Source organism: Enterobacter sp. SGAir0187 (genome assembly GCF_002952735.2).
GTDB lineage: Bacteria > Pseudomonadota > Gammaproteobacteria > Enterobacterales > Enterobacteriaceae > Enterobacter > Enterobacter quasiroggenkampii.
This window is the reverse complement of sequence record NZ_CP025034.2, coordinates 2,681,030-2,738,700: the sequence shown is the minus strand read 5'-3', so window position 1 is coordinate 2,738,700 and position 57,671 is coordinate 2,681,030. Positions and strand designations below refer to the sequence as shown.

The window sequence follows — 57,671 nt, the reverse complement described above, 5'->3', positions numbered from 1 at the left end:
GCCCGGTGGCGCTGCGCTTACCGGGCCTACAAAACATTAAATCGATTACGCTAAAATACGCGTGCCAATCGGCGTGCCGTTAAACAGCGCCGGCAGTTGTTCCGCGTGACGCCAGGAGGCGATATCCACCGGACGGCCCAGCGTGCGCGCCGCATCCAGCGCGGCGTTCACTTTGACGATCATGCCGTCGGTAATAATGCCCTGGGCAATCAGCTGCTCGGCTTTCTCTGCGGTCATTTCCGCAATGCGCTGGCCTTTTCCGTCCAGAATGCCGCTCACGTCGGAGAGCAGGATCAGGTCCGCACCCAGCGTTGCCGCCAGTGCGGTTGCCGCCTGGTCAGCGTTAACGTTCATCAGCTCACCCTCTTCGGTCACGCCGATAGAGCTCACCACCGGCAGGAACCCGCCTTCCAGCAGCGTGTTAATCAGCTTAGGCGAACCCGGCTGCGCCAGTCCAACATGACCGAGCGCTTCGTCGAGCTGGGTCACTTTTACGCTGTCACCATCGCCCAGATAGAGGCCAACGGAGGCAATGTGGTGTTTCTTCGCCCAGGACAGCAGGGTTTTGTTCGCCGTACCCGCCAGCGCACCGGTGATAATGTCAATCTGATCCGCAGGCGTCACGCGCAGGCCGTTTTTCTTGATCACCGGCAGGTTGAGCCCTTTCATCAGCTCATCCACCACGCAGCCGCCGCCGTGCACAATCACCAGTGGACGTTGGTGTGATTCGCGATAGTTCACCAGCGCGGTAAACAGACGCTCCAGCGCTTCTTCGCTGTCCAGCAGTACACCACCGAGTTTGATAATTAATGGGTTCATCATCACACCTTAAATAAGAGCCTGCGTTTCAGGGAAACCGAAACGAATATTTGCACACTGCATTGCCTGTGCGGCAGCGCCTTTCAGTAAGTTATCTTCTGCGGCCACCACGATGAGATGCTCACCCTGAACGGCAAAGCCGATATCGCAGAACGGCAGACCGACCACGTTTTTCAGCGCCGGCACGCCTTTGTCGTACAGGCGCACCAGCGGTTTGTCCGCATACGCCTGCGTGAAGACCTCGTTCACCTGTTCTTTGGTCACACCCGGCTTCAGGCGGCAGGTAATGGTTTCGAGGATCCCACGCGGGAAGCTGCCCAGGTGCGGGGTGAAAATGACGTCCGCGCCCAGATGCGTTGTGATCTCAGGGTGATGACGGTGATTAAACACGCCATACGGCTGAAGGCTCACTTCGCAGAAGCTGTTGGAAATCGCCGCCTTGCGTCCTGCACCGCTCACGCCGCTGGTGGCGTTGATCACCGGCCACTGGTTCAGATCCAGCAGACCTGCGTCGATCAGCGGCTTCAGGGAAAGCTGCGCTGCCGTCGGGTAGCAGCCAGGAACGGCAATCAAATCCGCTTCTTTCAGTTTATCTGCGCTCCACTCCGCCAGGCCGTACACCGCTTTTTCAAGCAGATCCGGATGCTGATGGGTGAAACCGTAATATTTTTCGTAGAACGCACCGTCGTTAACGCGGAACGCGCCGGAGAGGTCGAAGACCACGCAGCCAGCCGCCAGGAACTGCGGCGCCAGGTCGTGGCTGACCTCGTGTGCGGTGGCTAAAAACACCACGTCGACGCCGTCAGTAAACTCGCTGATGTCAGACATGGGCTGCAGCGGCAGATCGACCATGCCCTTAAGCTGCGGATGCAAATCGGAAATTAACTTTCCTGCATCATTGCTTTGCGCTGACACGGTCAAAGCGGTTATGGTCATATGTGGATGGCGATTCACGTAGCTTACAAGCTCTGCGCCCGCATAACCGCTAGCGCCTACAATCAGCGTATTCAACATCGGGTTCCTTTATGCTCAACGTTAATGTATTTTTATTCACATTTATTGCATGAATATTGATACTATCACGACCTAAGGTGTGTCAACAATGAAAATGAACTTACCGCCATTTATCGAGATCTACCGCGCCCTGATTGCCACACCGTCCATCAGCGCAACGGAAGAAGCGCTGGATCAGAGCAATGAGTCTTTAATCAATCTGCTGGCGGGTTGGTTTAGCGATCTTGGGTTTAACGTTGAGGTTCAGCCCGTCCCCGGCACTCGCCACAAATTTAACCTGCTCGCCAGTACCGGAACCGGTGCGGGCGGCCTGCTGCTGGCCGGTCATACCGACACCGTGCCGTTCGACGATGGCCGCTGGACGCGCGATCCGTTCACCCTGACCGAGCACGACAACAAGCTCTACGGCCTGGGCACCGCCGACATGAAAGGCTTCTTCGCCTTTATCCTCGACGCGCTGCGTGACGTGGACGTGACGAAGCTGAAAAAACCGCTCTACATTCTGGCGACCGCCGATGAAGAGACCAGCATGGCGGGCGCGCGCTACTTCTCTGAAAACACGTCGATTCGCCCGGATTGCGCGATAATCGGCGAGCCGACGTCTCTGCAGCCGATTCGTGCGCATAAAGGCCATATTTCTACCGCCGTGCGCGTGCTGGGCCAGTCCGGCCACTCCAGCGATCCGGCGCGCGGCGTGAACGCCATTGAGCTGATGCATGACGCCATCGGCCGCATCATGGCCCTGCGCGACGACCTGAAGGCTCGCTATCACTACGACGCGTTCACCGTGCCGTACCCGACGCTGAACCTCGGCAGCCTGCACGGCGGCGATGCCTCCAACCGCATCTGCGCCTGCTGCGAACTGCATATGGATATTCGCCCGCTGCCGGGCATGACCCTGAGCGATCTCGACGGCCTGCTGAATGAGGCGCTGGCCCCGGTGAGCGAACGCTGGCCGGGCCGCCTGACAGTTTCCGAACTGCATCCGCCGATCCCGGGTTACGAATGCCCGCCGGACCACCAGCTGGTTGAAGTAGTGGAAAAACTGCTCGGCGAGAAAACCGACGTGGTGAACTACTGCACCGAAGCGCCGTTTATTCAGACGCTTTGCCCGACGCTGGTTCTAGGCCCTGGGTCCATCAACCAGGCGCACCAGCCGGATGAATATCTGGAGACCCGCTTCATCAAGCCCACCCGCGAACTGATTACCCAGGTTGTGCATCACTTCTGCTGGCATTAAAACCGCACCGAAGAGTCCCCTCTCCCTGTGGGAGAGGGTTAGGGTGAGGGCAACAAATCGCATGATCTCCATCACATTCCCATAAGCATCTCTTATCTGACGCAATGCGAATTAAATTTCGTAAATTGCCCACATTTATTCGTTTGCTGAACCGTTTTCGCAGCAATTGACGACGGGGGTTTTACGTGGCTTTATAAAGGGAGATGACAAAATAATGTCCAGAAGATTTTCGCCTGGGCATAAACAAAAATGATGGGGTGACTGGGTTTTTATGAACGAACAATATTCCGCGTTGCGTAGTAATGTCAGTATGCTCGGCAAAGTGCTTGGAGATACCATCAAAGATGCGTTGGGGGAGAACATCCTCGACCGCGTTGAAACCATCCGCAAGCTCTCAAAATCTTCCCGTTCCGGTAACGAGGCCAGTCGTCAGGAGCTGCTCACCACCTTGCAGAACCTCTCTAACGATGAGCTGCTGCCCGTTGCGCGCGCCTTCAGCCAGTTCCTTAACCTGGCCAACACCGCTGAGCAGTACCACAGCATTTCGCCAAACGGCGAAGCGGCCAGCAACCCGGAAGTCATTGCCCGCACCCTTCGTAAACTGAAAGACCAGCCTGATCTCAACGAAGCCACCATCAAAAAAGCGGTGGAGTCGCTTTCGCTGGAGCTGGTACTGACCGCTCACCCAACCGAGATCACCCGTCGCACCCTGATCCACAAAATGGTGGAAGTGAACAACTGCCTGAAGCAGCTGGATAACAAAGACATTGCCGACTATGAACGCAACCAGCTGATGCGCCGTCTGCGCCAGCTGATTGCCCAGTCCTGGCACACCGATGAAATTCGCAAGCATCGCCCAAGCCCGGTCGACGAAGCTAAATGGGGCTTTGCGGTGGTGGAAAACAGCCTGTGGGAAGGGGTACCGAACTACCTGCGCGAGCTGAATGAACAGCTGGAAGCGAACCTGGGCTACCGTCTGCCGGTTGATTTCGTGCCGGTTCGCTTCACCTCCTGGATGGGCGGCGACCGCGACGGCAACCCGAACGTTACCGCAGAAATCACCCGCCACGTCCTGCTGCTGAGCCGCTGGAAAGCGACCGACCTGTTCCTGAAAGACATTCAGGTGCTGATCTCCGAGCTGTCGATGGTTGAAGCGACGCCGGAACTGCGCGCGCTGGCCGGTGAAGAAGGCGCCAGCGAGCCGTACCGTTTCCTGATGAAAAAACTGCGTGGTCAGCTGATGGCCACTCAGGCCTGGCTGGAAGCGCGCCTGAAAGGCCAGCGTCTGCCAAAACCAGAAGGCCTGCTGAGCCAGAACGAACAGCTCTGGGAGCCGCTGTACGCCTGTTATAAATCGCTGCAGGCCTGCGGGATGGGCATCATCGCCAACGGCGAACTGCTCGACACCCTGCGTCGCGTGAAGTGTTTCGGCGTGCCGCTGGTGCGTATCGACGTGCGTCAGGAAAGTACCCGCCATACCGAAGCGCTGGGCGAGCTGACCCGCTATCTCGGCATCGGTGACTATGAAAGCTGGTCCGAAGCTGACAAGCAGGCGTTCCTGATCCGCGAGCTGAACTCCAAGCGCCCTCTGCTGCCGCGCAACTGGGAGCCAAGCAACGATACCCGCGAAGTGCTCAACACCTGTAAAGCGATCGTGGACGCACCGAAAGGATCGGTCGCCGCCTATGTGATCTCCATGGCGAAAACCCCATCCGACGTGCTGGGCGTTCACCTCCTGCTGAAAGAAGCGGGAATCGACTACGCCCTGCCGGTCGCCCCGCTGTTTGAAACCCTCGACGACCTGAACAACGCCAACGACGTGATGAGCCAGTTGCTGAACATCGACTGGTATCGCGGCTTTATTCAGGGCAAACAGATGGTAATGATCGGCTATTCCGACTCCGCGAAAGATGCGGGCGTGATGGCGGCATCCTGGGCGCAGTATCAGGCGCAGGACGCACTGATCAAAACCTGCGAAAAAGCCGGTATCGAGCTGACCCTGTTCCACGGACGCGGTGGCTCAATTGGCCGTGGCGGCGCACCAGCTCACGCGGCGCTGCTGTCGCAGCCGCCGGGAAGCCTGAAAGGCGGCCTGCGCGTGACCGAACAGGGTGAGATGATCCGCTTTAAGTACGGCCTGCCGGAAGTGACCATCAGCAGCCTGTCGCTTTATACCAGCGCGATCCTGGAAGCCAACCTGCTGCCACCGCCGGAGCCGAAAGCCTCCTGGTGCCACATCATGGACGAGCTGTCGGCTATCTCCTGCGATCTGTACCGCGGCTACGTGCGTGAAAACAAAGATTTCGTGCCTTACTTCCGTTCAGCCACGCCTGAACAGGAGCTGGGTAAACTGCCGCTGGGCTCACGTCCTGCAAAACGTCGCCCGACCGGCGGCGTAGAGTCTCTGCGTGCAATCCCGTGGATCTTCGCCTGGACGCAGAACCGTCTGATGCTGCCCGCCTGGCTGGGTGCCGGTGCCGCACTGCAAAAAGTGGTGGAAGACGGTAAACAGAGCGAACTGGAGACCATGTGTCGCGACTGGCCGTTCTTCTCTACCCGTCTGGGAATGCTGGAGATGGTCTTCTCGAAAGCTGACCTCTGGCTGGCGGAATACTACGATCAGCGCCTGGTGAAGCCAGAGCTGTGGGCGCTGGGTAAAGAACTGCGCGAACTGCTGGAAGGCGACATCAAAGTGGTGCTGGATATCGCCAACGACTCACACCTGATGGCGGACCTGCCGTGGATTGCCGAGTCTATCCAGCTGCGTAATATCTACACCGACCCGCTGAACGTCCTGCAGGCAGAGCTGCTGCACCGTTCACGTCTGGCGGAAGAAGAAGGGAAAGAGCCGGATCCACGCGTTGAACAGGCGCTGATGGTGACGATTGCGGGCGTTGCAGCGGGTATGCGTAACACCGGCTAATGCTTTACGCCCGGCGGCGCTGCGCTTGCACAGGCCTACGTTAAGTAGGCCGGGTAAGCGTTAGCGCCACCCGGCAATACCCTGGTATCCACCATGCACCACGACATTACCCGCATCCTGACGGACCTGATCAACAGCACAACGCCGCTGCGTCAGGTGCATTTTGCAAACCCAGCGACCTCAGCCCCCGAACTTGCCTTGCAGGTCGATTTTCCGCGTCTGGAGATTGTGATCGAAGGTTCGATGAAAGACCAGGCTGCCTGCGTTTTACAGCAGGGTGATGTTTTATACGTCCCGGCTGGCGGCTGGAATAATCCACAATGGCAAGCCCCCGCAACAACGCTGAGCATCCTGTTTGGCAAACAGCAGCTTGGGTTTAGCCTTCTGCACTGGGACGGTGTAGACGTTCGTAACCTGGCGAAGCAGCACGTTGCCCGCCGCGGTCCGCGCATTGGCTCGCTTCTCTTACAGACGCTCCATGAAATGCAGATGCAACCGCATGAGCAGCAAACCGCGCGGCTGATTATCGCCAGCCTGCTTAGCCACTGCGTCGACCTGCTGGGGAGTCAGATCCAAACCGCCTCCCGCAGTCAGGCTCTGTTTGAAGCGATTCGGGTCTATATTGACGAACACTACGCCACTCCCCTTACCCGGGAATCCGTCGCGCAGGCGTTTTATATCTCCCCAAACTACCTGTCGCATCTGTTCCAGAAAACGGGCGCAGTGGGTTTCAATGAATACCTGACGCATACCCGGCTTGAACACGCGCGCCAGCTGTTGAAAGGGTATGATTTAAAAGTGAAAGAGGTGGCGCATGCCTGCGGATTTGTCGACAGCAACTATTTCTGCCGGTTATTTCGCAAGAACACGGAGCGTTCGCCGTCAGAATACCGCCGCCAGTATCACAGCCAGCTCACCGGAAAGGCAGCTAGTCCAGAATGACCTGGGTATGCTGCGGAGCGGATAGCATTTTACGCACCGCTCCCATCACCTTTTGGGGATCACGTAAAAAGGCGTTAATACCGCACTTCACGTAGCGCGTATGCTCGAAACGTTCACTGCCCGCCAGTTCGATATCAGTAATGAGCAATACGACATCGGCACGCCGGATGTCCTCTTCCGTAAGCTCGCTCTCAATGCCCAGCGCTCCCTGCGTCTCGATGTTAACGCTCCACTTCTCCTGCTGGCAGAGCTTTTCCAGCCGTTCGGCAGCCATATAGGTATGTGCGACGCCACTGACGCACGCGGTCACCGCCACCAGATGACGTCCCGATATCACTGTCATGTTCAGCCTCCCAGGGTAACATTGAAACCTTCGCGCTCGGCCAGTAGACGCATCGCTGACACCTCATCTTCTGTCGGCGGGCTCGCTTGCCGCATTCCCCACTTCTGCCCCAGCAGGCGGTATTTTGGCTCCCCATACTGATGGAAGGGCAATAAATGCAGCTGCCGTATTCCTGAAGGTAGCAGGAAAGCCAGCACGCGCGCCATGTTCGTTTCGTTAAGCGTATAGCCAGGAATAAGCGGGACGCGGGGAATCACGTTTATCCCGTCAGCCACCAGCTGACGGAAATTATCCAGTACTCTTGGAAGATTCATTGCCACAATTGATTGGGCCAGCGCCGTGTCCATGATCTTCAAATCAAACAGCACTTCATCACACTGGCGCGCCAGCGGCAGTAGTCGGGACAACGGCGCATCGCCTGCCGTTTCGATGGCCGTATGCACGCCGAAACGACGCAACCTCTGTAGAAACTTTGTCGCGAAAGGCGCCTGCAGCAACACTTCCCCGCCCGAAAGCGTCACCCCGCCTCCCGAGGATCGAAAGAAGACATCGTCTTTCATTACCTCGTTTTCCAGCTCATCCAGGGTCACATCTCTTCCGATATGCCCGAAGGCACCGGACGGACATTCATCTGCGTCCCGCAGGCAGGGAACACAGTGCAGGCATTTACTCTCCCGACGCACCGTTTCGATTTTCGGCGAGATCGACTCCGGATTCGCGCACCACGGACAGCGGTGAGGGCAGCCTTTAAAAAAAACCACCGTACGGATGCCGCGTCCGTCATTTAATGAGTAGCGCTGGATATTGAAAATACGCGCCACGTCGACGCGCGTTTCAACCACGTCACAGCTGATGCGCTGTGCGGCGGATAATGTCATCCTGGATCTCCTTCGATAGCTCAACAAAGAAGGCGCTGTAGCCTGCAACGCGTACCACCAGCCCGGCAAAATCCTGCGGACGCTGTTGCGCTTCACGCAGTGTTTCTGCGTTCACCACGTTGAACTGAATATGCTGCAATTTAAGCTGCGTGAACGCACGAAGGAAATCCGCTAGCTTTTGCAGCCCGGCATCACCTTCCAGCGTCGCAGGGGTGAATTTAACGTTTAGCAGCGTACCGTTAGATAACAGATAGTTATCCAGCTTACTTACCGATTTAAGTACCGCCGTCGGGCCTTGCATATCTTGCCCAAGCATCGGCGAGAGTCCACCGTCTGCCAGTTGCTCACCCGCAAAGCGCCCATCCGGTGTCGCGCCAACTACAGCGCCCAGCGGTACGTGTGCCGATACGGTATAAGAGCCCGGGGTGAACTGTCCGCCGCGTGGATTGCGGTATTTTTCAACCTCTTTACAGTAGTGGCGCAGCAGCTCCGCGCTGATGTTGTCGACATCATCAATATCGTTACCGTATTTTTCGAAGCGATTGATCAGCCGGGCACGGATTTTTTCACCGTCTGGCGTAGCAAAATTGGCTTTTAATACGGTTAACAGCTCATCAAAACTTAAGCGCTGCTGTTCAAAGACCAGTCCTTTCAGCGCGTGCAGTGAATCGCTCAGGTTGGCTATCCCGATCCCCTGAACGCCAGAAAAGTTATACCGCGCCCCGCCGTCGGTAATGTCTTTCCCTGATTCCAGACAATCGCTTATGAATGAAGAGAGTAACGGCACCGGAGCCCAGTCACGATGGCCGATATCGCAGATATTGCTCCCCTCGACCATGAGCGCAATGTAGTGATTAATTTTGGCGCGAATATGCTCCAGCAAGTCTTCATAACTCAGCGCTGCGTTGCCTTCGTTTTCCTGCATGGCGATTTCCATGACTTTCAGCAGGTTAAACATGGCGATATCGTGTAATCCGTAAGTTTTACCCGGAATCGATAGCTCAACGCAGCCTACAACCGCGTAATCACGGGCATCTTCTAGCGACACCCCCCGATTCAGGAAAGCAGGCACCACCACTTCGTCATTGAAAATCTGCGGGATACCGGTGCCCAGGCGGATCGTCTCCGCCGTTTTAAGCAGAAAAGGACGGTCGATAAGTTCGTTAACCCGCACGCCAAGGTTCGGTTGAGGAAGCTGAACGCTCTGGTAAGCATCCAGGCACAGGAAGGAAAGCACATTCACTGCGCTACGTCCGCTCTCCGTTAAACCACCCAACAAGGCGGTATAACCCGTCGGGAAACCAGCAAAATAACGTGCGCTACTCGTCGAACGTAAAAGCACCACGTCATTGCATTTCACCCACAGGGATTCAAGTAACTCTTTCAAAAATGCGGGATCGTCTCCCTGCGTTAATGAGGCTTGATAAAACGGCAGCATATACTGGTCAAAGCGCCCGATAGAAAGCGAGCTGGCGTTGGATTCGTATTGCAAAATGACGTTCATATACCAGAACAGCTGACACGCCTGCCAGAACGTTTGCGGCTTATGCTGCGCGTTATGACGCGAGATTTCTGCAATCTTCTGTAATTCTTCACGCCGCGAAGCTTCATCACAGTCGGCCGCAAGCGTTTCAGCCAGCGCGGCATAGCGCAGAATATGACGCTGGGATGCTTCAAGCAGAATCAGCGCGGCGGCATAGAACGTGTTCTGCGCATCGCGGGAACAGTGTTCGCGCAATTCCTGCACCAACGCACCCAGGCCGTTATTGAGCAGGCGCGGATAATCAATAATGATATGCCCCTGCCCTTTGTCCGTCTGGTTGATGCTGAAAATTTGCGTTCCCACAGCGGCTTTCACCTCATCCGTCATCTGGCTGTTGATGAAATCCTTCATCGACCGTTTTTCCCAGTAGGGATACAGCACGTCGCGGTAGATCTGCTTATCCGCTTCGCCGATCTCGAAGCGGTCCTGCGGACGTGTGGAAAACTGGTCCAGTTCCTTAAGCAGCCAGTACGGATCCATCTCAGGGGACATAATGCCCGCGCGCGGTTTAACGGTCCGGTTTCCGGCAATCAGTTCCTCATCACGAATCGCGATGTTCACATGGTCAAGAATGTACGCCGTGGCTTTTGCTCGCCTGAGGATAACCGGCTCGCCCTCCGTCTGCTGATGGCTGGCGGTATAGAGCAAAGCACGCTCAAGCGAGATTTCACGTGGACTGGCAAATAGTGCGTCTTTCAAACGCTGGGTACGATTCGTCATGAGGGAACTCCTGTAACGGAAAACGAGCCCGCCCCGAAGGGCGGGAGAGCGTCAGGCGGTTTGCGCCAGGTGGGCATCAATTTTGTTCATGATGGCGTCAGCGCGTTTTACCGCATCGCTGATATTGACGCGTACAATGGTCTTCCCGGCAAAGCGCTCTACAAATTTAATGCCGATATCTTTGGTCAGGATCACCATATCTGCGGCGGCAACGTCGTCTGCCGTCAGTTCGTTCTCCAGGCCAATCGACCCTTGCGTTTCAACCTTCACTTCCCAACCTTTAGCTTTGGCGGCACTTTCCAGCGCTTCGGCCGCCATGTAGGTATGGGCAACGCCTGACGGACATGCTGTTACTGCGATAATTCGGGCCATGTTCTTTTCCTCACTCAGTTAATTTCGAAATCCAGATCCAGGTCGTCCTCTTTTTCCTCGACCTGTTTTGCATTCTTGCGGGCAAAACTCTTGAGCACGTTAACGCTAATGGCCGTCACCACAGCCCCCACGGCAACCGCCACGATGTAGCCCAGCTTGCCCTCCACCACAGGGAGAACGATGAGCCCGCCCCAACCGGCATAACATTGTGCGCCCATCACGGCAGCTGTCACTGCGCCACATGCGGATCCCAGCATGATGGAGGGAATGACACGCAGAGGATCGGCAGCGGCGAACGGAATGGCCCCTTCGGTGACCCCCACGCAGCCCATCACTAATGCAGCCTTGCCCGCTTCGCGCTCTTCACCGGTAAAATTCTTGCGATTAATCAACGTCGCCAGGCCTAAGCCCAGAGGAGGCACGCAGATGCCTACCGCCGCAATCGCCACCACGGTGTAGACGCCCTGAGCAACGCAGATCAGCATGAAGGCATAGGCGACTTTATTAATCGGGCCGCCCATGTCGAAGGCCAGCATCAACCCCATGATGATGGCCAGCACGACGATGCTGCCCTGCTGCATCCCTTGCAGCCACTGGGTTAAGCCCGTCGTCAACGCACCAACAGGTTCGCCCAGACCCCACATCATGATGCCCGCGGTAACAAAGGTGCCGATGATAGGGATGATGAAGATAGGCATGACGGAGCGCAGGACTTTCGGGACTGGCAGTTTTTTCAGATACCAGACCACAATCCCGCCGAGGATCCCGGCAATAATGGCGCCGAAGAAACCCGCACCGAAGCTGTTACCAACCCACGCGGCAATAGCACAGGGAGCAAGCGCGGCGCGCTCGGCAATGGAGTAGCCAATATAGGCGGCCAGGAAAGGCACCATCAGCGTTAACCCCGCCACGCCGATATCGAATAGCTTTTTGAGGTTGGGATCGGTTGCGGCATCCGGTACCGCGCCCTTGCCGTACAGCATGACTGAAACCGCCAGCAAAATACCGCCCGCGACCACGAACGGGATCATGTGCGACACCCCGGTCATCAGATGCTGCCGCGTGTTCTTGAGAATATGCACCAACTCTTTCATATGTCGCTCCAGGCCTAAAACCATAAAGATGTTGTGGCAAACAATAGGCAATCAGGGAGACGGCGGACAGGAGACAAAAAGGCCATTTACTGGATTTTTGTAATGTCGAAATGAAAATGCGATCCGCCTCGACATTTCGAAGCACTCCGGCGTTAAGCAAACATTCATAACCTGTGAGTCAAATCTCACTTTTCGCGTGATATTACATTTATCCAGTGTTTGGCAGATTTGTCACATGGCGCGCATCATCACCACGCTCGTATGCTGTTCCCCAATGAATGTTGATTGCTTTCAGGAGTGTGTATGGCTCTGGTAGTGGAATTTACCTGTGAATTACCCAACGGGGTTCACGCGCGTCCGGCAAGTCATGTGGAGACGCTGTGCAATACGTTTATCTCACAGATCGAATGGCATAATCTGCGCACCGACCGAAAAGGGAATGCCAAGAGCGCACTGGCACTTATTGGCACCGACACGCTGGCAGGCGACGCCTGTCGTCTGGTGATCCACGGTGAAGATGAGCAGAGCGCCCATCAACAGCTGGAACAATGGCTCCGGGAAGAGTTTCCACACTGTGATGCACCGCTCGCAGAAGCCATCAATATTGAGCGCGATCCGCTGCCAGAATCCCTCGCGCGCCTTAATCCAACGCTTTTCCGCGCCCTGCCCGTTTGCAGCGGTAGCGCCCAGGGCGTGTTGACCTTGCTGACCTCGCTGGATCTCAATGCACTGACGGATTTACCCGACGCGAAAAACGTGGAAGAAGAGCAGTCAGCGCTGGACAGCGGCCTCACCCTGCTGGTGAAAAATATTGAGCTGCGCGCACTGGACAGCGACAGCACCGCCAGCGCCATTCTTGAAGCCCATCGTTCGCTGGCTACGGATACCTCTTTGCGCCAGCATCTTCTTGCGGGCGTAAGCCAGGGGCTAAGCTGTGCGCAAGCGACAATCGCCACAGCCAACCATTTCTGCGATACGTTCTCTCGTTCCAGCAGCAGCTACTTACGGGAACGTGCGCTGGATGTGCGCGATGTCTGCTATCAACTTTTACAACAGATTTATGGTGAACAACGCTTCCCCGCACCGGGACAGCTCACTCAACAGAGCGTTTGTCTGGCTGATGATCTTACGCCCGGCCAGTTCCTGGAACTCGATAAAACCTTACTTAAGGGGCTGCTGTTAAAAAGCGGCGGAACCACCTCGCACACTGTCATTCTTGCACGTTCCTTTAATATTCCGACGCTGGTGGGCGTCGACAGTGAAAGCCTGCTGCAGTGGCGCAATAAACCCGTATTTATTGATGGCAATGCCGGTGCGGTCGTGGTCAACGCCAGCGATGCGGTGGCACGCTACTACCGCCAGGAAGCACGAGTACAACAGGCACTACTCGAGCAGCAGCGTATCTGGCTCGATCGGGAAGCCAGAACCGCCGATGGCCTGCGCGTTGAGATTGCCGCGAACATCGCCCACGCGGTGGAAGCGCAGGCAGCATTCGGGAACGGCGCAGAGGGCGTTGGCCTGTTTCGCACCGAAATGCTGTATATGGACCGCAGCAGCGCACCCGGTGAAAACGAGCTGTACAACATTTTCTGTCAGGCGCTGGAGAGTGCAAACGGGCGCAGCATTATCGTGCGTACCATGGATATCGGCGGCGATAAGCCGGTGGCGTACCTGAATATCCCGGCCGAAAACAACCCGTTCCTCGGCTACCGCGCCGTACGCATTTACGAAGAGTATGCAGCGCTTTTCACCACCCAGCTTCGGGCGATCCTGCGCGCCTCTGCTCACGGCAGCCTGAAGATCATGATCCCGATGATCTCTTCTATGGAAGAGATCCTGTGGGTGAAAGAGAAACTTGCCGAAGCGAAACAGCAGCTCCGGGCTGAACATATTCCATTTGATGAAAAAATCCCGCTCGGCATCATGCTGGAAGTGCCTTCGGTAATGTTCATCATCGATCAGTGCTGTGAAGAGATTGATTTCTTTAGCATCGGCAGCAATGACCTGACGCAGTATCTGCTGGCCGTCGACCGCGACAACGCCAAAGTCGCACGCCACTACAACAGCCTGAACCCAGCCTTCCTGCGGGCGCTGGATTACGCGGTGCAAGCCGTCCATCGCCAGGGGAAATGGATTGGCCTGTGCGGCGAACTGGGTGCAAAAGGTTCGGTGCTGCCATTGCTGGTGGGTCTGGGTTTGGACGAACTGAGCATGGGGTCGCCCGCCATTCCGGCAACCAAAGCGCGTCTGGCACAGCTTGATAGCCGCGCCTGCCGCCAGTTGCTGAATCAGGCCATGGCGTGTCGCACTTCGCTTGAAGTGGAACACCTGCTGGCGCAGTTCCGCATGAACCAGCAGGACACGCCGCTGGTGTCACCACGCTGTATTTCGCTGGACAATGACTGGAACAGTAAAGAAGAGGTCATGAAAGGGATGACCGATAACCTGCTGCTCGCCGGACGTTGCCGCTACCCCCGCAAGCTGGAGGCCGATCTGTGGGCGCGCGAAGCCGTATTCTCTACCGGTCTTGGCTTCAGCTTCGCCATTCCGCACAGCAAGTCTGAGCACATTGAGCAATCCACCATCAGCGTCGCACGCCTGAAATCGCCGGTCATGTGGGGCGATGAAGAAGCGCAATTCATCATCATGCTGACGCTGAATAAACACGCCGCGGGCGACCAGCATATGCGTATTTTCTCCCGCCTGGCCCGCCGCATCATGCATGACGATTTCCGCAGCGCGCTGGTCAACGCCAGCTCAGAAGAGGCCATCGCCTCCCTGCTGCAACACGAATTAGAACTCTGAAACGAGGAAGAGTAATGGAACTGTACCTGGATACCGCCAACGTGGCGGAAGTAGAACGCCTGGCGCGCATCTTTCCCATCGTGGGCGTCACCACCAACCCGAGCATCATTGCCGCCAGCCGTGAATCCATCTGGGACGTGCTGCCGCGCCTGCAACAAGCCATCGGGCCGGAAGGCACGCTGTTTGCTCAAACCATGAGCCGCGATGCCGAAGGCATGGTGGCAGAAGCCAAACGTCTGAGTAACGCCATTCCGGGCATTGTGGTGAAAATCCCGGTTACGGCTCAGGGGCTTATCGCAATTAAAGCGTTGAAAAAAGAGGGGATAACCACACTGGGGACCGCCGTTTACAGCGCGGCGCAGGGCCTGCTCGCCGCACTCGCAGGGGCGAAATATGTCGCGCCGTATGTAAACCGCGTCGACGCGCAGGGCGGTGACGGCATTCGCATGGTTCAGGAACTGCAGTCCCTGCTGGAACTGCACGCGCCGGAAAGCAAGGTGCTGGCCGCCAGCTTCAAAACGCCGCGCCAGGCGCTGGACTGCCTGTTGGCAGGATGTGAAGCAATCACGCTTCCCTTAGACGTAGCGCAACACATGCTCGGCACACCGGCGGTAGAGTCAGCCATAGAGAAGTTCGAGCAGGACTGGAAAAACGCGTTTGGTAACCTCAACCTCTAAGGGAGAACTGTTATGGACCGTATCATTCAATCGCCGGGGAAATATATCCAGGGCGCTGATGTGCTCACCCGTCTCGGCGACTACCTGAAACCTCTGGCCAATCGCTGGCTGGTTGTCGGCGATAAATTTGTACTGGGTTTTGCCGAAGAGACCCTGCGTCAGAGTTTTAAAAAAGCCGAACTGCATGCCGAAATCGCGCCGTTTGGTGGCGAATGCTCACAAAATGAAATCGATCGGCTGAGAAAACTGGCCGACAGCGCCGACTGTTTGGCGGTCCTGGGCATTGGCGGCGGTAAAACGCTGGATACCGCCAAAGCGCTGGCCCACTTTATGGACGTGCCGGTCGCCATTGCGCCGACTATCGCTTCCACCGATGCGCCCTGCAGCGCCCTTTCCGTCATTTACACCGACAGCGGTGAGTTCGATCGCTACCTGATGCTGCCGCACAACCCGAACATGGTCATTGTGGATACGAAAGTGGTAGCGGGTGCGCCAGCACGTCTGCTGGCCGCCGGGATTGGCGATGCGCTGGCGACGTGGTTTGAAGCGCGCGCCTGCTCGCGCAGCGGCGCGACTACCATGGCCGGAGGTAAATGCACCCAGGCGGCGTTAGCCCTGGCCGAGCTGTGCTACAACACGCTGGTTGAAGAGGGTGAAAAAGCGATGCTGGCGGCGGAACAGCATGTGGTAACGCCTGCGCTGGAACGCATCATCGAAGCCAACACCTATCTCAGCGGCGTCGGTTTTGAAAGCGGTGGCCTGGCAGCGGCACACGCTATTCATAACGGCATGACGTCGGTGCCGGATGCACATCACTTCTATCATGGCGAGAAAGTGGCGTTTGGTACGCTGACGCAGCTGGTGCTGGAAAACGCGCCGGTAGAAGAAATAGAGACCGTCGCGGCGCTTTGCCACAGCGTTGGGCTGCCAATCACGCTGGCACAACTGAACATCAAAGAGGATATTCCGGCCAAAATGCGTCTGATCGCCGAAGCGTCCTGTGCGGAAGGAGAAACCATCCACAACATGCCCGGCGGCGTCACGCCGGATCAGGTCTATGCGGCGCTACTGGTGGCCGACCAGTATGGACAGCGATTCCTGCAGGAGTGGGAGTAATAAAAAAGCCGGGTGGCGCTGCGCTTACCCGGCCTACATGGCACTTGAATTTCCAGGCCGGATAAGGCGTAGCCGCCACCCGGCACAAGGGTTACTTCACGTCAAACCGATCCAAATCCATTACCTTCGCCCATGCGGCAACGAAGTCGCGAACGAACTTCTCATGCGCATCATCGCTGGCATAAACCTCTGCCAGCGCGCGCAGGACGGCGTTAGAACCGAAGACCAGATCGGCGCGGGTGGCGGTATATTTCACTTCACCGCTGGCGCGATCGCTTCCGGCAAACAGCTCATTGGATTCGTCGGTCGCCTTCCACTGGGTGTTCATATCCAGCAGATTCACGAAGAAATCAGTGCTCAGCACGCCCTCACGGTTGGTGAACACGCCGTTCTTGCTGCCATCAAAGTTGGCACCCAGCACGCGCAGGCCACCAATCAGCACCGTCAGCTCCGGCGCGGTCAGCGTCAGCTGCTGGGCTTTATCAACCAGCAGCGACTCCGTAGTGGACACATCCACCTGCGCACGGTAGTTGCGGAAGCCATCGGCAATCGGTTCGAGCAGGTTAAACATCTCGATATCCGTCTGATCCTGACGCGCATCAACGCGGCCCGGCGTGAACGGCACGGTGACGTACACGCCCGCCGCTTTTGCGGCCTGCTCAACCCCTACCACGCCCGCCAGCACGATGATATCGGCCAGAGAGGCTTTGTTGGTGGTGCGCTGGATAGCTTCGAGCGCCGGTAACGCGCGAACCGCCGCGGCGTTCACATCCCAGTCACGCTGAGGCGCCAACGCCAGACGCGCGCCGTTGGCACCGCCACGTTTGTCGCCGCCGCGGAAGGTCGATGCCGACGCCCAGGCCACAGAAACCAGTTCGCTCACGGAGAGACCGGAGGCCACAATTTCCGCCTTCAGGCTCTCAATGTCTTCTTTCGACGGGTTGAACACCGCCTGCGGCAGCGGGTCCTGCCAAATCAGATCTTCTTTCGGCACTTCCGGGCCAAGGTAACGCGATTTTGGCCCCATATCACGGTGGGTCAGTTTGAACCACGCGCGCGCGAAGGCTTCGTTGAAGGCCTGCGGATCGTTCAGGAAACGGCGGGAAATCTTTTCGAATTCCGGGTCAAAACGCAGCGTCAGGTCGGTGACCAGCATGGTCGGCTTGCGTTTTTTCGACGGATCGAACGGATCGGGCATGATTTCCGGTGCATCAACGGCTTCAAACTGAATCGCCCCTGCCGGGCTGCGGGTCTGCACCCATTCGTATTTGAACAGGTTCTCGAAGAAGTAGTTGCTCCACTGCGTCGGGGTTTGTGACCAGATGACCTCCAGACCGGAGGTAATGGCATCAGCGCCCACGCCCGTGCCGTGCGTGCTGGCCCAGCCCAGGCCCTGCGCTTCAATTGGTGAGGCTTCCGGGTCGGTACCCACGTGGGTAGCTTCACCCGCGCCGTGGGTCTTGCCGAGGGTGTGGCCGCCTGCAATCAGCGCCACGGTCTCTTCATCGTTCATGCCCATGTTGCCGAAGGTCGCGCGAATCGCTGCCGCCGCTGACAGTGGTTCACCGCTGGCGTTTGGCCCTTCCGGGTTCACGTAGATCAAGCCCATTTCGGTGGCGGCCAGAGGACGCTTCGCCAGCGCTTCCGGATCGCGGTGGGTCAGCCAGGCTTTTTCATCACCCCAGTTCACGTCCAGATCCGGTTCCCAGACGTCTTCACGCCCGGCACCGAAACCAAAGGTGCGGAAGCCCGAATTCTCCAGCGCCACGTTACCCGCGAGGATAAACAGGTCAGCCCAGGAAATTTTTTGTCCGTATTTTTTCTTGATGGGCCACAGCAGGCGGCGCGCCTTGTCCAGGCTCACGTTATCCGGCCAGGAGTTCAGCGGCGCAAAGCGCTGTTGTCCGCGTCCTGCCCCGCCGCGTCCGTCAACGGAGCGATAGGTGCCTGCGCCGTGCCACGCCATGCGGATAAACAGGCCCGCATAGCTGCCCCAGTCGGCAGGCCACCACGGTTGGGAGTCGGTTAAAAGTGCTTTGAGGTCGCCTTTAAGGGCAGAGTAATCAAGCTTGCTGAATTCTTTGCGGTAGTCGAAGTCTTCACCCAGCGGGTTCGAACGATTGGAATGTTGGTTAAGAAGATCGATGCGGAGTTGTTTTGGCCACCAGTCGCGGCTGCCTGTACCTGCGCCCGCGCTGTGATCGACGCCGCCCTGATGGAACGGGCATTTGCCGACTGATGCCGCTTTATTGGTCTCGTCTGACGTGCTCATCGCTATGCTCCCTTTTACAGTGTTACCGTTACGATATACACCACTAGCAATAAGATATAGTTGAATTAATCCACAGATTCGATAGTTAATACCTTTTAACTTTTTTGTTGGATTAAAAAACCCTCACTTAGTGAGGGTTTTTAGCGGGTTACGCCGGACGAACGCCTAAGGTATGACAGATGGCATAGCTCATTTCCGCGCGGTTAAGGGTATAGAAGTGGAAATCCTTCACGCCTTCACGGCTTAAAATTTTCACCATGTCCATCGCGATATTGGCCCCCACCAGCTTGCGGGTTTCCGGGTCATCGTCCAGACCTTCGTACATTTTGGACATCCACAGCGGAATGCGCACGTTGGTCATATCGGCGAATTTCTTCGCCTGTTTGAAGTTAGAGACCGGCAGAATGCCCGGGATAATTTCAACGTCGATGCCCGCGGAGACGCAGCGGTCACGGAAGCGCAGGTAGCTTTCGACATCAAAGAAGAACTGGGTAATGGCGCGGTTGGCTCCGGCCTCCACTTTACGCTTGAGGTTAAGCAGATCCGCCTGGGCGCTTTTCGCTTCCGGGTGAACCTCAGGATAGGCGGCCACGGAGATATCGAAATCGGCAACGTCTTTCAGCAGCGCGACCAGATCGGCGGCATACATGTCCGGCTTACCGCTGCCCGGCGGCAGATCGCCGCGCAGCGCAACAATATGCCGAATGCCGTTATTCCAGTAATCCTGGGCGATGGCACGCAGTTCGTCGCGGGTGGCGTCGATACAGGTGAGGTGCGGGGCCGCTTCCAGACCGGTGCGATCTTTGATGCCTTTAATGATGCTGTGCGTACGGTCACGCTCGCCGGAGTTCGCACCGTAGGTCACGGAGACAAACTTCGGTTTCAGGCTGCTGAGACGATCGATAGAGCTCCACAGGGTTTGCTCCATTTCACTGGTGCGCGGCGGGAAAAATTCAAAAGAGACGTTAATCTGGCCGTTTACTTCGGCCAGGCTCTGGTTCAGTGCTTCCCGCTGGTTGGCGTGAAAAAAGCTCATACCCTACCCCTATCAATCGCGTGTCATTGTCTGTTGTGTTGTGAACTTCTATACGTTTAGACGTCCAGATGTAAAAATGACGGAAAAGCGGAGGGACGTCAATAGAAATAATCAACAATAACGGTGAGGTTTGCTCAGGGAAGATGAGGGAAATTCATGATGGGGGTGAGTGCATTCTGATGCCCTCACCCTGCCCCTCTCCCACAGGGAGAGGGAAATTGAGTTTTTACAGCAGCTTAGCCAGACGGTTGATGTCGGACTGGATGGCCCCGGCGGTAACGTCGCGCCCGGCGCCCGGGCCGCGGATCACCAGCGGGTTATCGCGGTACCAGCGGCTTTCGATGGCGAAGACGTTATCGCACGGCAGCAGCGCCGCCAGCGGATGTTCAGGACGCACCGCCTCGACACCGACTCGCGCTTTTCCGTTGGCCTCGAAACGCGCCACGTAACGCAGCACCAGCCCCATCTCGTTCGCGGCTTCCAGACGCTGCACCATTTGCTCGTTAAGCTCTTCCCCATTTTCAAAGAAATGGTCCACAGAACCTTCCTCACAGCCGGCAGGCACCAGCGACTCGACGCGTACGGAATCCGGTTCGATGTCATAACCGGCTTCACGCGCCAGGATCACCAGCTTGCGCATCACGTCTTTACCGGAGAGGTCAACGCGCGGATCGGGTTCCGTTAAGCCCTGCTGCCACGCCTGATCCACCAGGTCGGTGAACGGTACGGTGCCGTCAAACTGCAGGAACAGCCAGGAGAGCGTGCCGGAGAAGATACCGCTCAGCGCCAGAATGCTGTCGCCGCTTTCAATCAGGTCACGCACGGTATGGTTTACCGGCAGGCCCGCACCCACGGTGGCGTTATACAGCCAGTGACGGCCGGTTTTTTCAAACGCGTCGTGGATCTGGCGGTATTTATCAGTGCTGCTTGCCCCCGCCAGCTTGTTGGCGCTGATGACGTGGAAACCGTGGCTGGCGAAATCAAGGTACTGATCCGCAAGCTGTTCGCTGGCGGTCACGTCCAGCACCACCAGATCGTCATACGGGTGTGCACGCATCCACAGGAACAGCGACTCTTCGTCCTGCTCGACGGCTTCATCATTAAAGAAGGCAAGCGCGCGGCTGGCATCCAGCCCTTCGTAGTTCAGCAGGCTGCGGCGGCTGTCCACCACGCCTGCGAGAATGAATTCGAACCCGGTACGCGCCGAAAGCGTGACCTGTTCGCGGGCAAACAGCTCCAGCCAGCGGGAACCGATGTTGCCTTTACCAAACAGCACCAGGCCGATGCGTTTTTCCGCGCGGAACAGGGAGGTATGCAGACCCTGAATCAGGCTTTCGGTTGGCCCTTTGCGAAGAACGGCCACCAGGCTAATGCCCTCTTCCGATTGCCAGGTAAATTCCACCGGCTGGCCTTTCAGCTGCTGCCAGAAGCGGTGGCAGTGCAGCGGGTTACGGGTGACGCCCGCGCCCACCATCGCCACCAGCGCCAGCCCCTGACGCAGGCGAAGCTCGCCCGGCAGACCGGCTTCATCCAAAATTTTCAGGGCGCTGTCCGCCACTTCTGCGGTATAGCAGAACTGCAGCAGCTGGCGGTCATTGTGAACACCCACGGCCAGCGGACGCACCTGGGCGCGTTTCAGGATCGTGTCGATCTCTTTATGCGCCAGCCTGAAGTCCTGGCCCGCAGGCACCTGGAACTCAATCAGGCAGATGTCGTCGTGGCTGGTGACAATACGCGCCCCGGTACCGGACGCCAGCACGCGCTCAATGCGCGTGGAGCCTTGATCCGGGGTGTAGCTGCAGCGCAGCTGGAGGTCGATATCACTGCCGGAAACCGGCTGCAGGGTGCGCGCGTGCAGCACTGGTGCGGCCAGACGCGCCAGTTCGCTGGCTTCATCCAGGCGCAGCAGCGGCAGCAGGCAGGCATCTTTTACTTTGCGCGGGTCCGCGCTGTAAACACCGGCCACGTCGCTCCAGATGGTGACACGGGACACGCCCGCCAGCGCACCGATTTGCGTTGCCGAGTAGTCGGAGCCGTTACGGCCCAGCAGCACGGTTTCACCCGCGTTGCTGCGGCTGATAAAGCCGGTAACCACAATGCGTTTGCCCGGATGCTGCACCAGCAGCTGTTGCAGCAGCGGGTAGGACAGGCCTTCATCCACCTGTGGCTGCGCGGCGCGTTCGGCGCGCAGGAAATCACGCGCGTCGAGCCAGGCGGCGTCCACACCCAGGTGTTGCAGAACCGCAGCCATCAGGCGCGCGGACCACACTTCACCGTGCCCCACCACTTCGGCATACACCGCATCGGTAATGCCGCTATCCAGCAGGGCGGCCAGACGCTCAAGGTCATGCGTGAAGGCGCTGATCAGCCCGTCCGCTACGTCCGCAGGCAGCAAGCCAGCAATCAGCTCGCTCTGGTAACGACGTAAGGACTGTTGCACCTGATGCGCAGAAAGGCGATCGGTCTGACTCAGTTTCAGCCAGCTAATCAACTGGTTGGTGGTGCTGCCCGCCGCCGAGACAACCATCATGTCACCCGGCTGTGAATATTCCGTCATGATCCCTGCGACACGCAGGTAACATTTCACATCAGCAAGACTACTACCACCAAACTTGTGCAGTTGACGACCCTTCGCCCCTGCCTGCGCTATCACACTCATGATTACCCCTTGGCTGCGATCCGGAAGCCATTTTCCAGATCGGCAATTAAATCTTCAGAATCTTCAATACCGGTTGAGATCCTCAGCAGCGTCTCAGAAATCCCGGCGGCGGCACGTGCTTCGGGTGCCATTCCTGCGTGCGTCATGGTCGCGGCGTGGGAGATCAAGCTTTCAACCCCACCTAAGGATTCCGCCAGCGTAAACAATGACAGCCCGCTCAGGAAGCGACGCAGCGTTTGCTCGTCACCATCCAGTTCAAAACTTAGCATCGCGCCAAACCCTTTCTGCTGGCGCGCGGCAATCTCGTGCCCCTGATTTTCCGGCAGCGACGGGTGATACAGCTTCTTCACCAGCTGCTGGGTTTTCAGGAAGTCGACAATCGCCTGAGCATTGCGCTGCGCCACGTCCATCCGCGGCGACAATGTGCGGATGCCGCGCAACAGCAGGTAGCTGTCGAAGGCGCCTGCGGTGACGCCAATATTATTGGCCCACCATGCCAGTTCGGTGACAACGTCGGGATCTTTGGCAATCACCACGCCTGCTACCACATCAGAATGGCCGTTCAGATATTTAGTGCATGAATGCAATACCAGATCGGCACCCAGTGCGAGTGGGTTCTGAAGGGCCGGACTGAGGAACGTATTATCCACTACACTTATCGCTCCCGCATCCCTTGCGAGCTGACAAATTTTCGCAATATCGACAACGCGCAACAATGGATTGCTTGGACTTTCTACCAGAACCAGCTTTGGCTTCTCTGCCAGCGCCTGTTTCAGCGCCTGTTCGTCGTTTTGATCGACAAACAGTACGCGATAGCAGCCGCGTTTCGCCAGGCTATCAAACAGGCGATAGCTGCCGCCGTAGCAATCGTGCGGCGCAACCAGCAGGTCGCCTGGTTTCAGGAACACCGTGGTCACCAGGTGAATAGCGGACATCCCCGTGTTGGTTAACACAGCACCTGCGCCACCTTCCAGTTCGGCCAGCGCACGCTGGGTCACGTCACGCGTAGGGTTGCCACGACGCGAGTAATCGTGCGCGCGGGGTTCATTAAATCCGGTGAAGTTGTAGGTACTGGAAAGATGAATGGGCGGGACAACGCAGCCGTACTGCTCGTCATCATTTAATCCGCTACGCACTGCGATAGTGGCCTGTTTACGCGTCATGGTGAGGGCTTCCTGGCGAATGAGATGAAAAGTCAGGCACCAGAGTAAACACTGAAAGTATGGACGTCAATACATCTGGACATCTAAACTTCTTTGCGTATAGATTGAGCAATGCGCAAATAGCCGTTAAAATTATATGCTTTAGTGCACGCTGCAGCGGCAATATCCGTGCCACGGTATCGTCTCTACGGTAAACTAGGCAAGATTGCGGTTCAAAACGGGTGGTTACCGGTTTTGCACCTTTAAATAAATGACTGAGAGGATTAAAGGTATCTCATGGCTGAATGGAGCGGCGAATATATCAGCCCATACGCTGAGCACGGTAAGAAGAGTGAGCAAGTAAAGAAAATTACGGTTTCCATTCCTCTGAAGGTGTTGAAGATCCTCACCGATGAACGTACGCGTCGTCAGGTGAATAACCTGCGCCACGCAACCAACAGCGAACTGCTGTGCGAAGCGTTTCTGCATGCGTTTACCGGTCAACCGTTGCCGAACGATGACGATCTGCGCAAAGAGCGTAGTGACGAAATCCCGGAAGAGGCGAAAGTAATCATGCGTGAACTGGGTATTGACCCGGAGACGTGGGAATACTAACTGCGGTGTGATCCCGCTGAGGTGACTCAGCGGGATAGTTTTTAGAAGTTGTAGCCTAGACCCACGCGCAGACGCGTCTGGCGATCGTCGCTGGTGGCGGTGTTATAGCCGGAAGAGACATTGCCCACTTCGATAAACGGGATCCACGAGTTGATGTTATACGCCACGCGGAAGTTATATTCGTAATCTTCTTTTTTATTGTTATACAGGTCTTCGTTGTCGGCGAATTTATAAATGCCGTTTAACTCGAACATCCAGCTATCAATATTATAACCCAGCCACACTTCCGGACGATAAACCATACGGTCATCTTTACCGTCAGCATTACGGCGAGTGTACTCCGTACGATAACGAAACGCCGTCCACCAGCTGTCATTAATATTATACTGTACGCGCAGATAAGGCTTATAGATGGCCATGTCATCACCCATTTCAACGGCGATGCCCGGCTGCCATATAAAACCTTGCCAGGTAAATTGATAGCTTGCGGTATATTCGTTGCTGTTACTTTCCATATTATTAAGCGCGTCGTTAGACTGCTTGTTATCGGAGCGCGATACCGCCTCAACCGCTACGCCAAAGCCTGTGCCAAAGCGGTGTGACATGTACACACGGTCATAGTTACGCCCATCGTCGTAATACTCGTGTCGGTAATCCACATATCCCGCCTGCGCCGCGCACGATATTAACGGAAGCACAAATAAGACTTGCTTCAATTTCATAACAGTTCCCTCGAAGTAAATGCGCCCTGAAAGCCACCTTGTCGTAATGGCGAATAAGAATGTATGACGGGCGAAGTGTAATTTTACGAAACGAGAGAAACCTTTTAATTTTTGACACACTCATTAAAAGGTGGCAAAGAATTAAAGAAATGAGAGATGCAGTTCACTATCCGTTAAAAAATACATCAGTCAAATATTTTAATACAATGATGCGTAATTAATTATTTTAGAGAGAAATATCCAGGTGTGATTTATTCAGAAGGGATATAACAGGCACAAAAAAACCGCCCGTAGGCGGTTTTTTCTGGATGCTTATTTAGCGCCCGGGATGCTGAAACGCTTGTTGAAGCGGTCAACACGGCCACCGGTTGCAACATCACGCTGCTTACCAGTGTAGAACGGGTGGCATTTGCCGCACACGTCCAGGTTCAGATCGTGACCCACGGTAGAGCGGATCTGGATAGAGTTACCGCAAGAACAGTTTGCAGTAATCATTTCGTATTTCGGGTGAATATCTTTTTTCATGGGAGAACCTCAGTTAAGGCCGCGTCGCTCTTCCAGCCCTAACGCCAGACACCACGCGATGTTGATTGTAAGTTCTTTGGCGTAAAGTACACCAAAGGCGGCGAATCATACAGAATTTGACCAACGTATGCAAACTGATCCGCACGCCGCTTTTACTAATGTGTATACTAACGCGCCACTTTTCAAGTCAGGAAGATTCGATGCCCGTCGCTCACGTTGCCCTGCCCGTTCCGCTTCCCCGCACCTTTGACTACCTGCTGCCCGACAGCATGAGCGCCAAAGCGGGCTGCCGCGTGACCGTGCCGTTTGGCAAACAGCAGCGCGTGGGGATTGTTGTCTCCGTCAGCGATCAAAGCGAACTGCCGCTCAATGAACTGAAGTCGGTGGTTGAGGTGCTGGACAGCGAGCCGGTTTACTCCACCAGCACCTGGCAACTGCTGCTGTGGGCGGCAGATTATTATCATCACCCGATTGGCGACGTCCTGTTCCACGCTCTGCCCATCATGCTGCGCCAGGGCAAAAGCGCCAGCCACGCGCCGATGTGGTACTGGTTTGCCACGGAGGAAGGCCAGGCCGTCGACATCAACAGCCTGAAGCGTTCGCAGAAACAGCAGCAGGCGCTGGCGGCGCTGCGTCAGGGGAAAATCTGGCGGCATCAGGTCGACGAGCTTGAGGTCAGCGAAACGGCGCTACAGGCATTGAGAAAGAAAGGGCTGAGCGACCTGGCAAGCGAAGCACCTGCCCTTTACGACTGGCGGGAAAATTTCTCCGTGTCAGGGGATCGCCTGCGTCTGAATACCGAGCAAGCCACCGCGGTAGGCGCGATTCATAGCGCCTCCGATCATTTCTCTGCCTGGCTGCTGGCGGGGGTCACCGGTTCCGGCAAGACCGAAATTTACCTGAGCGTGCTGGAAAACGTGCTCGCGCAGGGCAAACAGGCGCTGGTGATGGTGCCGGAAATTGGCCTGACACCGCAAACCATCGCCCGATTCCGCGAGCGCTTTAACGCGCCGGTTGAGGTGCTGCACTCCGGCCTGAACGACAGCGAGCGCCTCAGTGCCTGGTTGAAAGCGAAAAACGGCGAAGCGGCGATTGTGATTGGCACCCGTTCGTCGCTGTTCACGCCGTTTAAAAATCTTGGCGTAATCGTGATCGACGAAGAGCACGACAGCTCCTATAAACAGCAGGAAGGCTGGCGCTATCACGCCCGCGATCTGGCCGTCTACCGCGCGCACAGCGAGCAAATTCCTATTGTTTTGGGATCCGCCACGCCTGCGCTCGAAACGCTGCACAACGTGCGCCAGCGTAAATACCACATGCTGCGCCTGACGCGCCGGGCGGGGAATGCCCGTCCGGCCATTCAGCATGTGCTGGATCTGAAAGGTCAGCAGGTCCAGGCGGGGCTAGCGCCTGCGCTGATCACCCGCATGCGCCAGCATTTGCAGGCGGGGAATCAGGTCATTCTGTTCCTCAACCGTCGCGGATTTGCACCCGCCCTGCTGTGCCACGACTGCGGCTGGATTGCCGAGTGCCCGCGCTGCGATCACTACTACACCTTCCATCAGGCCCAGCGGCATTTGCGCTGCCACCACTGCGACAGCCAGCGTCCGGTGCCGCGCCAGTGCCCGTCATGTGGTTCAACGCATATTGTGCCGGTCGGTCTGGGGACGGAACAGCTGGAACAGGCGCTTGGGCCCTTCTTCCCTGACGTGCCAATTTCGCGTATCGACCGGGACACCACCAGCCGCAAAGGTGCGCTGGAACAGCAGCTGGCGGAAGTGCATCGCGGTGGCGTGCGCATCCTGATTGGCACCCAGATGCTGGCCAAAGGCCACCACTTCCCGGACGTGACGCTGGTCGCCCTGCTGGACGTTGACGGCGCGCTGTTCTCAGCAGATTTCCGCTCCGCCGAGCGCTTCGCCCAGCTTTACACTCAGGTTGCCGGACGTGCAGGACGCGCCGGTAAACAGGGCGAAGTGGTGCTGCAAACGCACCACCCGGAGCACCCGCTGCTGCAAACCCTTCTGCACAAAGGCTATGACGCCTTTGCCGAGCAGGCGCTGGCGGAACGCCAGACCATGCAGCTACCGCCGTGGACCAGCCACGTCATCATCCGCGCGGAAGATCATAACAACCAGCAGGCGCCACTTTTCCTGCAGCAGCTGAGAAACCTCCTGCAGGCCAGCCCGCTGGTGGATAACCCGCTGTGGATTTTGGGCCCGGTGCCTGCCCTCGCGCCAAAACGCGGCGGCCGTTTCCGCTGGCAGATCTTGCTCCAGCACCCCTCGCGTATTCGTCTTCAGCATATCGTCAGCGGCGCGCTGGTACTGATAAACACCCTGCCCGAAGCGCGAAAAGTGAAGTGGGTTCTGGACGTCGACCCTATCGAAGGCTGAAGCTGGATCGAAAAATTTAACGCTCCTCACACTTTTTATGAAAATTCTGTAACCGATTCCATTAACTATCTGTAAAAATGGTGATGTCAGAAGTTCGGTGTTCAGGCGAGGAGAAGACGTTGAAGTCCAGGAAAGAGGTTGCGACTGCGACCATGAAAGACGTTGCCCAGAAAGCACAGGTCTCTACGGCAACAGTATCCCGCGCATTAATGAACCCGGATAAAGTCTCCCAGGCGACCCGTAACCGGGTGGAGCAGGCTGCGCTTGAAGTGGGCTATTTTCCGCAGGCAATGGGGCGTAACGTCAAACGCAACGAGTCGCGCACCATCCTGGTAATTGTGCCGGACATCTGTGACCCTTTCTTTAGCGAGATTATCCGCGGTATTGAAGTCACCGCGGCGGAACAGGGGTACCTGGTGCTGATTGGCGACTGTGCCCACCAGAACCAGCAGGAAAAAACCTTCATTGACCTCATCATCACCAAGCAGATCGACGGCATGCTGCTGCTTGGCTCTCGCCTGCCGTTTGATGCCAGTATCGAAGAGCAGCGTAATTTACCGCCGATGGTCATGGCCAACGAGTTTGCGCCGGAGCTGGAGCTGCCGACGGTCCATATCGATAACCTCACCGCCGCGTTCAACGCCGTAAACTATCTCCAGGAGCTGGGGCATAAGCGTATTGGCTGCATCGCCGGGCCGGAAGAGATGCCGCTGTGTCACTACCGTTTGCAGGGCTACGTTCAGGCGCTGCGCCGGACCGGCGTCACCGTCGATCCGCACTACATTGCACGCGGTGATTTTACCTTCGCTGCCGGCGGACAGGCGCTGGAGAAACTTCTGGATCTGCCTGAGCCGCCAACCGCCGTATTTTGTCACAGCGACGTGATGGCACTGGGCGCATTATCGTATGCCAAACGCCGCGGTCTTCGCATACCGAAAGATTTATCCATCATCGGATTTGATAATATTTCGCTTTCGGAATTTTGCGATCCGCCGCTCTCAACGGTCGCTCAGCCGCGCTACCAAATCGGCCGCGAAGCGATGCTGCTTCTGCTGGATCAGCTTCACGGTCAAACAGTTAGCAGCGGCTCACGGTTGCTGGACTGCGAACTGATCGTCCGCGGCACGACCCAGGCATTGACTTAAAGTAAACGTCTTTCGGATACCCTTATCTGGTCAAAGCCCCGCCGCTTAAGTAACATGGCGGACTGACGAACGAATAAATACAGCGAAACGATAGTGGCACAACGAGATTATGTACGTCGCGGCCAGCCGGCACCTTCGCGACGCAAAAAGAGTAGCTCAAGAAAAAAGCAACGTAACCTGCCTGCTGTCTCGCCAGCAATGGTCGCTATTGCTGCGGCTGTAGTCGTCGCCTTTATTGGTGGCCTGTACTTTATCACGCACCATAAAAAAGAAGAGTCAGAGGCGCTTCAGGCCAGTAAAGTCGCCGGAAATGGCCTCCCTCCGAAGCCTGAAGAGCGCTGGCGCTATATCAAAGAGCTGGAAAGCCGTCAGCCTGGGGTGCGTGCGCCAACCGAACCTTCTGCGGGTGGTGAAGTGCAGAATGCGAATCAGCTGACGGATGAGCAGCGTCAGCTGCTGGCACAAATGCAGGCCGATATGCGCCAGCAGCCTACGCAGCTGAACGAAGTGCCGTGGAATGAGCAGACGCCGGAACAGCGTCAGCAAACGCTGCAGCGTCGCCAGGCACAACAGCAGATTCAGCAGCAACAGCAGTGGGCGCAAACTCAGCCTGTACAGCAGCCTAAGGCACAGCCGCGGGTCACGGAACAGCCGTATCAGCAGCCAACGCGTACGGTGCAGTCTCAGCCTGTCCAGCAGCAGCCTAAAACGCAGCCGCAGAAGCAGGCGGCTCAGCCGTATCAGGATCTGCTCCAGACGCCAGCCCATACCACCGCCCAGCAGCCGAAAACGCAGCAGGCCGCGCCGGTAACGAAAGAGACCGAAGCGCCGAAGCAGACGGCGGAGAAAAAAGACGAACGTCGCTGGATGGTACAGTGCGGTTCGTTCAAAGGTGCGGAGCAGGCGGAAACGGTACGCGCGCAGCTGGCCTTTGAAGGGTTTGATTCGCGTATTACCACCAATAACGGCTGGAATCGCGTGGTGATTGGTCCGGTCAAAGGCAAAGAAAATGCCGATGGCACCCTTTCTCGTTTGAAAATCGCCGGTCACACAAACTGCATTCGACTCGCCTCCGGGGGTTGAAACCCCCAAAATCCCCCCCATCTATCATTTAATTCAGCCCTGAGCACAGGCTCAGGGCTTCTGTTTCCCGATTCTGTAACCAGGGGGTCTGCTCGTGACAACAATAGTAAGTGTACGCCTTAACGGCCATGTGGTAATCGCCGGTGATGGCCAGGCCACGCTGGGTAATACCGTCATGAAAGGCAACGTGAAGAAAGTGCGTCGTCTTTACAACGACAAAGTGATCGCCGGCTTTGCAGGCGGCACGGCGGATGCCTTCACGCTGTTTGAACTGTTTGAACGTAAACTGGAAATGCACCAGGGTCATCTGGTGAAAGCCGCCGTTGAGCTGGCGAAAGACTGGCGTACCGACCGCATGCTGCGCAAGCTCGAAGCGCTGCTGGCGGTCGCCGATGAGACCGCATCGCTTATCATCACCGGTAACGGTGACGTGATTCAGCCGGAAAATGACCTGATTGCCATCGGCTCTGGCGGCCCTTATGCCCAGGCTGCTGCCCGCGCGCTGTTGGAAAATACCGACATGAACGCGCGTGATATCGCGGTGAAGGCGTTGGATATTGCGGGTGATATCTGCATCTATACCAACCACAACCACACCATCGAAGAATTGACCTCCAAAGCGTAAGGATCTCCCATGTCTGAAATGACCCCACGCGAAATTGTCAGCGAACTGAACAAACACATTATCGGCCAGGATAACGCCAAGCGCTCCGTGGCTATCGCCCTGCGTAACCGCTGGCGTCGTATGCAGCTTGACGAAGAGCTGCGCCACGAAGTTACGCCGAAAAACATTCTGATGATCGGCCCGACCGGCGTCGGTAAAACCGAAATCGCCCGTCGTCTGGCGAAGCTGGCTAACGCGCCGTTCATCAAAGTTGAAGCCACCAAGTTCACCGAAGTGGGCTATGTGGGCAAAGAAGTGGACTCCATCATCCGCGATCTGACCGACTCGGCGATCAAAATGGTGCGCGTCCAGGCGATTGAGAAAAACCGCTATCGCGCGGAAGAGATGGCCGAAGAGCGCATTCTCGACGTGCTGATCCCACCGGCAAAAAACAACTGGGGTCAGGCTGAACAGCAGGCAGAACCGTCCGCTGCGCGTCAGGCGTTCCGCAAAAAGCTGCGTGAAGGCCAGCTGGATGATAAAGAGATTGAGATCGATCTCGCTGCCGCGCCAATGGGTGTGGAAATCATGGCGCCTCCGGGCATGGAAGAGATGACCAGCCAGCTGCAGTCCATGTTCCAGAACCTGGGCGGTCAGAAGCAAAAAACGCGTAAGCTGAAAATCAAAGACGCGATGAAGCTGCTGATTGAAGAAGAAGCGGCGAAGCTGGTGAATCCGGAAGAGCTGAAGCAGGACGCTATCGACGCGGTTGAGCAGCACGGCATCGTGTTTATCGACGAAATCGACAAAATTTGTAAGCGCGGCGGCAACAGCTCCGGCCCGGACGTGTCCCGCGAAGGCGTTCAGCGCGACCTGCTGCCGCTGGTAGAAGGCTGCACCGTCTCCACCAAGCACGGCATGGTGAAAACGGACCACATCCTGTTTATCGCATCAGGTGCCTTCCAGGTTGCCAGCCCGTCGGATCTGATCCCGGAACTGCAGGGCCGTCTGCCTATCCGCGTTGAGCTGCAGGCGCTGACTACCGAAGACTTCGAACGTATCCTGACCGAGCCAAACGCCTCTGCTACCGTACAGTACAAAGCGCTGATGGCGACCGAAGGCGTGAACCTCGAGTTCACCGAAGACGGTATCAAACGTATTGCCCAGGCCGCATGGCAGGTTAACGAAACCACCGAAAACATTGGTGCGCGTCGTCTCCATACCGTGCTGGAACGCCTGGTGGAAGATATCTCTTACGACGCGAGCGACCTGAACGGTCAAACCGTTACCATTGACGCAGAATATGTGAGTAAACATCTGGATGCGTTAGTGGCAGATGAAGATCTGAGCCGTTTTATCCTATAATCGCGGTTACTGGATTCTCATCACGTTTAATGGGGGCTAATGCCCCCATTTTTATTGGCTAAATACTTATGACTGACATCAGCCGTACGCAGGCGTGGCTCGAAAGTCTGCGCCCTAAAACACTTCCTCTGGCCTTCGCCGCGATTATCGTCGGTACGGCGCTTGCCTGGTGGCAGGGTTATTTCGATCCGCTGGTCGCCGCGCTGGCATTGATTACCGCCGGCCTGCTGCAAATCCTCTCCAACCTCGCCAACGACTACGGCGACGCGGTAAAAGGCAGCGACAAGCCGGACCGCATAGGGCCACTGCGAGGAATGCAGAAAGGGGTAATTACCCAGGCGCAGATGAAGCGCGCGCTGATTATCACCGTGGTGCTGATCTGTCTATCGGGTCTGGCGCTGGTGACAGTGGCGTCTAAGACCCCCAGCGATTTTATTGGCTTCCTGGTGCTGGGCTTATTGGCCATTATCGCGGCCATCACCTACACCGTCGGCACGCGACCTTACGGTTATATTGGGCTCGGTGATATCTCCGTACTGGTGTTCTTCGGCTGGCTGAGCGTCATGGGAAGCTGGTACTTACAGGCGCATACGATAATCCCTGCCCTGTTCCTGCCTGCGACCGCCTGCGGTCTGCTGGCGACAGCGGTGCTCAACATCAACAACCTGCGCGACATCGACAGCGACCGGGAGAACGGTAAAAACACCCTGGCGGTCCGTCTGGGGCCAGTGAATGCGCGTCGCTACCATGCCTGCCTGCTGATGGGGGCCCTGGTCTGCCTGGCGCTGTTTAACCTGATTTCCCTGCACAGTCTGTGGGGCTGGCTGTTTGTGCTTGCCGCGCCGCTGCTAATTAAGCAGGCCCGTTTTGTGATGCGTGAACGTAGCCCGGCCGCCATGCCGCCGATGCTGGAACGCACGGTAAAAGGCGCGCTGCTGACTAACCTGTTGTTCGTCATCGGGATCGTCTTAAGCCAGACGCTCAGTTAGCTGACAAATATCAATTAACAATTGATGATTTTGCCAACAACGCATTTCGCACGATATACTGAACACATTCGCAGCAACTGAGCGTTAAACCTATGAAATACGATACCTCCGAGCTTTGTGACATCTACCAGGAAGATGTCAACGTCGTTGAACCGCTGTTCTCCAACTTTGGTGGGCGGTCGTCGTTTGGCGGACAGATCGTCACGGTGAAATGTTTCGAGGATAACGGGTTGTTGTACGATCTGCTCGAACAGAACGGCCGCGGCCGCGTACTGGTGGTCGATGGCGGCGGTTCCGTACGGCGCGCATTGATTGATGCTGAGCTGGCCGGTATTGCCGTGCAGAACGAGTGGGAAGGCCTTGTGGTGTACGGTTCCGTGCGTCAGGTGGACGATCTGGAAGACCTGGATATCGGGATTCAGGCCATCGCGGCCATACCGGTAGGGGCGGCGGGTGACGGTATCGGCGAAAGCGACGTGCGCGTCAATTTCGGCGGCGTGACCTTCTTCTCCGGCGACCATCTCTACGCCGATAATACCGGCATTATCCTTTCCGAAGATCCGCTGGATATCGAGTAATAAAACCGTAAGCGTGGACCATAAAAAAACCGCCAACAGCAATGTGGCGGTTTTTTTGTCCCTCGGGATTCGCGGTCCGTTGGGAAGTTTTGCAACCTTTAACCAGGATTTTTATCTTACCCTGGTTCAAATCTCAGGTAACCCCATCGACCCTTTATAAATTCCTAATTATCTATGAAAACCTTAACTACGCTGCTGCTGCTCATTATGATGCATCGTCCCTTTCCGCCATCTCGCACATGGACATCGGTCCAGGGAAAGGTGTAATCACAACCGTAAAGCAACCTTTAACCGGGCTTGTGTCCACCGACTTATCACCGGTGGTGAACGGTGGAGCGGTTAGCTGCAGGGACCGCATAATGAAACGCTATTTATGTATCGCGTTCATTGTCGCCAGCGTACTCGTTGTAAAGAGTGATGAACCGAATGTGTTCGTTGCTTTTGCTATGACAGCGCAGGACAAGTAGCGTTAAGGCCGCCTCTGGCGGCCTTTTTTATAACTGGCATAAAAAAAGCCGGGTAGCGGCATCGCCTTACCCGGCCTGTTCAGTTCATCCCAATGGGAATCAGACTTCTTCCATACGTCCCAGCAGCGCCTGCAGGCGATCCTGCCAGCCGTTCTGCTGTTCACGCAGCTGGTTGTTTTCGCGCTCCAGTTCTTCGCGGCTGTGCTGCGCGTTCTGTACTTCCTGCGCAAGGCTGTTGTTCTTCTCTTTCAGCTCTTCAATTTCCATCTGCAGCAGGGTGATGGTGTCAATCGCCTGCTGTACTTTCGATTCCAGTTTCTCAAACACTTCTAAAGACATGATGCTACCTCTCCTGAATTGCAAGGCGACGCTTTAACATAAACGCGCACGACATATACCGTCGATTGTATGGAGCGCGGCGCTCTGTGTCCAGCGACACACCGCGCAGATCGCGGTTTGCAACACTTTTAGGTCTGGTCCTGGTGCGTTCGCGTCATATCCCCCTAAATTGTTAACTGATTCGTTAATGAAATGATTCAGCTCACATTCCTGTACCGATCCTGCACTGCTGCAAAAATGTGCTTTATGGCGCGAAAACGCTCATTTTATTGACGCAGACCACACATTTTGATTTCGATATTTCTCGTTTTTGCTCGTTAACGATAAATTAACACTATGTCTACAGGGCATCGTGGCTGTCACGGGCGGCCATGCTAACAATAAACATCAATTTCTTCAGGATTCCGATTATGAGTCAGACATCAACCTTAAAAGGCCAGTGCATTGCCGAGTTCCTTGGTACCGGGTTGTTGATATTCTTCGGAGTGGGCTGTGTCGCTGCACTGAAAGTGGCGGGTGCCAGTTTTGGTCAGTGGGAAATCAGTATCATCTGGGGTCTGGGCGTGGCGATGGCCATCTACCTGACTGCAGGGGTCTCTGGCGCACATCTTAACCCGGCGGTGACTATCGCACTGTGGCTGTTCGCGTGCTTCGACGGACGCAAAGTAGTTCCTTTCATTCTTTCTCAGTTTGCCGGCGCGTTTTGCGCAGCGGCGTTAGTTTACGGGCTTTATTACAATCTTTTCATCGACTTCGAACAGACGCATCATATGGTACGCGGCAGCGTCGAAAGTCTGGATCTGGCAGGCATCTTCTCAACCTATCCAAACCCGCATATCAATTTTGTGCAGGCGTTCGCAGTTGAAATGGTGATTACCGCTATTCTGATGGGCGTTATCCTGGCGCTGACCGACGACGGAAACGGCATTCCGCGCGGCCCGCTGGCCCCACTGCTGATTGGCCTGCTGATTGCGGTGATTGGTGCCTCCATGGGCCCGCTGACCGGCTTCGCGATGAACCCGGCGCGTGATATCGGACCTAAAGCGTTCGCCTTTATCGCAGGCTGGGGCGACGTCGCCTTCACCGGTGGCAAAGACATTCCTTACTTCCTGGTACCGCTGTTTGCGCCGGTTGTCGGGGCTGCGCTGGGTGCGTTCAGCTACCGCAAATTAATTGGTCGCCACTTACCGTGCGACACCTGTGTGGAAGAGGAGAAGGAAACGACTTCTACCGCACAACAAAAAGCTTCGCTGTAATCTGACTACGGGACACATACCATGACCGAAAAAAAATATATCGTTGCGCTCGACCAGGGCACTACCAGCTCCCGCGCTGTCGTAATGGATCATGACGCGAACATCGTCAGCGTGTCACAGCGCGAATTTGAGCAAATTTACCCTCGTCCAGGCTGGGTAGAACACGACCCAATGGAGATCTGGGCGTCACAAAGCTCCACGCTGGTCGAAGTGCTGGCGAAAGCCGATATCAGTTCCGACGAGATTGCCGCGATTGGTATCACTAACCAGCGTGAAACGACCATTGTCTGGGAACGTGAAACCGGTAAGCCTATTTACAACGCCATCGTCTGGCAGTGCCGCCGTACCTCTGAGATTTGCGAACAGCTGAAGCGCGACGGTATGGAAGAGTACGTGCGCAGCGCCACCGGCCTGGTGGTTGACCCGTATTTCTCCGGCACCAAAGTGAAATGGATCCTCGACCATGTGGAAGGTTCACGTGAGCGTGCAAAGCGCGGCGAGCTGCTGTTCGGTACCGTTGATACCTGGCTTATCTGGAAGATGACCCAGGGACGCGTTCACGTCACCGACTACACCAACGCCTCGCGTACCATGCTGTTCAACATCAACACCCTGGAGTGGGATGACAAGATGCTGGACGCGCTGGATATCCCACGCGCGATGCTGCCTGAAGTGCGCAAGTCTTCTGAGGTTTACGGCCAGACCAACATTGGCGGTAAAGGCGGCACCCGTATTCCTATCGCCGGTATCGCCGGTGACCAGCAGGCGGCGCTGTTCGGCCAGCTGTGCGTCAAAGAAGGGATGGCGAAGAACACCTACGGCACCGGCTGCTTTATGCTGATGAACACCGGCGAGAAAGCGGTGAAATCAGAAAACGGTCTGCTGACTACCATCGCCTGCGGCCCGCGCGGCGAAGTGAACTATGCCCTGGAAGGTGCGGTGTTCATGGCCGGCGCGTCTATTCAGTGGCTGCGTGACGAGATGAAGCTGATCAGCGATGCGTTCGACTCCGAGTACTTCGCGACCAAAGTGAAAGACACCAACGGCGTGTACGTGGTGCCTGCGTTCACCGGTCTGGGCGCACCATACTGGGACCCGTATGCACGCGGCGCGATTTTCGGTCTGACGCGCGGTGTGAACTCTAACCACATTATTCGCGCCACCCTGGAATCCATCGCCTACCAGACGCGCGACGTGCTGGAAGCGATGCAGGCGGACTCCGGCATTCGTCTGCACGCCCTGCGCGTAGACGGCGGTGCGGTCGCGAATAACTTCCTGATGCAGTTCCAGTCCGACATTCTGGGCACCCGCGTTGAGCGTCCTGAAGTGCGTGAAGTCACGGCGCTGGGCGCGGCGTACCTTGCCGGTCTGGCAGTCGGCTTCTGGCAGAACCTGGACGAGCTGCAGGAAAAAGCGGTGATCGAACGCGAATTCCGTCCGGGCATCGAAACCACTGAGCGTAACTTCCGCTACAGCGGCTGGAAGAAAGCGGTCAAACGCGCCCTGGCGTGGGAAGAGCACGACGAGTAAACCTATATTCCCTCTCCCCTGGGGAGAGGGTTAGGGTGAGGGGCTCCGACCGCACCGGTCCCCTCGCCCCTCCCCACTCTGTGATAAACTTCGTGCAATTCCTTTTGATTGCACGAGTACCTCATGAAACGTGAACTTGCTATCGAGTTTTCCCGCGTCACCGAAGCGGCCGCCCTTGCAGGCTATAAATGGCTGGGTCGTGGTGACAAAAATACCGCCGACGGCGCAGCCGTCCATGCCATGCGCATTGTCCTTAACCAGGTCAACATCGACGGCACTATCGTGATCGGCGAAGGCGAGATCGACGAAGCGCCAATGCTCTATATCGGTGAAAAAGTCGGTACCGGCAAAGGTGATGCTGTGGATATCGCCGTCGACCCGATCGAAGGTACGCGCATGACGGCGATGGGTCAGGCCAACGCCCTGGCGGTGCTGGCCGTGGGCGATAAGGGCTGCTTCCTCAACGCGCCGGACATGTACATGGAAAAGCTGATTGTCGGTCCTGCCGCAAAAGGCGCAATCGACCTCAGCCTGCCGCTGGAAGAGAACCTGCACAACATCGCCAAAGCCCTGGGCAAACCCCTTAGCGAACTCACCGTAACTATTCTGGCCAAACCGCGCCACGACGCCACTATCGCGCAGATGCAAAAGCTCGGCGTGCGCGTGTTTGCCATTCCGGATGGTGACGTTGCCGCCTCGATCCTGACCTGCATGCCGGACAGCGAAGTGGACGTGCTGTACGGCATTGGCGGCGCGCCGGAAGGCGTAGTCTCTGCGGCAGTGATCCGCGCGCTGGACGGCGATATGCAGGCTCGTCTGCTGCCCCGCCACGAGGTGAAAGGTGACAGCGAAGAAAACCGCCGTATCGGGGAAAACGAGCTGGCACGCTGCGAAGCGATGGGTATCGAGGCCAACAAAGTGCTGGCGCTACATGATATGGCCCGTAGCGATAACGTGGTCTTCTCGGCGACAGGTATCACCAAAGGGGATCTGCTGGACGGCATCACCCGCAAGGGCAATATGGCGACCACCGAAACGCTGCTGATCCGCGGCAAATCGCGCACCATTCGCCGCATCCAGTCTATCCACTATCTCGACCGCAAAGACCCGGACGTACAGACGCACATTCTGTAAAACCGTTTGATCGATAGAGCTTTCCGGCCCAAATGGGCTGGAAATCTCCCCGTTAAGTACGGAAGATAGAACAGAGAAACAGCACAGGAGAAGATCATGGCGGACTGGGTAACAGGTAAAGTCACGAAAATAGAGTTCTGGACCGATGCGCTATTTAGTCTCACCGTCCATGCTCCCGTCCACCCGTTTAAAGCCGGGCAATTCGCCAAGCTGGGGCTGGATGTCGACGGCGAGCGCGTGCAGCGCGCCTACTCTTACGTTAACGCGCCTGATAACCCGGATCTCGAGTTCTATCTGGTCACCGTTCCTGACGGTAAACTCAGCCCGCGCCTTGCCGCCCTAAAGCCCGGCGACGAGGTGCAGATCGTGAGTGAAGCAGCAGGCTTCTTTGTGCTCGAAGAGATCCCGGATTGTGACACGCTCTGGATGCTGGCAACCGGCACGGCCATCGGTCCTTATCTCTCTATTTTGCAGTACGGCAAAGACCTCGAGCGCTTTAAAAACATCGTGCTGGTGCACGCCGCGCGCTACGCTGCAGATCTGAGCTACCTGCCGCAGATGCAGGCGCTGGAGCAGCAGTACGGCGGAAAGTTAAAGATTCAGACGGTGGTCAGCCGCGAAACCGTAGCAGGAACGCTGACCGGCCGCGTGCCGGCGCTTATTGAGAGTGGTGCCCTGGAAGAGGCGGTGGGTTTGCCGCTGAACGCTGAAACCAGCCACGTCATGCTGTGTGGCAACCCGCAGATGGTACGGGACACGCAGCAGCTTCTGAAGGATACCCGGCAGATGACGAAACATCTTCGCCGCCGGCCAGGCCATATGACCGCCGAACACTACTGGTGATCAGCGGTATTTCACCTCAACGGTGTCTTTACCGTATTTGTTTTCGCTCTGGGTGCCAATAAACGCGCCCAGATCGACAATCATCATCACGAAGATGACCGACGGCAGCAGCCTGCCCACAACCCACGGCAGAATGGACGGCAGCATCGCCCAGTTTCCCGCCACCAGCATCCACGCCAGAATAATCAGAAATGCCCACGCGCCGGAACGACCGCGATCGTGCAGGCGTTTCACGACGACAGCCGCCGTTGGCCACAGCAAACAGACCAGGGCAAATGCCGCCGTTTGCGTGCTTAGCCATGCGTTATAGGCAACGAAAAACAGAAGCAGCATGGCGACAACCCACGTCACCATCCAGATCCAGAAATCACGGCGTCCAATACGCCCTTTGAATGAAAACAGCCACTGCTGTATGGTCATGTAAGGTTCCTTATTATCATATCGCGCGCATTTTACCCTGGAGTTGTGACCTTTTGACAAGCCGACCAGATATCGTTTTAATCATGAGCACTTACGGCCAGGGGCAATGTTGATGAAAAGTTCGGCACATTCTCTTTTCCTGTGTTTAGCGCTGCTCAGCGCGGGCTTTACCCTGCACGCCGCCGAAACCACAGCCCCGACCACCGCACCGTATCTGCTGGCGGGCGCACCGTCATTCGATCAGTCCATCAGCCAGTTTCGTGAAGCCTTCAATCAGGCCAATCCCACGCTGCCGCTGGATGAGTTTCGTGCCATTGATGGCCCCCGCGACACGCCTACCCTGACCCGTGCAGCAAGCAAGATTAACGAGAATTTGTATGCCTCCACGGCGCTGGAGCGCGGGACGTTAAAAATCAAAAGCATGCAAATCACCTGGCTGCCAATACAGGGCCCAGAGCAGAAAGCCGCGAAGGCGAAAGCGCTGGAGTACATGAGCGCGGTATTGCAGGCGTTTACGCCTGCGCTGACGAAAAAGCAAAGTCAGCAAAAGCTGCAAAAACTCCTTACCGCCGGGAAAAACAAGCGTTACTACGCCGATACCGAAGGCGCGATCCGCTATGTTGTGGCGGACAACGGCGAAAAAGGACTGACCTTCGCTGTTGAACCGATTAAGCTGGCACTATCTGACACCCTCGGCGGGGCGAATTAATGACAAAAAGCAAAGCCTTTCGAGGGAAAATCTCTATACTGATTCACAGACCATGCTGCCCGACAGGGTGGCCATATTCCTTAATTCGCTTATTGAGCGTGGAGAATTGAAATGCGACATCCTTTAGTGATGGGTAACTGGAAACTGAACGGCAGCCGCCACATGGTAAACGAACTGGTTGCGAACCTGCGTAAAGAGCTGGCTGGCGTGACGGGCTGCGCGGTTGCTATCGCTCCGCCGGATATGTATCTGGATCTGGCTAAACGCGCCGCTGACGGCAGCCACATCATTCTGGGCGCGCAGAACGTTGACGTTAACCTGTCTGGCGCGTTCACCGGTGAAACCTCCGCTGAAATGCTAAAAGATATCGGTGCGAAATACATCATCATCGGCCACTCCGAGCGTCGCACCTATCACAAAGAATCCGACGAGTTCATCGCGAAGAAGTTCGCCGTGCTGAAAGAGCAGGGTCTGATCCCGGTTCTGTGCATCGGTGAAACCGAAGCGGAAAACGAAGCGGGTAAAACCGAAGAAGTGTGCGCACGTCAGATCGACGCCGTGCTGAAAACCCAGGGCGCGGCAGCGTTCGAAGGCGCGGTAATCGCATACGAGCCAGTCTGGGCGATCGGTACCGGCAAATCAGCCACTCCTGCGCAGGCTCAGGCGGTTCACAAATTCATTCGTGACCACATTGCTAAAGCCGACGCGAAGGTCGCAGAGCAAGTGATCATTCAGTACGGCGGTTCCGTAAACGCATCTAACGCTGCTGAGCTGTTCACCCAGCCAGACATCGATGGCGCGCTGGTTGGCGGCGCATCCCTGAAAGCGGACGCTTTCGCGGTAATCGTTAAAGCGGCAGAAGCGGCTAAACAGGCGTAATTGCCTTTGTGGCGGGTGGCGCTTGCGCTTACCCGCCCTACAAAAACGCTACAACTTACCTAACACGCTAAACCACAGATAATCCAGCGGCAGCAGCACCAGATACGTCGCTATCGCCAGCGCCAGACAGAGCACCATCCCCGCCCTGGCAGGCACCTTTCCTAGCCCCATCGCCACCACGATCGGCGACGCCTGATACGGCAGCAGCGGCGTGGAATAGCCGAGCACCTGAATCATGATCACCGACAGCAGCGGGAAACCGGTCGCATCCGAGAAGCTTTGCGCCAGGGTGGTATACAGCGCAGGAACGCCGTTGGCGGTCATAATGAAGTTGAGTGCGGTGGTAATACCGGTCAGCGCCAGGAAACTGGTGAACGGTCGGTCTGCATCCAGCGGCATAATACGGAGCAACGCCTCGCCCACCGCTGTGCCGATACCGGTTTGCGTCACGACGATCGCTAGTCCCAGAATACCGGCAACGTAGATACAGGTGCGCATATTCACACCCGCAGAAAATTCCTCCCCGGTGATAAAACCGATGCGCGGCAGCATAACGATGATCGACGCCGCCAGCCCCGTCCACGCGGGCCCCACGCCGTGCCAGCTCTCCGTCACCCACATCCCCAGCACCACCGCCAGCAGCCAGGCAAGACGCTTTTCGTCCCGCCCCATAGGCTCAGACGGCGCCTGTTCCTTCGGCGGTTTTGGGCTGCCGGGAAAAAGCCAGCAGATCAGGCCAATCAGAATCAGGCCTTTGAGAATGCCCAGCACCGGCGTGTGTAGCAGCAGATACGGGACATAGTTCAGATGGATGCCGTACGAGCCTTCCGCCGCACCGCTCATCACCAGGTTAGGCACGTTAGCGGGCAGAATCGTCGCCGAAAGCTGGAACGTCCCAAACCCTACCGCCAGCGCCAGACCAAACCAGGCGCGGGAGCCGTCGGCGATACCGGCGCGTTTCGCCATCGCCGCGACAATTGGCATCAGCAGCGCAATTCGTCCCATGTTCGACGGCATCACAAACGCCAGCGCATAGCTCAGCAGCACCACGCTCGCTACCATTAATACCCAGGAGTCGGTGAGCTTTGCCGACAGCGCCCGGGCGGCCCGGTCTGCCAGACCGGTTTTACGGATCGCCACGCCGAGCACAAATCCGCTGAAGACCAGCCAGAAAGCCGAGGAAGCAAAACCGCCAAAAATCACCTCCGGCGGGGCGATTCTGGCGGTCATCGCCGCCGTGAAAAACAGCAGCGCGGTGATGAATTCCGGCAACAGCGACGTCGCCCACAGCACGATGGTGACGCCGACGATCAGCGAGGGCAGCAGCAGAGGATGCGTTAACCAGAGCGACATACCTGTCTCCTGTAGATTTTTTCAGCAAGTCTACGGTGACAGGCAGCCTGAGTAAACGCGATTTATAGTGGGGTTACTTCAGGATAGCGCATTGATGATCCTGCAATTCCTCTGCCGACGCGCGGTTAAGCGTGAGCAGGTTACGCTCGGTCGCCAGCAAAACAAACGAACCATCCGACTGCTGCGCCATCGCCAGCGCGAAGCGTCCCATATGGTCGCGCGCCTCCGGCAGCTCTTCCGCCAGCATCATAAACGGACTGCGCTGGACCAGTTCATTCTCCGTCACCCGGCGTGCGAGGTACTCATGCCCTTCCAGCCCACCCGGGAACGGTAGCCACTGGGTGCTGATATCTCCCTGCGCCGCGTTGAGCTTCTCGCGCACGTCCGGGCGCAGGCAGGAGATATGGATATGGAAATGGTTTTGCGTGCGTCCGGTCGGTGAGTTAATCGTCAGCGAAATAGCGCTGTCCGGCACTTCAGAGCCACGCTTCAGGGTCATAAAGCTGCGCGACTGCCAGGCCAGCCAGAAAAAGTTCGGCGTGTGCGCTTCGGTCAATAGCGGGCTCTCGGTGCCGTTGATGCGATATGTCGGCATCAGCAGATATTGCAGCGGCCCGTTGCGGTCTTTAAAGACCACATAGCCTGCATCCGTTTTCACCTGCGCACACGGTGCCGGGTTACGATTCTGGATCTGATTCGGCACGCACTGGTCGAGAACGATATGTCGCAACGCATTCGGATTACCCGCTTTCATCCAGTACACGCCGCCAGCGGCAAGGGCGATGACAATGAGGAGCAATAAGATAATTTTTTTCACAACGCGTTCCCTGTTTTCAATAGAGGCAAAAGAGTAACGCAAAATGATGACCAAATAAAAAACCCGGCGGATTTCTCACGCCGGGTTACCGTGTCATTGGCTAATGGTTAGCGCTGGCTGATCTGGTCGAACGTGCCGCCGTTAGAGAAGTGCTCTTTCTGCGCTTTCGTCCAGCCACCAAACTCATCATCAATGGTGAAGAGTTTCAGTTTAGGGAAGACGCTTTCGTATTTCTTCGCCACCGCCGGATCGCGTGGACGATAGAAGTTTTTCGCCGCAATTTCCTGACCTTCTGGCGAATAGAGATACTTCAGGTAGGCTTCTGCCACCGCTTTGGTGTCTTTCTTCTCAACCACTTTATCGACAACAGAGACGGTCGGCTCAGCCAGAATCGATTCGCTTGGGGTCACAATTTCGAACTTGTCTTTACCCAGCTCGTTAGTGGCCAGCAGGGCTTCGTTTTCCCATGCGATCAGCACGTCGCCAATCCCGCGCTCGACGAAGGTATTGGTGGCGCCACGCGCGCCGGAGTCCAGCACCTCAACGTTTTTATACAGCGCTTTCACGAATTCCTGCGCTTTGGCCTGGTCGCCATTGTTGTGGTGCAGCGCGTAGCCCCACGCGCCCAGGTAGTTCCAGCGAGCGCCGCCAGAGCTTTTCGGGTTAGGGGTGATGACGGACACGCCCGGCTTAATCAGGTCATTCCAGTCATGGATCTGTTTCGGGTTGCCTTTACGGACCAGGAAAACGATGGTCGAGGTGTATGGCGCGGAGTTATCCGGCAGGCGTTTGATCCAGTTTTTGTCGATACGGCCACGCTCGGCGATCGCGTCAACATCGTAGGCCAGCGCCAGGGTCACCACGTCGGCTTCGATACCGTTGATGACGGAGGTCGCCTGCTTGCCAGAACCGCCGTGAGACTGGCGAACCACGACATTGTCGCCGGTTTCCTGTTTCCAGTGTGCCGCAAACGCTTTGTTGTATTGTTCGTACAGTTCACGCGTCGGGTCGTATGACACGTTCAGTAACTGGATGTCCTTAGCCAGAACGCTGGTCGATGCCAGCAATAATGTTAAACCCACGCCCCATTTATTCATCGCCCAGCTCTCTTGTGTAGTGTTTTGATGAATGCAGCGTGCCAGAAAGCGAATCGAGGATTAAAGAATAAAAAAAGATTGGCTATAACGTAGTGGAATAAAAAAGCGTGCACGCATAAAAAAGCCGGGTGGCGGCTACGCCTTACCCGGCCTACGAGTCGTGCTTTTGTAGGCCCGGTAAGCGCAGCGCCACCGGGCAACAGAGCCAATCAGTACAGTTTTTTCGCGCAGTCCAGCCAGTCACCTTTGAACGGACGCTTCATGTTTTCAATCGCGTCGATGATGTCATGGTGAACCAGTTTTTCGTTCTGAATACCGACGCAGCGGCCGCCGTGGCCCTGCAGCAGCAGTTCGATTGCGTACGCGCCCATACGGGACGCCAGAATACGGTCGTACGGGCCAGGGGAACCGCCACGCTGGATGTGCCCCAGTACGGTGGCACGGGTTTCACGTTTGGTTTCGGTTTCGATGTACTTGGCCAGCTCGTCTACGTCACAGATGTGCTCGGTGATAGCCACGATCGCATGTTTCTTGCCTTTCGCGATGCCCGCTTTGATTTCAGCCACCAGATCTTCACGGCTGAATTCCACTTCCGGAACCACGACAAACTCACAGCCACCCGCAATCGCCGCAGCCAGGGTCAGGTCACCGCAGTAACGTCCCATCACTTCAACGATAGAGATACGCTGGTGAGAAGAAGAGGTGTCACGCAGGCGGTCAATTGCTTCCACAACGGTTCCCAGCGCGGTGAAGTAACCGATGGTGTAGTCGGTGCCTTTGATATCGTTGTCGATAGTGCCTGGCAGACCGATGCACGGGAAGCCCATTTCTGTCAGACGTTTTGCACCCATGTACGAGCCGTCACCACCGATAACCACCAGTGCGTCCAGGCCACGTTTTTTCATGTTCTCGATAGCCACTTCACGAACGTGTTCATCACGGAATTCCGGGAAGCGTGCAGACCCAAGGAAGGTACCGCCACGGTTGATCATGTCAGACACGCTGTAACGGTCGAGCTGAACCATACGGTCTTCATACAGACCCAGGTAACCATCATAGATACCAAAAACTTCCAGACCTTCCGTCAGCGCCGCGCGAACAACCCCACGAATTGCCGCGTTCATGCCCGGCGCATCACCGCCGCTTGTCAACACACCGATTTTCTTAATCATGACTACCTCTGAACTTAGGAATGCAAAATTGAAATCTGTTGCCGGAAGAAACTTATCGACCAACGAATACTGCAAATAGTATATCAATCCCTTCCAGCTGAATTGATTCAGGTCAGACCAAATGGCGGTAATTTATACACAAAATGCTGGCCTGGCTCACTTTTTTACAACGAATTACGAAAGCCCAACATGTCCGGGTACAACCGAGCAGGGATCCTGGTGAATGATGACGTCTGAACCAGGAAAACGCTGCAAAATCGCCTGCTCAACCTGCTCAGCAATCACGTGAGCCTGAACCAGTGGCAGGTTGTCTTCCATTTCAATATGAATCTGAATAAAGCGGGTCGGCCCTGACTGCCGCGTTCGAAGATCGTGCGCACCGCTGACGCCGGGCCAGGCGGTCACGATAGAAAAAATTTCATTGCGTTCTGAGTCCGGGAGGGCGCGGTCAAGCAGTGATTGCACCGCTTCATACCCCATCCGCAGGGCGCTATATAAAATATAGATACCAATCCCTAACGCAAACAACGCATCGGCCCGATGCCAGCCATACCAGGCCAGACCGAGCGCAATAAGAATAGCCCCATTCATCATAACATCAGATTGATAATGAAGCATATCCGCCCGTACGGCCTGACTTTGCGTTTTGCGAACGACCCAGCGCTGGAACGTTACCAGAACAAGTGTGCATATAAGCGCGACAATCGTCACAACGACGCCGACGCCGGGATCGTTCATCGGTGTCGGCGAGACGAGATGCTGAATGCCGGTGAGAAACAGGAACAGCGCAGAACCGGATATAAACATGCTCTGCGCCAGCGCGGCCAGCGACTCCGCTTTGCCGTGCCCAAACGTGTGCTCTTCATCCGCTGGCTGCAGCGAGTAACGCACCACCAGCAGGTTGGTCAGCGAGGCGGCAATATCGACCAGCGAGTCCACCAGCGCCGCCAGAATACTGACCGATCCGGTATACCACCACGCAAAAACCTTAATGACCAGCAAACACGACGCCATGATCGTCGCGGCCATGGCGGCCCGGTTTACCAGTCTTCCATAGGATTGATTCATAAACGCTCCTGTCATGTCATGCCGCTAGTATAACGGAAGCATGTGGAGTCGAAGGATGAATAAACGGTTAACAAATCAGAATGCGGGGCAAAAAAAACCCCCACATCATGTGGGGGAAGACAGGGATGGTGTCTATGGCAAGGAAAACAGGGTTTACTGGTTACTACGGGTACTGCTATTGCTACTGAAAAACGTCGTTTCTGAGCTTCGCTGCATCCGTGCAACCTCACGCAGCTGGTCCATTCGCTGCTGATGTCTGGTGTTCAAAACCGCTTGCTGCTCGGGCGTTAGCAGGTGGAACATCTGGTTGCGGACCTTCGCCATTTCAACCTGGCGAGCAACCTGTTCCTGTGCCATTTTTTCGGCCTGAGCGCGCACAGCGCTTTCGTCAAAATTTTCTGCGGTGACAAGGCGATGCATTGTCTCCATTTCGCTAACATTAACAGGGGGCTGGTCGTGTCTCGCCCTCTGCATCAGATCTCGCATCTGTTGACGCTGATGTTCGGTTAAACTTATGCCGTCAAACATATGGCTTTGGCTACTGTGCTGCGTTGTGTCCTCTTGTGAGGAACCGTTATCGCTGATGATAGCTACAGCAGCCTGGCTAAACGCACTGAACGCCAGCGTTGAGGCCATGACGGCAGCGGTAACTTTGCGCATCACTTGCTCCCAAAATCTTTCGTGTCGCGATTCAACGAGAGACAGTCTACGATTCAGGCTGCAAACATGCGTCAGGGGGTGTAAAACAACGTAAAGTCATGGATTAGACGGCCTTGATGTCGTAATTTCTGCCTCGGAGGTATTTAAACAATGAATAAAATCCTGTTAGTTGATGATGACCGAGAGCTCACATCCCTTTTAAAGGAGTTGCTCGACATGGAAGGTTTCAACGTCCTGGTTGCCCATGATGGCGAGCAGGCGCTGAGTCTCCTTGACGACAGCATCGATTTACTTTTGCTCGACGTGATGATGCCGAAGAAAAACGGTATTGATACGTTGAAAGAGCTTCGCCAGACACACCAGACTCCCGTTATCATGCTGACCGCACGCGGCAGCGAACTCGACCGCGTACTCGGCCTTGAGCTGGGCGCGGATGACTATTTACCGAAGCCGTTTAACGACCGCGAACTGGTCGCCCGTATTCGCGCGATCCTGCGTCGTTCCCACTGGAGCGAGCAGCAGCAGAATACCGACAACAGCTCACCTACCCTTGAAGTCGACTCCCTGAGCCTGAACCCGGGCCGTCAGGAAGCGAGCTTTGATGGCCAGACGCTGGAACTGACCGGCACGGAGTTCACCCTGCTGTATCTTCTGGCGCAGCACCTTGGCCAGGTGGTATCGCGTGAACATTTAAGCCAGGAAGTGCTGGGCAAACGTCTGACCCCGTTTGACCGCGCCATCGACATGCACATCTCTAACCTGCGCCGTAAGCTGCCGGAGCGTAAAGACGGTCACCCATGGTTTAAAACCCTGCGTGGTCGCGGTTATCTGATGGTTTCCGCTTCATGATAGGAAGCTTAACCGCCCGCATCTTCGCCATCTTCTGGCTGACGCTGGCACTGGTTTTAATGCTCGTACTGATGTTGCCAAAACTCGACTCACGCCAGATGACGGAGCTTCTCGACAGCGAGCAACGTCAGGGCGTGATGATCGAGCAGCACGTGGAAGCCGAGCTGGCAAACGATCCGCCAAACGATTTAATGTGGTGGCGCAGGCTGTTTCGCGCTATCGACAAGTGGGCGCCGCCCGGACAACGCCTGCTGCTGGTGACCAGCGAAGGCCGCGTGATTGGGGCCGATCGCAATGAAATGCAGATTATCCGCAACTTCATTGGCCAGGCAGATAACGCCGATCACCCCCAGAAGAAAAAATATGGCCGCGTAGAGATGGTGGGGCCGTTCTCCGTCAGAGATGGCGAGGACAACTATCAGCTCTACCTGATTCGCCCCGCGAGCAGCTCCCAGTCCGACTTTATCAACCTGCTGTTTGACCGCCCTCTCCTGTTACTGATTGTGACTATGCTGGTCAGCTCGCCGCTGCTGTTATGGCTGGCGTGGAGCCTGGCAAAACCGGCCCGTAAGCTGAAAAATGCGGCTGACGAAGTGGCTCAGGGTAACCTGCGACAACATCCTGAACTGGAAGCCGGACCGCAGGAGTTCCTTGCCGCCGGGACCAGTTTTAACCAGATGGTGAGCGCGCTCGATCGCATGATGACGGCACAACAGCGTCTGCTGTCGGATATCTCGCACGAACTGCGCACCCCGCTTACGCGCTTACAGCTGGGCACCGCGCTGTTGCGCCGCCGCAGCGGGGAGAGCAAAGAGCTGGAGCGTATCGAAACCGAAGCGCATCGTCTGGACAGCATGATCAACGATCTGCTGGTCATGTCGCGCAATCAGCAGAAAAACGCGCTGGTGAGCGAAACGGTGAAAGCCAATCATCTGTGGCATGAAGTGCTGGATAACGCGGCGTTCGAAGCGGAGCAGATGGGCAAATCCTTCACCGTCAACTTCCCGCCGGGGCCATGGCCGCTGTACGGTAACCCCAACGCGCTGGAAAGCGCGCTGGAGAATATCGTGCGTAACGCCCTGCGCTACTCGCACACGAAGATTGAGGTGGCGTTCTCGGTGGATAAAGACGGGATCACCGTCATTGTCGACGACGACGGTCCTGGCGTCAGCCCGGAAGACCGCGAGCAGATTTTCCGTCCGTTCTATCGTACCGATGAGGCGCGCGATCGGGAATCGGGCGGTACGGGACTGGGGCTGGCGATTGTGGAAACCGCCATGCAGCAGCACCGCGGCTGGGTGAAAGCCGACGACAGCCCGCTGGGTGGGCTGCGGTTAACGCTGTGGCTACCGTTGTATAAGCGTTCGTAGCTGTTAGTGCCGGGTGGCGGCTTCGCCTTACCCGGCCTATTCTTTACGGAGGACTATTTACCCCACAACCTCCGCGAATTATCCTCGATCTTGCTGCTTAAACGCCGTTTCTGCATCGTTCTTGTCCAGCTGGTCGATAACCCCGCCGCCGACAGCAGGCGATGATACTGCTCGTCATCAAACGGCATATGCCAGGCAATGGCGCAGGCGTCGTAAACAGACACTTCACTCAGGCGTGATGCCAGCTCAAGCGGCGCATCCGCTGACACCTGCCCAGCCAGCACCACACGGTACAGCCAGCCGGTTTTACCCGCGCTTTGCATCTGAGCCGACATGTCATGAATACCGAAATGGAAGTTGAGCTTGAAGCACGGCGAGCGCGGCTGCGTCACCTGAATCAGGGCATCGCCCCAGCGGTAGATATCACCGATAAACACGTTCTTTTCGGTGAGCCCTTCGGTGGAGAGATTCTCGCCAAACGCGGGGGCGACGAAGAGGTCCGCCTGCTCGGGGAACTCGGTTTTCCAGTGCTGATAGTGCTCGCGCGGGTAGTGGCACAGCGCGCGATCGGGCCCACCGTGGATCTTCTTTTCGGCCTGCTCGTCGCCCACAAGCCCAAGGTCGGTTAACGTCAGCTCACCGTCGACCTGAATTTTGGCGATGGCGCTCGGGCGGCTGCCGTCGTACTCCCTTACCTTGCCTGTAAATACATTCACCGGGTAATGCATCGCTGCCTCCATTACGCAGATACAAAAAAAGCGAGCCATCAGACTCGCTTCTCACAGGCGTCAATGCAACCTTATTTTTTAGCGGCGAAACGCGCTGCTGCTTCGTCCCAGTTCACCACGTCCCAGAACGCTTTGATGTAGTCCGGGCGACGGTTCTGGAATTTCAGGTAGTAAGCGTGTTCCCACACGTCCAGACCCAGGATTGGGAAGCCGGATGCGCCAGAGATCGCTTCACCCATCAGCGGGGAGTCCTGGTTAGCAGTAGAAACCACCGCCAGTTTGTCACCTTTCAGAACCAGCCACGCCCAGCCGGAGCCGAAGCGGGTTGCAGCGGCTTTTTCGAATTCCGCTTTGAAGTTGTCAACAGAACCGAAGTCGCGCTCGATAGCCGCTTTCAGGTCGCCCTGCAGGGTAGTACCGGTCTTCAGGCCTTTCCAGAACAGGCTGTGGTTTGCGTGGCCGCCCGCGTTGTTACGCAGCACGGTTTTCTTGTCCGCTGGCAGCTGGTCCAGCTTGGTGATCAGCTCTTCAACAGGCAGGTTAGCGAACTCTGGCAGGCTTTCCAGCGCGGCGTTCGCGTTGTTCACGTAGGTCTGGTGGTGTTTAGTGTGATGGATTTCCATCGTCTGCTTGTCGAAATGCGGTTCCAGTGCGTCGTAGGCATACGGCAGGGATGGCAGTGTATAACTCATAATCCTCTCCATTATTGTCGGGCGGCACAGCTGTTAATGCCGCGTAAGCAGTTGGTTCATTATAGTTAATTAAATGATATTGAAAATGATTATCAATGCCGTAGTTTTTATAAGGTTATTCAGTTTTCGATTAATAGCGGAAATGTGAGTCTGCTCACGCGGTTAACGTGCTGATTGCCATCCAGAACACCTGTGCGGCAACCTTCTGAAGGTTCCCGGACTGCCTAATTTTTACACTCCTCAAGTCGAAGAGAAGCCACTGACGATAAAAACGATGAGGGTGTAAAAATGAATCATGCGATTACGATGGGTATCTTCTGGCATTTGATAGGCGCTGCCAGTGCAGCCTGTTTCTATGCTCCGTTTAAAAAGGTGAGAGGCTGGTCATGGGAAACCATGTGGTCCGTTGGCGGGGTCGTGTCCTGGCTGATTTTGCCCTGGACCATTAGCGCCATGCTGCTGCCCGATTTCTGGGGCTACTTCTCCTCCTTCAGCGCCTCCACCCTGCTGCCGGTGTTCCTGTTCGGCGCGATGTGGGGCGTCGGTAACATCAACTATGGCCTCACCATGCGCTATCTTGGCATGTCGATGGGCATTGGTATCGCGATTGGCATTACGCTGATCGTCGGAACCCTGATGACGCCAGTTCTCAACGGCAACGTCGAGGTGCTTATTCATACTCAGGGTGGGCGGATGACGCTCCTGGGCGTGCTGGTGGCGGTCGTTGGCGTAGGAATAGTGACTCGCGCGGGGCAGTTGAAAGAGCGCAAGATGGGCATTAAAGCCGAAGATTTTAACCTGAAGAAAGGTCTGCTGCTGGCGGTGATGTGCGGCATTTTCTCGGCCGGTATGTCGTTCGGGATGAATGCTGCCAGGCCTATGCATGACGCCGCCGCCGCGCTGGGCGTCGACCCGCTGTACGTTGCGCTGCCAAGCTATGTCGTGATTATGGGTGGCGGCGCGATGGTTAACCTGGGCTTCTGCTTCATTCGTCTCGTAAAAGTAAAAAACCTGTCGGTAAAAACCGACTTCTCGCTGGCAACATCGCTCATCATTACCAACGTGTTACTCTCTGCGCTCGGCGGCCTGATGTGGTATTTACAGTTTTTCTTCTACGCCTGGGGCCATGCCAGCATTCCGGTGCAATACGACTACGTAAGCTGGATGCTGCACATGAGTTTCTACGTACTGTGTGGCGGGCTGGTCGGTCTGGCGCTGAAAGAGTGGAAAAACGCCGGACATCGTCCGGTTGGCGTACTGAGCCTCGGCTGCGTGGTGATCATTATTGCTGCCAATATCGTTGGGCTCGGCATGGCAAACTGATCACGACCCCTTTCGACTGCGATGACGCCACTGTACCGGCGTCATCCCCACCTCGCGATTAAACACCACTGAAAAGTAGTTACTGTCTTCAAAGCCGCAGCACATCGCCACATCACTGACCATGCACTCCGTATGCTGCAGGAGATATTGTGCATGGCAGATGCGCAGCTGGCGCAGATAATGGTTGACCGTCATCCCGGTCAGGGTGCGGAACTGCTGGCGCAACGCGCGCTCGCTGCACTGCTCCTGCTCGCAGAATCTCTCCAGTATAAAGTTTTTATTCAGGCTGCCCGCAAGCGTGGTGATGAGCTTATCCAGCAGCGCTTCCTGCGTCGTGGCGGAGGGGTTATCAGTGGCGTAACGATGGCGCTTTAACGTCACCACCAGCTGGGCGAAAAGCAACTCCGCTAGCTGGTTAGAAACGGGGTCGTTCTTCTGGCTCTCCTGCTCCAGTTGAGAAATAACCTGCCGTACCTGAGCCATGCCATTACTGCTTAAGCGCCAGTGCGGAGAACCCTTAGCATCAAGAAAACCCGGAATGCTTGCGGCCCAGTCTACGTTAAGCCTGAGCCTGTCTGGACAGTAAATAACGTTCTGCAGTACCAGGTCATTAACCGAGGCGTAGGAGTGTTTATCCTCCGCGCGAATGTAGAACAGATCTCCGCGCGTGATGCGGTAGGGACGGTCGTTGAGGATGTGCAGGCCGTTACCGCGCCATACCAGCACCAGTTCGCAAAACTCGTGGGTATGTTCGGCAAAGACGTCTTGCGGGTAGCGGTCAGCCACCGTCACGGCCTGGCTCGCGGAGGCATAAAAATCATCTTTGCGAAGGATTAACTGAGCAGCCACACCACGACCTCTACGCCGAATAACCTGACACTATTAGCTTTTTTGCGGAAATAAAACGGTGACTGCCCTCGCGTTACTGAAGCATCGCGTCTTTCCCCTGACGAATATCACGCGGCGACCAGTTAAATTCCCGGCGAAACAGCGTTGAAAAGTGATTGCTGTCGCCAAAACCGCAGCAATAGGCGATATCCGTGACGCTTTCGTCGGTATGACGTAAAAGATGACGCGCTTTGATCAGGCGCAGACGGTTGAGATATCGCTGCGGCGTCATACCGGTATGCTGTTTAAGCTGGCGATGCAGGGTGCGCAACGACAATGAAAAATCATCCGCAAGCGTTTCCCAGCAGACATCCTCAGCGAAATGATCTTCCAGCCAGGCCATCAGATGGTTCAGGCGCGCGTTGTTATCTTCCAGCCCTTCCACCAGGCTGCTGCGGCGCAGCAGCACCAGAAGCTGCATAAACAGCAGTTCGCGCGTGGCAATGGCATGCGTCTCCCGCCCGTCCTCGCTCTTCTCCATTTGGCCCACCAGCTGACGCACCTGCTGCAGGGTGGACTGATTTACGCGCCAGTGCGACGGATAGTGTCCGTCTTGCTCCTGGGGCAACAGCTGATTCAGCCGCGAAAGAAACTGGAACGCATCCGGGGAACGGTAGAGCACATTCGTCAGATACAGGTTGTCGGTATGCTCATACAGGTGCCGATCGTGGTCACGCACGAAGCACACCGTACCGCCGCTGATGGTATAAGGCTGGCCATTGAAGACATGAATACCCGTCCCGCGCTCAACAATCACAATTTCATGAAAATCATGGTGATGCTCCGGGAACGCGGCCTGAGGAAGCCGTGGCTCAATCGCGACAGGCGCCCCTCCTGAAGGAAAAAAATCCACGCTGTGCAATACGGTCATAACGGCCTCCACCAATGAAAAATATTCTCAAAATAGTAATTAAGGCCTTCCGCACTCACCTTCAATTTTTGGCAATAAACCTCGCAAAAGCTGTCCATTTTTCAAGAAACAGGGGGAAAGATCGGGAAATGCGGTCAGCGTCACACTGCCTGAAAACCCCGCCACCACTGGAAACTGTGAACTCCCTCACATTCACCTTTGCTTTCTTGCCAGCGCGAGATTTGGCCTGTCAGTGGTGAGAAGGTGACTTTTTCTTCCCTTTTTTACACTCACCGCTAATGACTTAAGAAAGGACCCGACTATGACTTTTCGCCATTGTGTGGCTGTCGATTTAGGCGCATCCAGCGGGCGCGTAATGCTCGCGAGCTGGGACCGTGAGCAGCACACGCTTGCGCTTCGCGAAATGCACCGTTTCGCCAACTGCCTGCAAAAACAGGACGGTTTTGTGGCCTGGGATATCGATGCCCTGGAGGCGGAGATCCGTATCGGACTGAACAACGTCTGCAACGATGGCATTCGCATCGACAGCATCGGCATTGATACCTGGGGCGTGGACTACGTTCTGCTTGATAGCCATGGCGAACGCGTCGGCTTGCCGGTTTCTTATCGCGACAGCCGCACCGACGGCCTGATGGCGCACGCTATCGCCCAGCTTGGCAAGGACAACATCTACAGACGCAGCGGCATTCAGTTTCTGCCGTTTAACACGCTTTATCAGCTGCGCGCTTTGGTCGAGCAACAGCCAGAGCTGGTGGCGGACGTGGCCCATGCGCTGCTGATCCCGGATTACCTGAGCTATCGTCTGACCGGCAACATGAACTGGGAATATACCAACGCCACCACCACGCAGTTGGTCAACATCAACTCGGATAACTGGGATGAACATCTGCTGGCCTGGACGGGAGCGTCGCCTTCCTGGTTCGGTACACCAACCCACCCGGGTAATGTGATCGGTCACTGGATTTGCCCACAGGGGAACGCAATTCCTGTCGTTGCCGTCGCCAGCCACGATACCGCCAGCGCGGTGATCGCATCCCCACTTGCGAGCAAAGACGCGGCTTACCTCTCGTCCGGCACCTGGTCGCTGATGGGCTTTGAGAGCAAAACCCCGTACGCCAGCGATGCTGCCATGGCCGCAAACATTACCAACGAAGGCGGTGCCGAAGGCCGCTACCGTGTACTGAAAAACATCATGGGGCTATGGCTGCTCCAGCGGGTGCTGAAAGAGCAGAACATTACCGACCTGCCCGCGCTTATCGCCGAAACCGAAAAGCTGAAGGCCTGCACGTTCCTGATCAATCCGAACGATGAGCGCTTTATCAATCCGGCGCACATGAGCGCCGAAATTCAGGCCGCCTGCATTGAGGTCGGGCAGCCGGTGCCGTCCAGCCCTCCCGAACTGGCGCGCTGCATTTTTGACAGCCTCGCCCTGCTGTATGCCGACATCCTCAGCGAGCTGGCGAGTCTTCGCGGAAACCCCTTCAGCCAGCTGCATATCGTGGGCGGCGGCTGCCAGAACCAGCTGCTGAACCAGCTCTGCGCCGATGCCTGTGGCATCACCGTGGTGGCAGGTCCCGTGGAGGCCTCCACGCTCGGCAATATCGGCATTCAGCTGATGACTCTGGACGAACTTTCCAACGTTGACGACTTCCGTTCGGTGGTGACGGCGAACGCCAGTCTGACCACCTTCACACCCAATCCCTGCCATGAAATTGCTCGCTTTCGCGCGCAGTTTCAGCAAAACCGACTGACTAAGGAGCTTTGTGCATGACAACTCAATTAGAACAAGCCTGGGATCTGGCTAAACAGCGTTTCGCCGCCGTCGGCGTGGATGTCGAAGAGGCGCTGCGCCAGCTCGACCGTCTGCCCGTCTCCATGCACTGCTGGCAGGGCGATGACGTCGCTGGCTTCGAGAACCCAGGCGGTTCCCTGACGGGGGGTATTCAGGCCACGGGTAACTATCCAGGCAAAGCGCGCAACGCGACCGAACTGCGCGCCGACCTTGAACTGGCGCTGAGCCTGATCCCGGGGCCAAAGCGCCTGAACCTGCATGCGATTTATCTCGAATCCGATGAGCCGGTGGCGCGCAACGAAATCAAACCGGAACACTTTAAGAACTGGGTAGAGTGGGCCAAAACCAACAGGCTGGGCCTGGACTTTAACCCGTCCTGCTTCTCACATCCGCTGAGCGCGGACGGGTTTACTCTCGCCCACGCGGACGACGACATCCGCCAGTTCTGGATCGACCACGTGAAGGCCAGCCGCCGCGTTTCGGCGTACTTCGGCGAGCAGCTCGGCACACCGTCGGTGATGAACATCTGGATCCCGGACGGCATGAAGGATATCACCGTCGATCGTCTGGCTCCGCGCCAGCGCCTGCTGGCCGCGCTGGATGAGGCTCTCAGCGAGAAGCTGGACCCGGCGCACCACATCGACGCCGTCGAGAGCAAGCTGTTCGGTATAGGTGCCGAGAGCTATACCGTGGGCTCGAACGAGTTCTATATGGGTTACGCCACCAGCCGCAAGACCGCGCTGTGTCTGGATGCTGGCCACTTCCACCCGACCGAGGTGATCTCCGACAAAATCTCCGCCGCCATGCTCTACGTGCCGCGTCTGCTGCTGCACGTCAGCCGTCCGGTGCGCTGGGACAGCGACCACGTGGTGCTGCTGGATGACGAAACCCAGGCGATTGCCAGCGAAATCATCCGCCACGACCTCTTTGACCGCGTACACATCGGCCTCGACTTCTTCGATGCCTCCATTAACCGCATCGCGGCGTGGGTTATCGGCACCCGCAATATGAAGAAAGCCCTGCTGCGCGCATTGCTGGAGCCTGTCGCCACGCTGAAACAGCTGGAGGCTAACGGTGACTACACCGCACGTCTGGCGCTGCTGGAAGAGCAGAAATCCCTGCCGTGGCAGGCAGTGTGGGAGATGTACTGTCAGCGTAACGATGCCCCGGCGGGCAGCCAGTGGCTGAACAACGTGCGGGCGTATGAGAAAGACGTTCTCGCCGCTCGTCAGTAAAAACATCGCCCGGCAGCACGTTGCCTGCCGGGTCTACGGGTAAGAGTAGGCCGGGTAAGCGTAGCACCCGGCATTTTCAAAGGAACCACAGTATGCAGACCATCACCACCTCCTGGTTCGTCCAGGGCATGATCAAAGCCACCTCCGACGCCTGGCTGAAAGGCTGGGACGAGCGCAACGGCGGCAACCTGACGCTGCGCCTGGACGACGCGGATATCAAACCTTTCGCGGCCGATTTCCACGCGAAGCCGCGCTATATCGCGCTGAGCCAGCCGATGCCGCTGCTCGCCAACACGCCGTTTATCGTCACCGGTTCCGGCAAGTTTTTCCGTAACGTCCAGCTCGACCCGGAGGCCAACCTCGGCGTGGTGAAAGTGGACAGCGACGGCGCGGGTTACCACATTCTGTGGGGGCTGACGGATGAAGCGGTGCCCACCTCCGAACTGCCGGCGCACTTCCTCTCCCACTGCGAGCGCATCAAGGCGACCAATGGCAAGGACCGCGTGATCATGCACTGCCACGCCACCAACCTGATCGCCCTGACCTACGTGCTGGAAAACAG

At 56.5% G+C, this 57,671-nt stretch carries 51 protein-coding genes (1 of these 51 cut by a window edge); 26 read left to right on the top strand and 25 right to left on the bottom strand.

Going from position 1 to position 57,671, the window contains the following annotated elements:
- Window positions 1–45 precede the first annotated feature (45 nt).
- Window positions 46–822, bottom strand: coding sequence for an acetylglutamate kinase (gene argB / locus CWR52_RS13140; RefSeq protein ID WP_086374972.1), 777 nt, complete (start codon window positions 820–822; stop codon window positions 46–48).
- Between the two features lie 6 nt (window positions 823–828).
- Window positions 829–1,833, bottom strand: coding sequence for an N-acetyl-gamma-glutamyl-phosphate reductase (gene argC / locus CWR52_RS13135; RefSeq protein WP_104949874.1), 1,005 nt, complete (start codon window positions 1,831–1,833; stop codon window positions 829–831).
- 88 nt (window positions 1,834–1,921) lie between these two features.
- Here argC and argE point away from each other — a divergent pair, with 88 nt between their 5' ends.
- The 3 genes from argE (at window position 1,922) to CWR52_RS13120 (ending at window position 6,938) form a co-directional block, all read left to right on the top strand.
- The gene (gene argE, locus CWR52_RS13130) at window positions 1,922–3,073 is read left to right on the top strand and encodes an acetylornithine deacetylase (protein ID WP_104949873.1); all 1,152 of its coding nucleotides are present in this window, start codon (window positions 1,922–1,924) and stop codon (window positions 3,071–3,073) included.
- Between the two features lie 271 nt (window positions 3,074–3,344).
- The gene (gene ppc / locus CWR52_RS13125; RefSeq protein WP_045909126.1) at window positions 3,345–5,996 is read left to right on the top strand and encodes a phosphoenolpyruvate carboxylase; all 2,652 of its coding nucleotides are present in this window, start codon (window positions 3,345–3,347) and stop codon (window positions 5,994–5,996) included.
- A 93-nt stretch (window positions 5,997–6,089) separates the two neighbouring features.
- Window positions 6,090–6,938: a helix-turn-helix transcriptional regulator gene (locus CWR52_RS13120; protein WP_104949872.1), complete on the top strand. Its 849-nt coding sequence runs from the start codon at window positions 6,090–6,092 to the stop codon at window positions 6,936–6,938.
- On the opposite strand, the gene CWR52_RS13115 is transcribed toward CWR52_RS13120, so the two are convergent.
- Genes CWR52_RS13115 through CWR52_RS13095 form a run of 5 tightly spaced genes read right to left on the bottom strand, consistent with a single transcriptional unit; the run spans window position 6,925 to window position 11,888 of the window.
- A complete protein-coding gene (locus tag CWR52_RS13115) occupies window positions 6,925–7,281 on the bottom strand; it encodes a PTS fructose-like transporter subunit IIB (RefSeq protein WP_104949871.1) in 357 nt (118 codons plus the stop codon). The two genes, CWR52_RS13120 and CWR52_RS13115, sit on opposite strands and share 14 nt — an antisense overlap.
- 2 nt (window positions 7,282–7,283) lie before the next feature.
- Window positions 7,284–8,159 carry a [formate-C-acetyltransferase]-activating enzyme gene (locus CWR52_RS13110; protein ID WP_104949870.1) on the bottom strand — a complete coding sequence of 292 codons (876 nt, stop codon included), beginning with the start codon at window positions 8,157–8,159 and terminating at the stop codon, window positions 7,284–7,286.
- Entirely contained in the window at window positions 8,125–10,422 is a 2,298-nt protein-coding gene (locus CWR52_RS13105) for a formate C-acetyltransferase (RefSeq protein ID WP_104949869.1), read from the bottom strand. Before CWR52_RS13105 ends, CWR52_RS13110 begins: the two co-directional genes overlap by 35 nt.
- Window positions 10,423–10,473: 51 nt before the next feature.
- Window positions 10,474–10,794, bottom strand: coding sequence for a PTS fructose-like transporter subunit IIB (locus tag CWR52_RS13100; RefSeq protein ID WP_104949868.1), 321 nt, complete (start codon window positions 10,792–10,794; stop codon window positions 10,474–10,476).
- Window positions 10,795–10,808: 14 nt separating this feature from the next.
- A complete protein-coding gene (locus CWR52_RS13095; RefSeq protein ID WP_104949867.1) occupies window positions 10,809–11,888 on the bottom strand; it encodes a PTS fructose transporter subunit EIIC in 1,080 nt (359 codons plus the stop codon).
- 303 nt (window positions 11,889–12,191) lie between these two features.
- Here CWR52_RS13095 and ptsP point away from each other — a divergent pair, with 303 nt between their 5' ends.
- Genes ptsP through gldA form a run of 3 tightly spaced genes read left to right on the top strand, consistent with a single transcriptional unit; the run spans window position 12,192 to window position 16,486 of the window.
- The gene (gene ptsP, locus CWR52_RS13090; RefSeq protein WP_104949866.1) at window positions 12,192–14,693 is read left to right on the top strand and encodes a phosphoenolpyruvate--protein phosphotransferase; all 2,502 of its coding nucleotides are present in this window, start codon (window positions 12,192–12,194) and stop codon (window positions 14,691–14,693) included.
- 14 nt (window positions 14,694–14,707) lie between these two features.
- Window positions 14,708–15,370, top strand: coding sequence for a fructose-6-phosphate aldolase (gene fsa, locus CWR52_RS13085; RefSeq protein WP_069719789.1), 663 nt, complete (start codon window positions 14,708–14,710; stop codon window positions 15,368–15,370).
- Between the two features lie 12 nt (window positions 15,371–15,382).
- A complete protein-coding gene (gldA, locus tag CWR52_RS13080; RefSeq protein WP_104949865.1) occupies window positions 15,383–16,486 on the top strand; it encodes a bifunctional L-1,2-propanediol dehydrogenase/glycerol dehydrogenase in 1,104 nt (367 codons plus the stop codon).
- A 91-nt stretch (window positions 16,487–16,577) separates the two neighbouring features.
- Here the strand turns inward: gldA and katG are convergent, their stop codons facing one another.
- The 4 genes from katG to metB all read right to left on the bottom strand — a co-directional run bounded on the left by katG (window position 16,578) and on the right by metB (window position 23,616).
- Window positions 16,578–18,758 (bottom strand): catalase/peroxidase HPI, encoded by a 2,181-nt coding sequence (gene katG, locus CWR52_RS13075; protein ID WP_104949864.1) that lies wholly within the window; start codon window positions 18,756–18,758, stop codon window positions 16,578–16,580.
- A 148-nt stretch (window positions 18,759–18,906) separates the two neighbouring features.
- Window positions 18,907–19,794, bottom strand: coding sequence for a methylenetetrahydrofolate reductase (gene metF / locus CWR52_RS13070; protein WP_104949863.1), 888 nt, complete (start codon window positions 19,792–19,794; stop codon window positions 18,907–18,909).
- Window positions 19,795–20,020: 226 nt separating this feature from the next.
- Window positions 20,021–22,453 (bottom strand): bifunctional aspartate kinase/homoserine dehydrogenase II, encoded by a 2,433-nt coding sequence (locus tag CWR52_RS13065; protein ID WP_008501797.1) that lies wholly within the window; start codon window positions 22,451–22,453, stop codon window positions 20,021–20,023.
- 2 nt (window positions 22,454–22,455) lie between these two features.
- Window positions 22,456–23,616 carry a cystathionine gamma-synthase gene (gene metB, locus CWR52_RS13060; protein WP_104949862.1) on the bottom strand — a complete coding sequence of 387 codons (1,161 nt, stop codon included), beginning with the start codon at window positions 23,614–23,616 and terminating at the stop codon, window positions 22,456–22,458.
- A gap of 276 nt (window positions 23,617–23,892) precedes the next feature.
- Between metB and metJ the strand changes: the two genes are divergently transcribed.
- Entirely contained in the window at window positions 23,893–24,210 is a 318-nt protein-coding gene (gene metJ / locus CWR52_RS13050; protein ID WP_003862042.1) for a met regulon transcriptional regulator MetJ, read from the top strand.
- Between the two features lie 41 nt (window positions 24,211–24,251).
- Here metJ and CWR52_RS13045 read toward each other — a convergent pair whose 3' ends face one another.
- Window positions 24,252–24,932, bottom strand: coding sequence for an oligogalacturonate-specific porin KdgM family protein (locus CWR52_RS13045; protein ID WP_104949861.1), 681 nt, complete (start codon window positions 24,930–24,932; stop codon window positions 24,252–24,254).
- Window positions 24,933–25,244: 312 nt separating this feature from the next.
- Window positions 25,245–25,457 carry a 50S ribosomal protein L31 gene (gene rpmE / locus CWR52_RS13040; RefSeq protein ID WP_003862040.1) on the bottom strand — a complete coding sequence of 71 codons (213 nt, stop codon included), beginning with the start codon at window positions 25,455–25,457 and terminating at the stop codon, window positions 25,245–25,247.
- 200 nt (window positions 25,458–25,657) lie between these two features.
- Here rpmE and priA point away from each other — a divergent pair, with 200 nt between their 5' ends.
- From priA to rraA, 7 genes are all read left to right on the top strand, one after another.
- Window positions 25,658–27,853, top strand: coding sequence for a primosomal protein N' (gene priA / locus CWR52_RS13035; RefSeq protein ID WP_104949860.1), 2,196 nt, complete (start codon window positions 25,658–25,660; stop codon window positions 27,851–27,853).
- Window positions 27,854–27,972: 119 nt separating this feature from the next.
- The gene (gene cytR, locus CWR52_RS13030; protein ID WP_021242811.1) at window positions 27,973–28,998 is read left to right on the top strand and encodes a DNA-binding transcriptional regulator CytR; all 1,026 of its coding nucleotides are present in this window, start codon (window positions 27,973–27,975) and stop codon (window positions 28,996–28,998) included.
- 93 nt (window positions 28,999–29,091) lie between these two features.
- Entirely contained in the window at window positions 29,092–30,081 is a 990-nt protein-coding gene (gene ftsN / locus CWR52_RS13025; protein WP_032635441.1) for a cell division protein FtsN, read from the top strand.
- A 94-nt stretch (window positions 30,082–30,175) separates the two neighbouring features.
- Window positions 30,176–30,706 carry an ATP-dependent protease subunit HslV gene (gene hslV, locus CWR52_RS13020; protein ID WP_104949859.1) on the top strand — a complete coding sequence of 177 codons (531 nt, stop codon included), beginning with the start codon at window positions 30,176–30,178 and terminating at the stop codon, window positions 30,704–30,706.
- 9 nt (window positions 30,707–30,715) lie between these two features.
- The gene (gene hslU / locus CWR52_RS13015; protein WP_008501803.1) at window positions 30,716–32,050 is read left to right on the top strand and encodes an HslU--HslV peptidase ATPase subunit; all 1,335 of its coding nucleotides are present in this window, start codon (window positions 30,716–30,718) and stop codon (window positions 32,048–32,050) included.
- A gap of 68 nt (window positions 32,051–32,118) precedes the next feature.
- Complete coding sequence (gene menA / locus CWR52_RS13010) at window positions 32,119–33,039, top strand: 1,4-dihydroxy-2-naphthoate polyprenyltransferase (RefSeq protein ID WP_104949858.1); 921 nt, start codon at window positions 32,119–32,121, stop codon at window positions 33,037–33,039.
- Between the two features lie 92 nt (window positions 33,040–33,131).
- Window positions 33,132–33,617 carry a ribonuclease E activity regulator RraA gene (gene rraA, locus CWR52_RS13005; RefSeq protein WP_023309687.1) on the top strand — a complete coding sequence of 162 codons (486 nt, stop codon included), beginning with the start codon at window positions 33,132–33,134 and terminating at the stop codon, window positions 33,615–33,617.
- A 566-nt stretch (window positions 33,618–34,183) separates the two neighbouring features.
- Here rraA and zapB read toward each other — a convergent pair.
- Window positions 34,184–34,423 (bottom strand): septal ring assembly protein ZapB, encoded by a 240-nt coding sequence (gene zapB, locus CWR52_RS13000; RefSeq protein WP_008501806.1) that lies wholly within the window; start codon window positions 34,421–34,423, stop codon window positions 34,184–34,186.
- A 410-nt stretch (window positions 34,424–34,833) separates the two neighbouring features.
- Here zapB and CWR52_RS12995 point away from each other — a divergent pair, with 410 nt between their 5' ends.
- The 4 genes from CWR52_RS12995 (at window position 34,834) to fpr (ending at window position 39,186) form a co-directional block, all read left to right on the top strand.
- The gene (locus CWR52_RS12995) at window positions 34,834–35,679 is read left to right on the top strand and encodes an MIP/aquaporin family protein (protein ID WP_014885705.1); all 846 of its coding nucleotides are present in this window, start codon (window positions 34,834–34,836) and stop codon (window positions 35,677–35,679) included.
- Window positions 35,680–35,700: 21 nt separating this feature from the next.
- Window positions 35,701–37,209, top strand: coding sequence for a glycerol kinase GlpK (gene glpK / locus CWR52_RS12990; protein WP_014885706.1), 1,509 nt, complete (start codon window positions 35,701–35,703; stop codon window positions 37,207–37,209).
- Between the two features lie 123 nt (window positions 37,210–37,332).
- Window positions 37,333–38,343, top strand: a complete 1,011-nt coding sequence (gene glpX, locus CWR52_RS12985) for a class II fructose-bisphosphatase (RefSeq protein ID WP_104949856.1) — start codon at window positions 37,333–37,335, stop codon at window positions 38,341–38,343.
- 96 nt (window positions 38,344–38,439) lie between these two features.
- Window positions 38,440–39,186 (top strand): ferredoxin--NADP(+) reductase, encoded by a 747-nt coding sequence (gene fpr, locus CWR52_RS12980; protein ID WP_104949855.1) that lies wholly within the window; start codon window positions 38,440–38,442, stop codon window positions 39,184–39,186.
- On the opposite strand, the gene CWR52_RS12975 is transcribed toward fpr, so the two are convergent.
- Window positions 39,187–39,606, bottom strand: coding sequence for a DUF805 domain-containing protein (locus CWR52_RS12975; protein ID WP_023293600.1), 420 nt, complete (start codon window positions 39,604–39,606; stop codon window positions 39,187–39,189).
- Between the two features lie 112 nt (window positions 39,607–39,718).
- Here CWR52_RS12975 and CWR52_RS12970 point away from each other — a divergent pair, with 112 nt between their 5' ends.
- Complete coding sequence (locus tag CWR52_RS12970) at window positions 39,719–40,315, top strand: DUF1454 family protein (protein WP_021242806.1); 597 nt, start codon at window positions 39,719–39,721, stop codon at window positions 40,313–40,315.
- Between the two features lie 111 nt (window positions 40,316–40,426).
- On the top strand, window positions 40,427–41,194 hold the full coding sequence (gene tpiA / locus CWR52_RS12965) for a triose-phosphate isomerase (RefSeq protein ID WP_003862019.1): 768 nt from the start codon (window positions 40,427–40,429) through the stop codon (window positions 41,192–41,194).
- A gap of 48 nt (window positions 41,195–41,242) precedes the next feature.
- Here tpiA and CWR52_RS12960 read toward each other — a convergent pair whose 3' ends face one another.
- The 6 genes from CWR52_RS12960 to cpxP all read right to left on the bottom strand — a co-directional run bounded on the left by CWR52_RS12960 (window position 41,243) and on the right by cpxP (window position 47,361).
- Complete coding sequence (locus tag CWR52_RS12960) at window positions 41,243–42,547, bottom strand: SLC13 family permease (protein ID WP_104949854.1); 1,305 nt, start codon at window positions 42,545–42,547, stop codon at window positions 41,243–41,245.
- A gap of 73 nt (window positions 42,548–42,620) precedes the next feature.
- Window positions 42,621–43,364, bottom strand: a complete 744-nt coding sequence (locus tag CWR52_RS12955) for a CDP-diacylglycerol diphosphatase (RefSeq protein WP_104950921.1) — start codon at window positions 43,362–43,364, stop codon at window positions 42,621–42,623.
- 107 nt (window positions 43,365–43,471) lie between these two features.
- The gene (locus tag CWR52_RS12950) at window positions 43,472–44,461 is read right to left on the bottom strand and encodes a sulfate ABC transporter substrate-binding protein (RefSeq protein WP_024909198.1); all 990 of its coding nucleotides are present in this window, start codon (window positions 44,459–44,461) and stop codon (window positions 43,472–43,474) included.
- A 209-nt stretch (window positions 44,462–44,670) separates the two neighbouring features.
- Window positions 44,671–45,633 (bottom strand): 6-phosphofructokinase, encoded by a 963-nt coding sequence (gene pfkA / locus CWR52_RS12940; protein ID WP_008501816.1) that lies wholly within the window; start codon window positions 45,631–45,633, stop codon window positions 44,671–44,673.
- Window positions 45,634–45,807: 174 nt separating this feature from the next.
- Window positions 45,808–46,701, bottom strand: a complete 894-nt coding sequence (gene fieF / locus CWR52_RS12935) for a CDF family cation-efflux transporter FieF (RefSeq protein ID WP_045909114.1) — start codon at window positions 46,699–46,701, stop codon at window positions 45,808–45,810.
- A gap of 153 nt (window positions 46,702–46,854) precedes the next feature.
- Window positions 46,855–47,361 (bottom strand): cell-envelope stress modulator CpxP, encoded by a 507-nt coding sequence (gene cpxP, locus CWR52_RS12930; protein ID WP_045909112.1) that lies wholly within the window; start codon window positions 47,359–47,361, stop codon window positions 46,855–46,857.
- 150 nt (window positions 47,362–47,511) lie between these two features.
- Between cpxP and cpxR the strand changes: the two genes are divergently transcribed.
- Both cpxR and cpxA read left to right on the top strand, forming a co-directional pair.
- Complete coding sequence (gene cpxR / locus CWR52_RS12925) at window positions 47,512–48,210, top strand: envelope stress response regulator transcription factor CpxR (protein WP_006179159.1); 699 nt, start codon at window positions 47,512–47,514, stop codon at window positions 48,208–48,210.
- Entirely contained in the window at window positions 48,207–49,580 is a 1,374-nt protein-coding gene (cpxA, locus tag CWR52_RS12920) for an envelope stress sensor histidine kinase CpxA (protein ID WP_045329509.1), read from the top strand. Before cpxR ends, cpxA begins: the two co-directional genes overlap by 4 nt.
- Before the next feature lie 53 nt (window positions 49,581–49,633).
- Here the strand turns inward: cpxA and yiiM are convergent, their stop codons facing one another.
- Window positions 49,634–50,308: a 6-hydroxyaminopurine reductase gene (gene yiiM, locus CWR52_RS12915; RefSeq protein WP_104949853.1), complete on the bottom strand. Its 675-nt coding sequence runs from the start codon at window positions 50,306–50,308 to the stop codon at window positions 49,634–49,636.
- 71 nt (window positions 50,309–50,379) lie between these two features.
- Window positions 50,380–51,000 (bottom strand): superoxide dismutase [Mn], encoded by a 621-nt coding sequence (gene sodA / locus CWR52_RS12910; RefSeq protein ID WP_003861999.1) that lies wholly within the window; start codon window positions 50,998–51,000, stop codon window positions 50,380–50,382.
- Between the two features lie 288 nt (window positions 51,001–51,288).
- Between sodA and rhaT the strand changes: the two genes are divergently transcribed.
- A complete protein-coding gene (rhaT, locus tag CWR52_RS12905; RefSeq protein ID WP_104949852.1) occupies window positions 51,289–52,323 on the top strand; it encodes an L-rhamnose/proton symporter RhaT in 1,035 nt (344 codons plus the stop codon).
- On the opposite strand, the gene rhaR is transcribed toward rhaT, so the two are convergent.
- Window positions 52,324–53,172, bottom strand: a complete 849-nt coding sequence (rhaR, locus tag CWR52_RS12900; protein ID WP_104949851.1) for an HTH-type transcriptional activator RhaR — start codon at window positions 53,170–53,172, stop codon at window positions 52,324–52,326. It lies immediately after the preceding gene.
- Between the two features lie 73 nt (window positions 53,173–53,245).
- On the bottom strand, window positions 53,246–54,082 hold the full coding sequence (rhaS, locus tag CWR52_RS12895; RefSeq protein WP_104949850.1) for an HTH-type transcriptional activator RhaS: 837 nt from the start codon (window positions 54,080–54,082) through the stop codon (window positions 53,246–53,248).
- Window positions 54,083–54,383: 301 nt separating this feature from the next.
- On the opposite strand from rhaS, the gene rhaB reads away from it, so the two are divergent.
- The 3 genes from rhaB to rhaD all read left to right on the top strand — a co-directional run.
- Window positions 54,384–55,853 carry a rhamnulokinase gene (gene rhaB / locus CWR52_RS12890; protein ID WP_104949849.1) on the top strand — a complete coding sequence of 490 codons (1,470 nt, stop codon included), beginning with the start codon at window positions 54,384–54,386 and terminating at the stop codon, window positions 55,851–55,853.
- Window positions 55,850–57,109: an L-rhamnose isomerase gene (gene rhaA / locus CWR52_RS12885; RefSeq protein ID WP_104949848.1), complete on the top strand. Its 1,260-nt coding sequence runs from the start codon at window positions 55,850–55,852 to the stop codon at window positions 57,107–57,109. Before rhaB ends, rhaA begins: the two co-directional genes overlap by 4 nt.
- Window positions 57,110–57,201: 92 nt before the next feature.
- A protein-coding gene (rhaD, locus tag CWR52_RS12880) for a rhamnulose-1-phosphate aldolase (protein ID WP_104949847.1) crosses the window boundary here: on the top strand, window positions 57,202–57,671 show its 5' portion. Its footprint extends 361 nt past the window's final position; 470 of the gene's 831 nt are visible here — the first part of the coding sequence; it begins with the start codon at window positions 57,202–57,204; the stop codon falls past the right edge of the window.

What these genes read in the sequence shown, in the direction of transcription:
- argB (WP_086374972.1), bottom strand. Translation starts at nt 822, where the DNA reads ATGATGAACCCATTAATTATCAAACTCGGTGGTGTACTGCTGGACAGC.
- argC (WP_104949874.1), bottom strand. Translation starts at nt 1,833, where the DNA reads ATGTTGAATACGCTGATTGTAGGCGCTAGCGGTTATGCGGGCGCAGAG.
- argE (WP_104949873.1), top strand. Translation starts at nt 1,922, where the DNA reads ATGAAAATGAACTTACCGCCATTTATCGAGATCTACCGCGCCCTGATT.
- ppc (WP_045909126.1), top strand. Translation starts at nt 3,345, where the DNA reads ATGAACGAACAATATTCCGCGTTGCGTAGTAATGTCAGTATGCTCGGC.
- CWR52_RS13120 (WP_104949872.1), top strand. Translation starts at nt 6,090, where the DNA reads ATGCACCACGACATTACCCGCATCCTGACGGACCTGATCAACAGCACA.
- CWR52_RS13115 (WP_104949871.1), bottom strand. Translation starts at nt 7,281, where the DNA reads ATGACAGTGATATCGGGACGTCATCTGGTGGCGGTGACCGCGTGCGTC.
- CWR52_RS13110 (WP_104949870.1), bottom strand. Translation starts at nt 8,159, where the DNA reads ATGACATTATCCGCCGCACAGCGCATCAGCTGTGACGTGGTTGAAACG.
- CWR52_RS13105 (WP_104949869.1), bottom strand. Translation starts at nt 10,422, where the DNA reads ATGACGAATCGTACCCAGCGTTTGAAAGACGCACTATTTGCCAGTCCA.
- CWR52_RS13100 (WP_104949868.1), bottom strand. Translation starts at nt 10,794, where the DNA reads ATGGCCCGAATTATCGCAGTAACAGCATGTCCGTCAGGCGTTGCCCAT.
- CWR52_RS13095 (WP_104949867.1), bottom strand. Translation starts at nt 11,888, where the DNA reads ATGAAAGAGTTGGTGCATATTCTCAAGAACACGCGGCAGCATCTGATG.
- ptsP (WP_104949866.1), top strand. Translation starts at nt 12,192, where the DNA reads ATGGCTCTGGTAGTGGAATTTACCTGTGAATTACCCAACGGGGTTCAC.
- fsa (WP_069719789.1), top strand. Translation starts at nt 14,708, where the DNA reads ATGGAACTGTACCTGGATACCGCCAACGTGGCGGAAGTAGAACGCCTG.
- gldA (WP_104949865.1), top strand. Translation starts at nt 15,383, where the DNA reads ATGGACCGTATCATTCAATCGCCGGGGAAATATATCCAGGGCGCTGAT.
- katG (WP_104949864.1), bottom strand. Translation starts at nt 18,758, where the DNA reads ATGAGCACGTCAGACGAGACCAATAAAGCGGCATCAGTCGGCAAATGC.
- metF (WP_104949863.1), bottom strand. Translation starts at nt 19,794, where the DNA reads ATGAGCTTTTTTCACGCCAACCAGCGGGAAGCACTGAACCAGAGCCTG.
- CWR52_RS13065 (WP_008501797.1), bottom strand. Translation starts at nt 22,453, where the DNA reads ATGAGTGTGATAGCGCAGGCAGGGGCGAAGGGTCGTCAACTGCACAAG.
- metB (WP_104949862.1), bottom strand. Translation starts at nt 23,616, where the DNA reads ATGACGCGTAAACAGGCCACTATCGCAGTGCGTAGCGGATTAAATGAT.
- metJ (WP_003862042.1), top strand. Translation starts at nt 23,893, where the DNA reads ATGGCTGAATGGAGCGGCGAATATATCAGCCCATACGCTGAGCACGGT.
- CWR52_RS13045 (WP_104949861.1), bottom strand. Translation starts at nt 24,932, where the DNA reads ATGAAATTGAAGCAAGTCTTATTTGTGCTTCCGTTAATATCGTGCGCG.
- rpmE (WP_003862040.1), bottom strand. Translation starts at nt 25,457, where the DNA reads ATGAAAAAAGATATTCACCCGAAATACGAAATGATTACTGCAAACTGT.
- priA (WP_104949860.1), top strand. Translation starts at nt 25,658, where the DNA reads ATGCCCGTCGCTCACGTTGCCCTGCCCGTTCCGCTTCCCCGCACCTTT.
- hslU (WP_008501803.1), top strand. Translation starts at nt 30,716, where the DNA reads ATGTCTGAAATGACCCCACGCGAAATTGTCAGCGAACTGAACAAACAC.
- menA (WP_104949858.1), top strand. Translation starts at nt 32,119, where the DNA reads ATGACTGACATCAGCCGTACGCAGGCGTGGCTCGAAAGTCTGCGCCCT.
- rraA (WP_023309687.1), top strand. Translation starts at nt 33,132, where the DNA reads ATGAAATACGATACCTCCGAGCTTTGTGACATCTACCAGGAAGATGTC.
- zapB (WP_008501806.1), bottom strand. Translation starts at nt 34,423, where the DNA reads ATGTCTTTAGAAGTGTTTGAGAAACTGGAATCGAAAGTACAGCAGGCG.
- CWR52_RS12995 (WP_014885705.1), top strand. Translation starts at nt 34,834, where the DNA reads ATGAGTCAGACATCAACCTTAAAAGGCCAGTGCATTGCCGAGTTCCTT.
- glpK (WP_014885706.1), top strand. Translation starts at nt 35,701, where the DNA reads ATGACCGAAAAAAAATATATCGTTGCGCTCGACCAGGGCACTACCAGC.
- glpX (WP_104949856.1), top strand. Translation starts at nt 37,333, where the DNA reads ATGAAACGTGAACTTGCTATCGAGTTTTCCCGCGTCACCGAAGCGGCC.
- fpr (WP_104949855.1), top strand. Translation starts at nt 38,440, where the DNA reads ATGGCGGACTGGGTAACAGGTAAAGTCACGAAAATAGAGTTCTGGACC.
- CWR52_RS12975 (WP_023293600.1), bottom strand. Translation starts at nt 39,606, where the DNA reads ATGACCATACAGCAGTGGCTGTTTTCATTCAAAGGGCGTATTGGACGC.
- CWR52_RS12970 (WP_021242806.1), top strand. Translation starts at nt 39,719, where the DNA reads ATGAAAAGTTCGGCACATTCTCTTTTCCTGTGTTTAGCGCTGCTCAGC.
- tpiA (WP_003862019.1), top strand. Translation starts at nt 40,427, where the DNA reads ATGCGACATCCTTTAGTGATGGGTAACTGGAAACTGAACGGCAGCCGC.
- CWR52_RS12960 (WP_104949854.1), bottom strand. Translation starts at nt 42,547, where the DNA reads ATGTCGCTCTGGTTAACGCATCCTCTGCTGCTGCCCTCGCTGATCGTC.
- CWR52_RS12950 (WP_024909198.1), bottom strand. Translation starts at nt 44,461, where the DNA reads ATGAATAAATGGGGCGTGGGTTTAACATTATTGCTGGCATCGACCAGC.
- pfkA (WP_008501816.1), bottom strand. Translation starts at nt 45,633, where the DNA reads ATGATTAAGAAAATCGGTGTGTTGACAAGCGGCGGTGATGCGCCGGGC.
- fieF (WP_045909114.1), bottom strand. Translation starts at nt 46,701, where the DNA reads ATGAATCAATCCTATGGAAGACTGGTAAACCGGGCCGCCATGGCCGCG.
- cpxP (WP_045909112.1), bottom strand. Translation starts at nt 47,361, where the DNA reads ATGCGCAAAGTTACCGCTGCCGTCATGGCCTCAACGCTGGCGTTCAGT.
- cpxR (WP_006179159.1), top strand. Translation starts at nt 47,512, where the DNA reads ATGAATAAAATCCTGTTAGTTGATGATGACCGAGAGCTCACATCCCTT.
- cpxA (WP_045329509.1), top strand. Translation starts at nt 48,207, where the DNA reads ATGATAGGAAGCTTAACCGCCCGCATCTTCGCCATCTTCTGGCTGACG.
- yiiM (WP_104949853.1), bottom strand. Translation starts at nt 50,308, where the DNA reads ATGCATTACCCGGTGAATGTATTTACAGGCAAGGTAAGGGAGTACGAC.
- sodA (WP_003861999.1), bottom strand. Translation starts at nt 51,000, where the DNA reads ATGAGTTATACACTGCCATCCCTGCCGTATGCCTACGACGCACTGGAA.
- rhaT (WP_104949852.1), top strand. Translation starts at nt 51,289, where the DNA reads ATGAATCATGCGATTACGATGGGTATCTTCTGGCATTTGATAGGCGCT.
- rhaS (WP_104949850.1), bottom strand. Translation starts at nt 54,082, where the DNA reads ATGACCGTATTGCACAGCGTGGATTTTTTTCCTTCAGGAGGGGCGCCT.
- rhaB (WP_104949849.1), top strand. Translation starts at nt 54,384, where the DNA reads ATGACTTTTCGCCATTGTGTGGCTGTCGATTTAGGCGCATCCAGCGGG.
- rhaA (WP_104949848.1), top strand. Translation starts at nt 55,850, where the DNA reads ATGACAACTCAATTAGAACAAGCCTGGGATCTGGCTAAACAGCGTTTC.